The 57,671-nt window shown below is 38.0% G+C and carries 50 protein-coding genes and 2 pseudogenes (1 of these 52 running past the window's edge); 9 read left to right on the plus strand and 43 right to left on the minus strand.

Annotated features, from left to right (window positions below):
- Window positions 1-546: 546 nt before the first annotated feature.
- The 13 genes from hisS (LI951_RS09870) to hutI form a co-directional block, all read right to left on the minus strand.
- Window positions 547-1,845, minus strand: coding sequence for a histidine--tRNA ligase (gene hisS / locus LI951_RS09870; protein WP_229442026.1), 1,299 nt, complete (start codon window positions 1,843-1,845; stop codon window positions 547-549).
- A gap of 837 nt (window positions 1,846-2,682) precedes the next feature.
- Complete coding sequence (locus LI951_RS09875; protein ID WP_229442027.1) at window positions 2,683-3,561, minus strand: YitT family protein; 879 nt, start codon at window positions 3,559-3,561, stop codon at window positions 2,683-2,685.
- A 27-nt stretch (window positions 3,562-3,588) separates the two neighbouring features.
- Window positions 3,589-4,866 (minus strand): histidine--tRNA ligase, encoded by a 1,278-nt coding sequence (gene hisS / locus LI951_RS09880; protein WP_229442028.1) that lies wholly within the window; start codon window positions 4,864-4,866, stop codon window positions 3,589-3,591.
- Between the two features lie 109 nt (window positions 4,867-4,975).
- On the minus strand, window positions 4,976-6,520 hold the full coding sequence (gene hutH, locus LI951_RS09885; RefSeq protein ID WP_229442029.1) for a histidine ammonia-lyase: 1,545 nt from the start codon (window positions 6,518-6,520) through the stop codon (window positions 4,976-4,978).
- 62 nt (window positions 6,521-6,582) lie between these two features.
- A complete protein-coding gene (locus LI951_RS09890) occupies window positions 6,583-7,920 on the minus strand; it encodes a bifunctional folylpolyglutamate synthase/dihydrofolate synthase (protein WP_229442030.1) in 1,338 nt (445 codons plus the stop codon).
- Window positions 7,921-7,999: 79 nt separating this feature from the next.
- Window positions 8,000-9,328 (minus strand): APC family permease, encoded by a 1,329-nt coding sequence (locus tag LI951_RS09895; RefSeq protein ID WP_229442031.1) that lies wholly within the window; start codon window positions 9,326-9,328, stop codon window positions 8,000-8,002.
- Between the two features lie 102 nt (window positions 9,329-9,430).
- Entirely contained in the window at window positions 9,431-10,045 is a 615-nt protein-coding gene (locus LI951_RS09900; protein WP_229442032.1) for a HutD family protein, read from the minus strand.
- 21 nt (window positions 10,046-10,066) lie between these two features.
- Window positions 10,067-11,743: a formate--tetrahydrofolate ligase gene (locus tag LI951_RS09905; RefSeq protein WP_202067961.1), complete on the minus strand. Its 1,677-nt coding sequence runs from the start codon at window positions 11,741-11,743 to the stop codon at window positions 10,067-10,069.
- A gap of 27 nt (window positions 11,744-11,770) precedes the next feature.
- On the minus strand, window positions 11,771-12,397 hold the full coding sequence (locus LI951_RS09910) for a cyclodeaminase/cyclohydrolase family protein (protein WP_229442033.1): 627 nt from the start codon (window positions 12,395-12,397) through the stop codon (window positions 11,771-11,773).
- Between the two features lie 13 nt (window positions 12,398-12,410).
- Entirely contained in the window at window positions 12,411-13,310 is a 900-nt protein-coding gene (ftcD, locus tag LI951_RS09915; protein WP_229442034.1) for a glutamate formimidoyltransferase, read from the minus strand.
- 58 nt (window positions 13,311-13,368) lie between these two features.
- Window positions 13,369-13,905, minus strand: a complete 537-nt coding sequence (locus LI951_RS09920) for a folate family ECF transporter S component (RefSeq protein ID WP_229442035.1) — start codon at window positions 13,903-13,905, stop codon at window positions 13,369-13,371.
- Between the two features lie 1,130 nt (window positions 13,906-15,035).
- Window positions 15,036-18,116, minus strand: a complete 3,081-nt coding sequence (locus LI951_RS09925) for an AAA family ATPase (RefSeq protein WP_229442036.1) — start codon at window positions 18,114-18,116, stop codon at window positions 15,036-15,038.
- Window positions 18,117-18,265: 149 nt separating this feature from the next.
- Window positions 18,266-19,537: an imidazolonepropionase gene (hutI, locus tag LI951_RS09930; RefSeq protein ID WP_202067957.1), complete on the minus strand. Its 1,272-nt coding sequence runs from the start codon at window positions 19,535-19,537 to the stop codon at window positions 18,266-18,268.
- 221 nt (window positions 19,538-19,758) lie between these two features.
- Between hutI and LI951_RS09935 the strand changes: the two genes are divergently transcribed.
- From LI951_RS09935 to LI951_RS09950, 4 genes are all read left to right on the plus strand, one after another.
- Complete coding sequence (locus LI951_RS09935) at window positions 19,759-21,783, plus strand: urocanate hydratase (protein WP_229442037.1); 2,025 nt, start codon at window positions 19,759-19,761, stop codon at window positions 21,781-21,783.
- Between the two features lie 237 nt (window positions 21,784-22,020).
- A complete protein-coding gene (locus LI951_RS09940; RefSeq protein WP_229442038.1) occupies window positions 22,021-22,794 on the plus strand; it encodes a formate/nitrite transporter family protein in 774 nt (257 codons plus the stop codon).
- 333 nt (window positions 22,795-23,127) lie between these two features.
- Window positions 23,128-23,442: a hypothetical protein gene (locus tag LI951_RS09945; RefSeq protein ID WP_229442039.1), complete on the plus strand. Its 315-nt coding sequence runs from the start codon at window positions 23,128-23,130 to the stop codon at window positions 23,440-23,442.
- Window positions 23,443-23,851: 409 nt separating this feature from the next.
- Window positions 23,852-24,889 (plus strand): LacI family DNA-binding transcriptional regulator, encoded by a 1,038-nt coding sequence (locus LI951_RS09950; protein WP_202067954.1) that lies wholly within the window; start codon window positions 23,852-23,854, stop codon window positions 24,887-24,889.
- Between the two features lie 125 nt (window positions 24,890-25,014).
- Here the strand turns inward: LI951_RS09950 and LI951_RS09955 are convergent, their stop codons facing one another.
- From LI951_RS09955 to LI951_RS09975, 5 genes are all read right to left on the minus strand, one after another.
- Entirely contained in the window at window positions 25,015-25,203 is a 189-nt protein-coding gene (locus tag LI951_RS09955; protein ID WP_202067953.1) for a hypothetical protein, read from the minus strand.
- 179 nt (window positions 25,204-25,382) lie between these two features.
- The gene (locus LI951_RS09960) at window positions 25,383-26,837 is read right to left on the minus strand and encodes a glycoside hydrolase family 1 protein (RefSeq protein WP_229442040.1); all 1,455 of its coding nucleotides are present in this window, start codon (window positions 26,835-26,837) and stop codon (window positions 25,383-25,385) included.
- A gap of 140 nt (window positions 26,838-26,977) precedes the next feature.
- Window positions 26,978-27,427, minus strand: coding sequence for a ribose 5-phosphate isomerase B (gene rpiB / locus LI951_RS09965; protein ID WP_202067951.1), 450 nt, complete (start codon window positions 27,425-27,427; stop codon window positions 26,978-26,980).
- On the minus strand, window positions 27,424-28,083 hold the full coding sequence (locus LI951_RS09970) for a ribulose-phosphate 3-epimerase (protein WP_229442041.1): 660 nt from the start codon (window positions 28,081-28,083) through the stop codon (window positions 27,424-27,426). Before LI951_RS09970 ends, rpiB begins: the two co-directional genes overlap by 4 nt.
- A 278-nt stretch (window positions 28,084-28,361) precedes the next feature.
- On the minus strand, window positions 28,362-29,669 hold the full coding sequence (locus tag LI951_RS09975) for a PTS sugar transporter subunit IIC (protein ID WP_229442042.1): 1,308 nt from the start codon (window positions 29,667-29,669) through the stop codon (window positions 28,362-28,364).
- 386 nt (window positions 29,670-30,055) lie between these two features.
- Here LI951_RS09975 and LI951_RS09980 point away from each other — a divergent pair, with 386 nt between their 5' ends.
- Window positions 30,056-31,462 carry a glycoside hydrolase family 1 protein gene (locus LI951_RS09980; RefSeq protein WP_229442043.1) on the plus strand — a complete coding sequence of 469 codons (1,407 nt, stop codon included), beginning with the start codon at window positions 30,056-30,058 and terminating at the stop codon, window positions 31,460-31,462.
- A gap of 514 nt (window positions 31,463-31,976) precedes the next feature.
- Here LI951_RS09980 and iolB read toward each other — a convergent pair.
- The 14 genes from iolB to LI951_RS10050 form a co-directional block, all read right to left on the minus strand.
- Window positions 31,977-32,798 (minus strand): 5-deoxy-glucuronate isomerase, encoded by an 822-nt coding sequence (gene iolB / locus LI951_RS09985; protein ID WP_202067948.1) that lies wholly within the window; start codon window positions 32,796-32,798, stop codon window positions 31,977-31,979.
- A 111-nt stretch (window positions 32,799-32,909) separates the two neighbouring features.
- Window positions 32,910-33,875: a transketolase family protein gene (locus LI951_RS09990; protein ID WP_229442044.1), complete on the minus strand. Its 966-nt coding sequence runs from the start codon at window positions 33,873-33,875 to the stop codon at window positions 32,910-32,912.
- Window positions 33,875-34,723: a transketolase gene (locus LI951_RS09995; protein WP_202067947.1), complete on the minus strand. Its 849-nt coding sequence runs from the start codon at window positions 34,721-34,723 to the stop codon at window positions 33,875-33,877. Before LI951_RS09995 ends, LI951_RS09990 begins: the two co-directional genes overlap by 1 nt.
- A 23-nt stretch (window positions 34,724-34,746) precedes the next feature.
- Entirely contained in the window at window positions 34,747-35,850 is a 1,104-nt protein-coding gene (locus LI951_RS10000; RefSeq protein WP_229442045.1) for an iron-containing alcohol dehydrogenase, read from the minus strand.
- 276 nt (window positions 35,851-36,126) lie between these two features.
- Window positions 36,127-36,588: a PTS sugar transporter subunit IIA gene (locus LI951_RS10005; RefSeq protein ID WP_229442046.1), complete on the minus strand. Its 462-nt coding sequence runs from the start codon at window positions 36,586-36,588 to the stop codon at window positions 36,127-36,129.
- A 15-nt stretch (window positions 36,589-36,603) separates the two neighbouring features.
- Window positions 36,604-38,529, minus strand: a complete 1,926-nt coding sequence (locus LI951_RS10010) for a BglG family transcription antiterminator (RefSeq protein ID WP_202067944.1) — start codon at window positions 38,527-38,529, stop codon at window positions 36,604-36,606.
- 37 nt (window positions 38,530-38,566) lie between these two features.
- A complete protein-coding gene (locus LI951_RS10015) occupies window positions 38,567-39,451 on the minus strand; it encodes a class II fructose-bisphosphate aldolase (RefSeq protein ID WP_202067943.1) in 885 nt (294 codons plus the stop codon).
- 15 nt (window positions 39,452-39,466) lie between these two features.
- On the minus strand, window positions 39,467-40,579 hold the full coding sequence (locus LI951_RS10020; protein ID WP_202067942.1) for a PTS fructose transporter subunit IIC: 1,113 nt from the start codon (window positions 40,577-40,579) through the stop codon (window positions 39,467-39,469).
- A gap of 11 nt (window positions 40,580-40,590) precedes the next feature.
- Window positions 40,591-40,902 carry a PTS fructose transporter subunit IIB gene (locus LI951_RS10025; protein WP_202067941.1) on the minus strand — a complete coding sequence of 104 codons (312 nt, stop codon included), beginning with the start codon at window positions 40,900-40,902 and terminating at the stop codon, window positions 40,591-40,593.
- A gap of 379 nt (window positions 40,903-41,281) precedes the next feature.
- Window positions 41,282-42,355, minus strand: coding sequence for an ABC transporter substrate-binding protein (locus tag LI951_RS10030; protein ID WP_229442047.1), 1,074 nt, complete (start codon window positions 42,353-42,355; stop codon window positions 41,282-41,284).
- A complete protein-coding gene (locus tag LI951_RS10035) occupies window positions 42,352-43,188 on the minus strand; it encodes an ABC transporter permease (RefSeq protein WP_202067939.1) in 837 nt (278 codons plus the stop codon). The genes LI951_RS10030 and LI951_RS10035 overlap by 4 nt, the downstream gene beginning before the upstream one ends.
- Window positions 43,185-43,994: an ABC transporter permease gene (locus LI951_RS10040; protein WP_229442048.1), complete on the minus strand. Its 810-nt coding sequence runs from the start codon at window positions 43,992-43,994 to the stop codon at window positions 43,185-43,187. Before LI951_RS10040 ends, LI951_RS10035 begins: the two co-directional genes overlap by 4 nt.
- Window positions 43,995-44,006: 12 nt before the next feature.
- Window positions 44,007-45,092 (minus strand): ABC transporter ATP-binding protein, encoded by a 1,086-nt coding sequence (locus LI951_RS10045; RefSeq protein WP_229442049.1) that lies wholly within the window; start codon window positions 45,090-45,092, stop codon window positions 44,007-44,009.
- Between the two features lie 17 nt (window positions 45,093-45,109).
- Window positions 45,110-45,652, minus strand: coding sequence for a helix-turn-helix domain-containing protein (locus tag LI951_RS10050; RefSeq protein ID WP_202067936.1), 543 nt, complete (start codon window positions 45,650-45,652; stop codon window positions 45,110-45,112).
- Between the two features lie 318 nt (window positions 45,653-45,970).
- On the opposite strand from LI951_RS10050, the gene LI951_RS10055 reads away from it, so the two are divergent.
- The 4 genes from LI951_RS10055 (at window position 45,971) to LI951_RS10070 (ending at window position 49,393) form a co-directional block, all read left to right on the plus strand.
- On the plus strand, window positions 45,971-46,963 hold the full coding sequence (locus tag LI951_RS10055; RefSeq protein ID WP_229442050.1) for an acryloyl-CoA reductase: 993 nt from the start codon (window positions 45,971-45,973) through the stop codon (window positions 46,961-46,963).
- 11 nt (window positions 46,964-46,974) lie between these two features.
- The gene (locus LI951_RS10060; RefSeq protein WP_229442051.1) at window positions 46,975-47,739 is read left to right on the plus strand and encodes a phosphopantothenate--cysteine ligase; all 765 of its coding nucleotides are present in this window, start codon (window positions 46,975-46,977) and stop codon (window positions 47,737-47,739) included.
- A gap of 204 nt (window positions 47,740-47,943) precedes the next feature.
- Window positions 47,944-48,492, plus strand: coding sequence for a phosphopantothenoylcysteine decarboxylase (gene coaC, locus LI951_RS10065; RefSeq protein WP_229442052.1), 549 nt, complete (start codon window positions 47,944-47,946; stop codon window positions 48,490-48,492).
- A 256-nt stretch (window positions 48,493-48,748) separates the two neighbouring features.
- Window positions 48,749-49,393, plus strand: coding sequence for an ECF transporter S component (locus LI951_RS10070; protein ID WP_202067932.1), 645 nt, complete (start codon window positions 48,749-48,751; stop codon window positions 49,391-49,393).
- 97 nt (window positions 49,394-49,490) lie between these two features.
- Here the strand turns inward: LI951_RS10070 and LI951_RS10075 are convergent, their stop codons facing one another.
- The 11 genes and pseudogenes from LI951_RS10075 to LI951_RS10125 all read right to left on the minus strand — a co-directional run.
- Window positions 49,491-50,696: an aminoacyltransferase gene (locus tag LI951_RS10075; protein WP_229442053.1), complete on the minus strand. Its 1,206-nt coding sequence runs from the start codon at window positions 50,694-50,696 to the stop codon at window positions 49,491-49,493.
- Window positions 50,697-51,540: 844 nt separating this feature from the next.
- Window positions 51,541-51,711, minus strand: a complete 171-nt coding sequence (locus tag LI951_RS10080) for a hypothetical protein (RefSeq protein ID WP_229442054.1) — start codon at window positions 51,709-51,711, stop codon at window positions 51,541-51,543.
- A gap of 30 nt (window positions 51,712-51,741) precedes the next feature.
- A pseudogene (locus tag LI951_RS15115) lies at window positions 51,742-51,825 on the minus strand (DUF6434 domain-containing protein); the annotation flags it as partial.
- 6 nt (window positions 51,826-51,831) lie between these two features.
- Window positions 51,832-52,113, minus strand: a complete 282-nt coding sequence (locus tag LI951_RS10090) for an SAP domain-containing protein (RefSeq protein ID WP_229442055.1) — start codon at window positions 52,111-52,113, stop codon at window positions 51,832-51,834.
- A gap of 20 nt (window positions 52,114-52,133) precedes the next feature.
- Window positions 52,134-52,796: pseudogene (locus tag LI951_RS10095) on the minus strand (IS30 family transposase); the annotation flags it as partial.
- Between the two features lie 451 nt (window positions 52,797-53,247).
- A complete protein-coding gene (locus tag LI951_RS10100) occupies window positions 53,248-54,327 on the minus strand; it encodes a hypothetical protein (protein ID WP_229442056.1) in 1,080 nt (359 codons plus the stop codon).
- A complete protein-coding gene (locus LI951_RS10105; RefSeq protein WP_229442057.1) occupies window positions 54,320-54,838 on the minus strand; it encodes an RNA polymerase sigma factor in 519 nt (172 codons plus the stop codon). The genes LI951_RS10100 and LI951_RS10105 overlap by 8 nt, the downstream gene beginning before the upstream one ends.
- 153 nt (window positions 54,839-54,991) lie before the next feature.
- Window positions 54,992-55,270: a hypothetical protein gene (locus tag LI951_RS10110; protein WP_229442058.1), complete on the minus strand. Its 279-nt coding sequence runs from the start codon at window positions 55,268-55,270 to the stop codon at window positions 54,992-54,994.
- A 144-nt stretch (window positions 55,271-55,414) separates the two neighbouring features.
- Window positions 55,415-55,636, minus strand: a complete 222-nt coding sequence (locus LI951_RS10115) for a hypothetical protein (RefSeq protein ID WP_229442059.1) — start codon at window positions 55,634-55,636, stop codon at window positions 55,415-55,417.
- A gap of 599 nt (window positions 55,637-56,235) precedes the next feature.
- On the minus strand, window positions 56,236-56,751 hold the full coding sequence (locus tag LI951_RS10120) for a QueT transporter family protein (protein ID WP_202067734.1): 516 nt from the start codon (window positions 56,749-56,751) through the stop codon (window positions 56,236-56,238).
- Between the two features lie 604 nt (window positions 56,752-57,355).
- Window positions 57,356-57,671, minus strand: the 3' portion of a protein-coding gene (locus tag LI951_RS10125; protein ID WP_202067733.1) for a metal ABC transporter substrate-binding protein. 626 nt of this gene lie beyond the right edge of the window; only the last 316 of its 942 coding nucleotides appear in the window; its start codon lies off the right edge, out of view; its stop codon occupies window positions 57,356-57,358.

Here is a 57,671-nt window from a genome sequence, read left to right on the forward strand (position 1 = left end):
ACATTCATTTTTTACTCATAATTTGAATGCTTTGATTTTGAAGGTCCGATGTCCATTATTCCTACCATGCTTGATAACAGGATAATGGCACTCCCTTTCTTGTTTGACAACATTCATTTTTTACTTATAATTTGAATGCTTTAACTTTGAAGGTCCGATGTCCATTATTCCTACCATACTTGATAACAGGATAATGGCACTCCCTTTCTTGTTTGACAACATTCATTTTTTACTTACAATTTGAATGCTTTAATTTTGAAGGTCCGATGTCCATTATTCCTACCATACTTGATAACAGGATAATGGCACTCCCTTTCTTGTTTGACAACATTCATTTTTTACTCATAATTTGAATGCTTTGATTTTGAAGGTCCGATGTCCATTATTCCTACCATGCTTGATAACAGGATAATGGCACTCCCTTTCTTGTTTGACAACATTCATTTTTTATTAGTTAGACACTGCTTTTGTTTCTAAACAGATTCTCTCTGCTGAAACAGCCCCTTTTTCTTCGTTTCGTTTTTTTACCATATTTACCTGTCGTTATCAATCAAGCATAATCGTTGTCATCTCATCATAGACTTCATTAAAGCGTTCATAAATATCAACCAGCTTAAATGCTTTTTCTTCACGGCTGACCATATTTTTCACATTAACAATTCCTTCAACCAGTTCACTCTCACCGATCGTTAATACCAGCTTTGCATTGAGCTTCGCTGCCGTTTTAAATTGGGCCTTCGGTTTACGACTCATAAAATCGCGATCCGCAGAAAAACCAAAATTTCTAATTACTTGAACCAGTTTCAGCGAAGCAATATTTGTATCCGCACCAATACCGACAACATAAGCATCAATCTCATTAATTTCAGGAATGATGATTCCTTCCGCTTCCATTGTGAGCAAAATCCGCTCAATCCCCATGGCGAAACCAAAGCTCGGTGTTTCCGGTCCCCCAAGTTCTTCGACCAGTCCATCATAGCGGCCACCGGCACAGATCGTTGACTGTGCCCCCATGCCTTTTGCTTCACTCATGATTTCAAAAATCGTATGTGTATAGTAATCTAATCCGCGAACCATATTTTGATCGATTACATAAGAAATTTCCAATTCATCCAGCATTTGCAGTACCGTTTCAAAATGTTGCTTAGATGCTTCATTTAAGTAATCCAGAATAGAGGGGGCATCTGCTATGATCGCCTTATCTTTTCTATCCTTACTGTCCAACACACGTAATGGGTTTTCGTACAGTCGCCGTTTTGAATCTTCACTAAGCTCTTCGGCTTTCGGTTCAAGATAATCGATCAGTGCCTGACGGTAAGCAGCACGGCTGTCTTTATCTCCTAAAGAATTGATGACTAACTTGATCTCGTTGATGCCTAGTTGTTTGAAGAAATCCATCGCCATTGCCATACTTTCTACATCAACAGCAGGATTATCGCTGCCAAACGCTTCAACACCGATTTGATGGAATTGACGCTGACGCCCTGCCTGCGGGTTTTCATAACGGAACATTGGTCCTATGTAAAATGTTTTATATGGCTTCGCATATTCAGGCCCAAACAGCTTGTTTTCAACGAAGGCTCTGACGATCGGTGCTGTTCCTTCCGGACGCAGTGTCACATGCCGATTTCCTTTATCATAAAAATCATACATTTCTTTAGAAACGATATCGGTTGTATCACCCACACTTCGAGCAATCACTTCGTAGTGTTCAAAAATCGGCGTGCGGATTTCCTGATATTGATAATCTCTGAAAAGCAAACGTGCTGTTTCCTCAACAAACTGCCATTTCTCTGTTGTCCCCGGCAGCAGATCATATGTACCTTTTGGCTTTTGATAATTCATCTGATTTTCCTCCATTTCTCTCTCATTGATTCAATTGGCTGACAATGAAAATAACTAATTGTTGTTGTACGATTGGCAAAACGCTCGATTACTAAACATTATTAACATGAAAAGGACAGCATCAACTAACTGGGATTTCTTATCCTCGACACGTCAAACTTCTTGTTATCTCCTGATAAATAAAAAATTCGCCCTTGTATCATCTACAAGGGCGAACGAATCATTCATACGCGGTACCACCTAATTTTGAAAGATTGCTCTCTCATCTCAACGATTAACGCTCGTAACGGAATGGCTTTTCTTACATTCATCTCAGGAATGTCTTTCGATTTCTTTTGCGGAGCTGCTTTCAGCCAAGGCCTCTCTCTCTTTTGACACAAATAAGAAATTTACTCGTTCCTTCATCGATTTTCAATATTACATACAAACTATAAACTACTAGAGATTTTCATGAAAGTCAAGTGGTATTTTAATGATTCCCAAAGATTTCTATTTCCCGCCGACAGCAAGATAAACTCTTCTATTTCCAACGCAACGGATCAGTCTATCTAAACAGTAAAGAGTCAGCCAGCTATACTGAAAAAGAACAAATACCTCACGAAATCATTCCGAGACTTGTTCTTTTATGTTTTACTGATTTTTTACTTTTTGATAAATCATCGGAAAATGTCAATATTCAATACTGCCATAGAAAAAAGCAAACTTTACAGCAGCTCTGCCAGTCGAAGTGAGAATAGTTGATTTTAACATAGAAGGCTGCTGCTGAAATCTTTATTAGATACAAAATCAATCAGGTCTTTAGCTGTTTTAACTTCATCAATGAAATCATCCTTTGCGCTACACAATGTCCAGCTCCTTGAACTGGCTTAAAATCTTCACGTCCTGCGATACACTGACAAATGCGTGCGGGTCAACCTTTTTCATAATTTTTTCAAGCAGCTCCATTTCATAGTAGGTGATGATGGTGATTAAAATCGTTTGCGGTTGATGATCGTAGGCACCTTCTGCCTGTGGAATCATCGTGATTCCTCTAGTCAATTGGGTCTGCAGTCCCGGAATGACCAGCTCCGGCTTTTGTGTGATAATCATCACCTGCACCTTTTGATGCTTTACATAAACCAAGTCAGTAACCTTCCCGCTGACAATAATGGAAAGCAGACTGTAAAAAGCATAGGGCCAGCCAAATAAATAGCCTGCAGTCAAAACAATCAATCCATTGATAATCATAGAAATTGCCCCAACACTTTGACCGGTCCATTTACGCAAGATAATGATAACAATGTCCAGACCTCCTGTAGACAATCCATACTTCAGGGCCAGACCTAATGAAAAGCCATTGACCGCTCCACCAAAAATCGCACAAATAATCGGATCTGTAGTTAGTGCGACGGAGGGTAAAATTTGAATAGCAAAAGAAGCGCTGGTAACACTGACGATCATAAAAATAACAAGTTTCCGATTGAGTTTAAACCAGGCAAGAATAAATAAAGGAATATTCAACACATAGTAAATAACTGAGATAGGTAGATAAAATGAGCCCCAGCGTGTAACAACAGTGGAAATGATCTGGGATAAGCCAGTAATTCCCCCAGCATATATCCTTCCCGGCTGCCAAAACAAGTTTAATGCAATTGAGTATAAAAATGCGTAAATCAAAATAACCGTTAATTTTGTAATCATTTCCTGCCAAAAATCTTTGTTTCTTAACATCCTCATTGTTTTCGCCCATTTCATCTTATATTTCTAAACGTTATCAAAATAAGCTGTTAACTGCGTATAGGGAATACGCAGCTCTTCACCGGAATGCATATCCTTCAAAACCACCTGTGCATCATTTACTTCATTTTCACCAATAATCGCAACAATCTTTGCATTTAGTTTATTTGCTTTGCGAAGCTGATTTCGAATCTTTTGGTAGGAGATATCCCGCTCAACGATCAATTTCGCTTTTCTAGCTATTTGTGCAACCTGTTGCGCATAGCCGTTTCCGGAAGGTGCCAGACAAGCAACATAAACATCTATCTCTCTGGAACCCGGAATGCTTCTCCCTTCAGCTTCACTTGCAAGCAGCGCCCGCTCGATTCCCAGTGCAAAGCCAAAGCCTGTATCTACAACAGCCGGTCCTCCAAATTCACTAATCAAACCATCATAACGTCCCCCGGCACAAATCGTTGTAAGCACACCATTAAAGGCAGCTGCCTCACTCATAATTTCAAAGACAGTGTGATTATAATAGTCCAGTCCACGTACCATACGATGATCCACGCTATACGAAATATTCGCAACCTCCAGCAGTTGTTTAACTTCTTCAAAAAATAAGCTGCTTTCTTTGTCGAGGCTGTCTAAAATAGATGGTGCCCCTGTGATGATTTTCTGATCCCTTACATCCTTACTGTCTAGTACTCGAAGGGGATTTTGATAAAGCCGCCGCTTTGAATCCTCACTCAGCTGTTCTTCAAATTGTGTCAAATAATCAATCAATGTCTGACGATACTTTTTACGGCTTTCTCGGGTCCCTAAAGAATTGATGACCAATTTCGTTTCATTGACCCCTAAACAGTTAAAAAATTCTAAAGCCATCATCATCGTTTCTACATCAGTTGCGGGATTACTGCTGCCGATCACTTCTACGCCAATCTGATGAAACTGCCGAAGCCGCCCAGCTTGAGGTCGTTCATAACGAAACATAGGCCCCATATAATAAGCCTTAAATGGATGACTGTGTTCAGGTCCATAGAGCTTGTTTTCCACATAGCTTCTTACAAGAGGGGCTGTTCCCTCCGGACGCAGTGTGATATGACGGTTGCCTTTATCATAAAAGTCATACATTTCTTTACTAACAATGTCTGTACTTTCTCCTACACTTCGAGCAATCACTTCAAAATGCTCAAAAATCGGTGTCCGTACTTCATGAAAATTATAGCGTTGAAAAACCTCTCTGGCAGCAGCCTCTATATACTGCCATTTTTCTGATTGCCCGGGTAAAATATCAATGGTTCCTTTTGGTTTTTGATAGTGCATGTGATGTTCCCCCTTTTTAAGGTTATTGTATATAAACGAAGATATGGCAAAACAAGCAGGGGTGCGCATCATTTTTAGCTGCTGACTTTTCCTGCTTGTCTTTTTTGCTCTAGTTAAATTGGATGTCTAAAGTGACTGCCTGTTCTACGGCTGCTAATAATTTTCCGTCAGTTAAAGCATTTGTCGCTTTATTTAGTTCTTCATAGATTTCAATATCCTTATCGTTTTCAATAAAGTTAACGACTTTTCTAAATTGTTCATATGCAACCTTTGTTCCTTTACCAAGGTCTTTTTGCTGCTGTTTTATATCAAGCGCTTGACAAGCTGCCATGATTTCAGTTGCAACAATTCTACGGGAATTCTTAATAATCTCCGCTGCTTTTCTTGCCGCTGTTGTTCCCATACTGACAAAATCCTCCTGATTTTCACAAGAAGGGATAGAATCTACACTGGCCGGATGAGAAAGGATTTTATTCTCTGAAGCTAGAGAGGCGCAAGCATATTGTGTAATCATAAACCCAGAGTTCAATCCGGGATATTTTACCAGGAATGAAGGCAGCTTACTTAATTGGCTGTTCACCAGACGCTCAACGCGGCGTTCAGAAACATTTCCGATTTCAGAAGCAGCAATCCCCAGAAAATCAAATGGCTGTGCCAATGGTTCACCGTGAAAGTTTCCGCCTGAAATCACTTCACCGGTTCTAGTGATAATTGGGTTATCTGTAACTGAGTTGAGCTCAACTTCAACCTTCTCTTTGACATAGGCAACGCTGTCTTTGCTGGTTCCATGAATTTGCGGGATACAGCGCAAAGTATAAGGGTCCTGTACTCGATCAGCAGTTGCCACAGTAGTGTATGCACTGCCTTTAATCAGCTGACGTATATTCTTTGCAGTGGCTAATTGACCATTTTGAGGGCGAATGGTATGTAAATTTTCTGCAAAAGGGCTTGAGATACCATTGTGTACCTCCAAGGATAATGCACCGGCAATATCCGACAATTTCAATAACTCAATTGCATCATAGGTTGCTAGAGCACCCACCCCATTTAATACTGTCGTTCCGTTAATAAAGGCCAGGCCTTCTTTAGCACTCAACTGAATAATCGGTAAGCCTGCTTTTTCCATAGCTATCTTGCCCTGCAATAATTCACCCTTATAGTAAGCCTTTCCTAAGCCAAGTAAAGGTAGAACCATATGTGCCAACGGTGCTAAATCACCTGAAGCACCTAAAGAGCCTTTCTCCGGAATAAATGGATGCACACCGCTATTCAGCATCCCTAACAAGGCTTCGATCGTACTTAAGCGAATACCTGAATATCCTTTAACCAATGAATTTACCCGAATCAGCATGATTGCCCGAACAACATCCTCCGGAAAGGGGTCGCCATAACCACATGCATGGGTACGAATCAAATTTTCCTGAAGCTGTACGGTATCTTCTTTTGAGATGCTCACATTACAAAGAGAGCCAAATCCTGTATTGACACCATAGACAACCCGGCGCTCTTCCACTATTTTATCTACAATCTTTCTTGAAGCAATAACCTCTTTCTTCGCCGCTTCATCTATTTTACAAATGACACCTTGGCGTGCAACCGCTGCCACGTCTTCTAAGGTCAAACTATCTCCATCTAATATTAATACATTTGCCATTTCATTTTCCTCCTCGTCAAAATTAATTTGACTCCGTCTTATTTTAATCAAAGCAAACACACTTATTTCTTTTTACTCTGCTTCGCTGTTTCATTTTTTGTTTCACTGATCAGAAGCTGTCTGACCTGAGAAACAAAATAAAGCGAACCGGTGACAATCAAAAGCTCATTTTTATTCATGGTCTGTTTGAAATGATGGATCAATTCCTGCCAATCAGCAGCATGGGAAACTTCCGGATACTCCTTAAACCAGCTTTCATCAAAGACCATAGCCTTTGGATAAGAAAAGGTTGTTACATATACGCGGACATTCGGAATTGCTTGAAGCAGTAAAAGCATTTTCTGAATATCCTTTGTCACCAAAGCAGAAAATAGAATAAACACCTGCTGATGGCAAAATTCGTTCTGAATCGTTTCGACCAAGCGCTCAACTGCCGCTTCATTATGCGCGCCGTCCAAGATAATCAATGGTGTCTGATTGACAGGCTCCATTCTAGCCGGCCATTGCACTCGTAAAAACCCACGATAAATATTGTCAGAACACACCGGCAGCTCGTTCAATTCACAAAATAATTCATACAAGCAAAGAGCAACGCCGGCATTTTCGATCTGGTGTCTGCCTGCAAGCGGCAGACGCAGATCATACAGAGAGAGATTCCGACTATAATAATGAAAGAGCTCTCCCCAAAAATCTGCAGGGTGTTCATAGCTGACCTGAAAGCCTTCCCCTAAACAGTATAACTGACTTTGTTGTTTGCCGGCTTCTTTCTGTACAACTCTCAAGGCTTCTTTAGGGAGAGGACCCGTCACAACAGGTACATACGGTTTAATGATTCCTGTTTTTTGACCGGCAATATCCGTCAGCGTCTCCCCCAAAATATCTGTATGATCTTTTCCAATCGTCGTAATTGCCGTTAATAACGGGTGACAGACATTTGTGCTGTCCCAGCGTCCCCCTATGCCGACCTCCATAATCAATACATCCACCTGCATATTGGAAAAGTAATCAAAAGCCATTACGGTCAATAATTCAAATTCTGTTATTCCTTTTGTTTCCTGTACCTCATCCAGCCGCATAACTAATGGTTGATATTTTTCAACATAGGCGATTAACTGCTCATCAGAAATCGGCTGTCCATTGATTGACAGGCGTTCATTAAAACACTCAATATAAGGGGAGGTAAAGGTGCCTACGGACAGACCTGTTTCCTGCAGCAAACAGCTCAAGTAGGTAACAGTAGATCCTTTCCCGTTAGTCCCGCCAATATGAATCGTGGGGACATTTCTTTCAGGATGTCCAACCATTTTAAGCAAACGGTTCACACGACGCAATCCCGGACGCTGACCAACAGGTATTCTCCGGTGAATCCAGGCAATTGCTTCCTCACTGCTTATTCTCATTCTCCCCATCCTTGCGTTTAAGCACATAATCTTTTTTTCATTATGGCTTTCCAGTTTCTGCTATCTTTCGATTCGCTAATCAAATTTCTCCATCGGCAGCTTCATTTTTACGATTCAATACAAAATATAAAATCGTTGCAACAACAATACCAACAATACCGGAAATAATATTAATTGGATCAGCAGCAGCCAGCATCCAGATACTAACAATAATGGATAGGATTGGAATTACCGGACCAAATGGTAAGCGAAAGGCCGGTACGTGATCCATCCCTTTTTTGCGCAGCCAGATAACGGATAATGCGGTAGGAATATACTGAATAAAACGAAAGACAACACTTAATTCCGCAAGCTGCTCAAATGAGCCGCTCAACAGTAAGATTACCGTTAGTACTCCTGATACGATAATAGCAACGATGGGAGCGCCGCGCCCATTTTTTCTGGCAATCATTTTTGGCAGCAAGCCTTCATCAGAAATTGAGGCACCATATCGAGGAATCATCACGGAATCACCCATGTTCAACCCAGCAATGGAAACTAATGCCCCAATGGAAATCAGCCATTTTCCTGCTGGACCAATCATTTTTACAAACGCATCTTGAACAGGTGCGTTACTTTGTAAAATGCCTGTTCCCAGCATAGCAATCGTTCCGGAAATAATTATAAAATATAAGATCGAAACAATACTAATCGAACCAATAATTGCGATTGGCACATTTTTCTTGGCATTACGCATTTCTCCAGCAACAACCGGCAGCGCTTCAAAACCAATAAAGGCATAAAAAACAGTTAACGATGTTGAAGCCATTGCCTGTGATAGTGTCATATCCGGATTCAGTTGTAGAAAGGGTGTAAAGTTTCCTTCAGAAAACCCATGTCTAATAAAGAAAAGGCTGATAACTGAAAAGGCAATAATCGGAATCAGTTTTGCAATCGTAATCGTAATCGTAAAAATCTTTGATGTTTTAATCCCAAAGCTGTTGATCAAGGATAAAAACAAAACAAGTAAAATACTAATAATGGTATTCTTTCCTTCTAAGCTGGGAAAGGTCACAATCAATAATTTAGCAAAGCCGGCAGCCATAGCTGACCAGGCGATAATCGTGACAAACCAACCCAATAAGCCCACGTTGAAACCTACAAGGTCTCCAAAAGCTGTTTTAGAATACTGAAAAGCACCGCCATTTTTGTTAAAATACCCAGCTACCTCTGCAAAACAAACAGCCAGCATCAATACTAAAACAGCATCCAGCAGCATAGCGATCAAGGAGGCCGGTCCCAGATCCCTGTAAATCGTTCGAGGCAGCAGGAATATCCCTGAACCAATTACTGCATTAATCCCATATAATGTTGCACCATTCAAACTAAACTTGGACTTTTCGTTTTCCATCTCCTGATTCTTGTCCATATTTTTCTCCTCTCTGGCTGTAATCCACTAACAGTCAGTAGTTTTTTTAGATTAAAAAAGGTAACGCTTTCAAATGTTCATCTTAGCGTGAACATTTTTAAATCATTCGCTCATTCGCGCAATAGTTGTCCAAATTGCCAGTGGTTCACGATGCGTTCTTTTCTTCGGGATTGCTGCCAATAACAGCTGGAATGTATGTTCCGAGAAAAGTATGCTCTCCTCACCGCAAAGCTGCAGTGACGAAATACATTCATTTTTTTCAAAAATCTCCACCAACACATCTGTTAACGCATAAAATAGATAGGTTTTACCAGGCTCGATAAAATAAGGCTGTTCCTTCATCAAAGCAATCATTTCCCCAAAATACTCCGGTCGATAAATTAGATTGAAATCCCGGCATTTTCCATAGCTTGTTGTCTTTTGACCACCATCAAAGCAGTGGCTCTCAAATGGCTGGAGAATGACTCTTTCTACTGTATCAACTGGATATACATGTTCTAATGTCAAAGATTGCTCAATCGGCATAATTAAACGCTTATAGCCGGGTAACTCGCTGAAAGTAGTTGTTTCCAAATCAACTCTTGCACTAGACACTCGATAGTCAAATTTACCGATTTGATACTGCCCCTCTGGAGGGGAAAGATAGATTTCCGTTGTCTTTCCGCCGCTCCAGTCAGAGACATGATACTCTTTTGAGGTTAATCTACAAATTCCCATGCAGGTCTCTAAACATTCTGGCTAAAACAGACCAGAGATATTCCCATCTGCATCAACATCAATACGTTCAGCTGCCGGTGATTTGGGTAAGCCCGGCATTGTCATGACGGCACCTGTTAATGCAACAATAAAGCCGGCACCTGCTGAAACTTTTAAGTTTTTGATTGCCACAGTGAAGTCCTTAGGCGCCCCAATGAGACTGGCATCATCAGAGAATGAATACTGTGTCTTCGCCATACAAATCGGATAGTTGGAAAAGCCCAGTCGTTCCAGTTCCTGCAGCTCTCTACGAGCAGCAGGAGCTAATTCAACCCCCTGACCCCCATAAACCTTTTGGACGATTTTATTTAATTTTTCTTCAATACTATCAGATAGCTCATATACGTAGCTAAAGGTATTCGTCTGTTCTGCCAATTCTATGACCTTCTTAGCCAACGTTTCACCGCCAGCACCTCCTGAGCCCCAGACATCAGATAATACAACCTCTACGCCGCGATCCTCACAGGCTGCATGAACTGCTTGTAATTCAGCTTCTGTATCTGTCGGGAATTTATTGATCGCTACAACCACCGGCAGACCATAGACATTTTGAATATTTGACAGATGCTTCTCCAAATTAGGCAGACCATTGATCACAGCTTCGACATTTTCTGCTCCCAATTCTGTCTTTTTAACACCGCCATGCATTTTCAGAGCGCGAATAGTTGCCACCAATACTACAGCATCCGGTTGTAAATCAGCCAGTCGGCATTTGATGTCAATGAACTTTTCCGCACCTAAATCTGCACCGAAGCCTGCCTCAGTTACAGCATAATCAGCATATTTCAAAGCCATTTTTGTTGCCAGTACACTATTACAGCCATGAGCGATATTGGCAAATGGTCCACCATGGATAAAGGCTGGTGTTTGCTCCAATGTTTGAACTAGATTAGGATGAATTGCCTCTTTCAGCAGAGCAGTTAAAGCCCCTTCAGCTTTCAAGTCACCTGCAGTGACGGGCTCTCCGGTAAAGGAATACGCCACAATAATTTTGCGTAATTTTTCTTTCAAGTCAACGATATCCTTTGCCAGACAAAGGATTGCCATAATTTCCGATGCTACCGTAATGTCATAGCCATCTTCTCTAGGAACGCCGTTGACTTTTCCCTGAAGGCCATCTACAATATGACGCAGCTGTCGGTCATTCATATCCACTACACGTTTCCATGTAATCCGTCGGGAATCGATCCCTAAGCTGTTGCCTTGATGGATATGATTGTCCAGCAAAGCTGCCAGTAAATTATTAGCTGCTCCGATAGCATGGAAATCACCAGTAAAATGAAGGTTGATATCTTCCATTGGAACCACCTGGGCATAGCCGCCGCCAGCAGCACCTCCTTTAACACCAAATACAGGTCCTAATGAAGGTTCTCTCAAAGCAATAATTGCATTTTTTCCAAGCTTTGTCAGTGCATCAGCCAACCCGACTGAGGTTGTGGTTTTCCCCTCTCCAGCTGGTGTTGGAGTAATAGCAGTAACCAGAATCAATTTGCCGTTTTTCTTATCTTTTAAGCTCCCTAATTGATGAACGTTGACCTTTGCCTTATATTTTCCGTACAAAGATAGATTTTCTGCATCAATTCCGGTTTTTTCAGCGATCTCCTCAATTGGTTTCATTTGAACCGTATTTGCAATTTCAATATCTGATAAATGAGTCATCCTATTTATTCATCCTTTCCATCTAAGCTAAACTATCTTTAAAATTTCTGCATAAATCTCATCTGCCAACCGACAGCCTTCTGTTAAAATCTTTTCACCAGTCATGCGGTATTGCTTCACAAATTCTTCATTCTTGATCCCTGAAAGATTGATCAGTACATTCAGCCAAGCTCCTTGCAGTGCAGATTTTAAATTCAGCGCTGCAACACCCAAATCACTGGCAGCATTCACATTAGATTTACCAACTGCTTCTTTGGTAATATGAAGTGCACAAACAATTTTCTCCATCATCTGATAAGGGGTTTTAGCAGCCCCCTCCAATGCTGTCTGCATAGCCTCTCGTCGTTTGGCTTTTTCATCGTCTGTTTCTTTCGGCATAGAGAAAACAGCTGATACGGCGTTAAACGCCTCTGTATCTTCGTCAATTGCCCGCAGCAGCTCCTCTTGTGATTGGGCAGCATCCGTCTGACATTTTTTCATAAGTGCATCAAATTCTGCATATTTCTTCTTACCCACCGTTAATTCTGCAACCATTTTCGTCAATGAGATCCCCATTGCCGCTGCTAATGCTGAAGCAGAGCCGCCGCCGGGTGCCGGCTCGTCAGAACCAAGTACCTGCATAAAATCAGTTACAGTCAAGTCAACCAGTTTCATTTTTTTCCTCCTCCTAGTTTAATAAATGATTTTCTAAAACTTGTTTACCATAATCAAAATCCTCAACCTGCAGATAATATTCCGCACAGTCAATCAGCGCCTTTGCCGGAGTTAAACCAATAACCTCTGTTCCGATAATATTGACACCGTAGCGTTTTGCTTCAAAACGAATCGTTTCAACAACACGGTAAAGGGGCGTTCCTTCAAAGTTCACCATATTCATGGATACTTGTGCAATATTGCGTTCCTCCAGCATTACACCGATACCTTTACAATACTTAAAACCGCCGCTTGAGCCGCGAACAATCTTTGCTATATTATTTGCAATGGTAATATCATCTGTGTCTAAATTCACATTGAATGCCACCAGCGGCATTCTTGCACCAACAGCAGTGACACCCGCAGTCGGATGGATTTTTCTTTCACCAAAATCGGGTGCCCATTCTTCTTCCTGTAATTTTTCCGGCATTCCTTCAAATTGACCTTTACGCACTCGCGCCAAGTTTACCCGATTTGGTGTGCTGGCTGATTCTTCATACAAGAAAATAGGGATATTTAATTCATCATTGATTCTTTTTGCTACCTTTTTAGAAATTTCTACACATTCCTCTGTCGTGATATCCTTAATTGGAACAAACGGTACTACATCAGTAGCCCCCATTCTTGGATGCTCACCTTTTTGCTTAGTCATATCGATATGCTCGCTTGCATATTTTACTAATTGAAAAGCAACCTCCTGAATACTATTTTCATCACCCACAAGAGTAAAAACACTGCGGTTATGACTACTGTCAGAAGAGTAGTCCAACAACGTTACGCCACCTACACTCTTCGCTGTTGTTACCAGTCCGTCGATTATTTTCTGGTCGCTTCCTTCACTGAAGTTAGGGATGCATTCAACTAATTTTGCCATTTATACTCATCCTTCCTTTTGCTTCTCTCTATTTTTTCAAACTCGGCCGACGATAACGTCATACCATGTTTCTTGACACATCATTTAATACCGTTTTCATGTTCCTTTGACTAAATAAATATTGACCGACCATAACTTTTATCGGTACAACAATCATTTCTTTGCCTATCCGTAATGGTAAAAGCTCAATGATCGGCAGCTTCAACATCAAATTCAGCCAAATAGGTGTTAAAATTAAGCTGATGATAACCATGACTGCGACTTGAGCGGTAATATTACGTTTAAGCGTCACTTCCTTTTTATGGAAAAACAGGCTGTAGATAAATGGTGCTAAAAATGCATTGATCGTAAATCCAAAGAAAAATGCTGCCTTCGGAAATAAAATCATTCCGATGATATCTGCAATTGCTCCACCTGTTCCTGCAAACCATGGCTGAAATAAATACCCCATAACCATTAACGGTAAAAAAGAAAAACCAATTCTGATAATACTGGTTTCAAAAGATAGAAACCGAGTTGCCACAACTGACAAGGCAATAAGTAGACCCATAAGAGCTATTTTTCGTCCCATTGAATAACCGTCTGCTTTATACAAATCTTAACCTCCTCCCCGCGCCAGACAGCGCTTTCAAACCAAAAATATCACTGTTCTTTTCGAGTGTCAACATAGGTAAAATCCAGATTTTTTGCCGGAATTTGCTGGTTTTTTGACAAAAAAAAAGACTATTTTTTTCAAACTAAAAAAGGCTCTTTTATTTTAGAAAAATAATTTGACACTTTTTTGACAGCTGTGAATAGAATAGACGGAGCTGCTCAAATGAAGCTGCAATAATTAAGTGCTTTTTTAATTTTTTTTTAAATCGATGGCAAAGAACAACACCACAAAGTGACTGTCAAATCACTGAGAAAAAAATACAGACAGATTTAGAAGATTTTAAGAAAAAAAGAAGGACAGATTCCTTTAAACCAAAAATCAGGTTCTATCATGTATTTTGACGTTTAATAGATTACTTGAACTCCCTAAAAATAAGTGAAATTTTATTTATTTTTAACCAAATTTTAATCTTATTTACACAAAAATCCGTAAAGAATGATCATTGGATCAGCAAAAAAAATGATTTTATTAGCAGATTTTGGCAGTACATCTTCTAAATTCATTATAGAAAATGCTCTTATTTAATTTCATAGGGCAACTTTTAATAAGACTGATACTTCTCTGGCGATAAATATAGTTGATTCAACAAACAATAATCAGTGAATTAGGAGACACTGTTAACTACGTAAAAAGAGAGGACTGCCATAATTCATTTCCCATAAGTAAAAAGGGAAAATATTCAACTGTCTATTTCCAAATCACCTATACTATTTCGTCAAACACAGGAAGCTTCTAGCAGTTATTCGTTAAAAGATAATAACTCCCTGTTTTCCTAAGTAATTTATTAAAATATTAGCTTCTGAGGGATAAACCATACTATTTAATTATCAGTTATAAACCTTTTCCTAAAAAATCAGAGAGAGGTTGTGACAGAAGTGTTCTGTCTCAAGAAATAAGTCGAACTATACGAAAATAGCTACTCATATTTTCAGTATAGTTCGACTTATTTCCGAAGAGACAGCTTCTGGAACACCGTTTATTCGGTTTTAGGGATCTCAGATATACTTATGTCACAGTCTCTCTCTTTTATCCCAATATTTATTCAAATTTAATACTTGCTTACCTATATTTCAGACTGATTCATTTACAGAAGTAGATGGTAACAGCTTGGTAAACAATTCCTCTAGCACCTGTAGTTCATAGCGATCGCGATAAACGCTCAGACTGGCTGTTGCTTTTTCATAGTAGTAGCTTTCACTATGTGCTAATAAGACTGCCAGTGGTTTATCTGCAATTTGTTGATGGACTAGCTGATGCTTGACCAAAGCTTTCACGAAATAGACGATACCGGCATCTCGAGGATTTGAAAAGGTATCTAGATATTCTTTAGAGTTTATCAAAAATTTATGGACTGCTTCGTAATTTTCTTCCTGCAAATCGATCAGAGCAGTATATGCATTTAGCTGTATTTTTTTCCACAAGGAGGGCAACTTCGTATACAAATTTTGAGCTTTTTCAAAATATTCCCTTGCACGCATATAGTTTTTTTGTGCAAATAATGCAATGCCCATGTCAACATAAAATACAACCAAACTAGAATAAACTCCAGTTCCTTCACAAAGAGCCAGTGCCTTTTCCTGAATAGCCACAGATTGGTTGACATTTCCACGTAATCGTTCAATTTCAGCCAGGTAGTCGTAAGCTGCAGCAATATTTACGGCATATTTCTTCTTAATGGCTTCGGTGATCGTAAAGGTGGTAATCGACTCATAAAAAAGTCGTTCTGCCTGCTCTTTATCACCGCTCATCAAGTAGTACAATCCTTTTAGACGTAATAATATTCCGATAGATTCATGGTTGTTTGCTTTAATAGAGGCATTCATTGCCAATTCGATATAATGAAACATATCAACAGCATTATCTGTTTGAATGTAATAATAAATCATCTGGCGATACCCTTCCAGTAAGTATTCTTCATTATGGAAGCTTTTGGATTTGAAAATCACCCGTTGGATGTTTTCGATCCCTTGGTTGTAATCACCGCAATGAATGAGGTAACGACCTTCTAAATATAAAAATTTAACCAATAACAGCTGATATTTTTCGGTCTGTTCATGGTGCGCTTCAAGGTCAGCCAGCTGCTGTCGAATATTCCTAAAACGCTCAAAAGTATATTCCTGTTCTACATCTATTGTCCTATTCCCTCGGATTTCCTGACGATTGTATACAGGAAACAGCTCATGCTGAAATTTGAAAAAATTCTGCAAATAAGCCAACTCATACTCAAGCGATTTTAATTCTTGTTTTGCTTTCCGATAATGATAGGCAATTTTTGATAACAGCAGCGGATCACTTGACTCTAGCGGAACCTGCTCTTCCAGAATCACCGCAATTTTTCCGTGAAGGATTCTTTTTTTAGCTACCGACTGATTCAGATAAATAAACTCTCGCAGCTTTACATGTGTAAAGCTGGCGTGACTTTCTTCCTCATACAGTTTTTCTTCCAAGATATTTTTATTAACTAATCTATCGATGGCATCGATAATGACCAGCTGATCTTTTCCCAAGAGCTGAGCGATCAATGAAATCGGGGCCATATCATAGAAATAAGATACAATATCAACCACCTCTTTTTCTACAGGGGATAAATAAGAAAAACGATTTTTTATGGCGTCCTGCATTTTAACAGTCATAACATCCAGATTCATGTTCATTTTTAACAGCCCAATGTACTCAACTAAAAAGAAGGGATTCCCTTCGGTATAATCGAACAAATGGTTCATCGTCATGGTATCAATCGGTAGATTGCCCAGCTGCTTTTGGACAAATGCTATGGTTTCCTGTTTAGAAAATGGTGCCAGCCTAATCGTAAGCAGCTTTTCATAATTGATAACAGTTGCCATGAAATTTTCGATATCCGTTTGATACCCAGTCCGTAAGGTTAAAAGGAATAGAGCTTCCCCATGCTTCACATGCAGCATTAGGCTGGTCAGCAACCCGATACTTTGCACATCCATCCATTGAATATCTTCTATAAATATAATCACTTTTTTTGTTTTGCTGATTTTTTGCAGTACTTCCAAAATAACCTGTGATAAATAATTGATATTACTCTTTATTTCTGTCTCGATATAGTCGGCTTCTTGTGGAGCATTTGTTAAACTTGGGAAAAATTTGGCAACTGTTTCCTGCCATAAGATGCAGTCAACTAAGCATTCCTCTTCGATGATTTGTGTAATTTGTTCAATGAGCCCTCGCCAAGGACGCAGCAAATGATCTTTTTCAGCTTGATAACAGGAGACTTCCAGAATATGGAAATCCTCCTGAACATTTGTGAGTACTCGTTTACTCAAGGCACTTTTCCCTACACCGGCATCGCCGACGATCAGTGCAGAATGATAGGGCTGATCTTGAGAAAATAAATTAAAGTTTGTTTCCAGCTGTTCAATTTCAGCCGTACGCCCAAAAAATAGCGTCGATGCCTTCCTTATCTTATGCTGCTTTTTATGATTAACAATTGCCAGTGTCTTTTCATAAATTGCTTTTGTTTCGCTATTTGGCAAAATTCCCAGTTCCTGTTCCAATAAGCTGGACAGCTCATAGTAAGTTTCAATGACTTTTCCAAAGCGCTGATTATCTTGATAATACTGCATGAGCAGCTGATAGTTTCGCTCGTCAAATTCATCAATAGCAATCAGCCGTCGAATATTTTCTTCTACATGGGTCAATTCATTGTTATGAAGATCCTGTTCAATTTTTTGATAGCAGGTTTGAACAAACCTTTGTTCATAAAAATTCTGCATTTTTACGACCCATAGATCAAATGCCTCGGAATCCTTTAAGAAAAATCCCTTCAAAAAATCATCCTGATACAAATCGAAATGCGCAACAGGATTTGATAAAAAAGAATTGATATCGCTTTCAATTTCCAATGACTCATTCAGGGTCAAAATTGTTTTGTTTGGAGAAACAATATAGTCATCACCAAGGACCTTATTAGCTTGATAGATTGTATTGCGTAGATTCTTTTTGGCACTTTTTTCTGATTTATTTACCCATAAAAGTCCGGCAACCTCATCTCTGCTAGCTGTTTTATTCACAACCAAATAATAAAGAAGCGCATTTATTTTAGAGAACGAAAAAAGAATGGGCTGTCCATTCAAAAAAATCTGGGGCGTACCGAATAATTGAAAATATACTGTATCTTTCATCCTATTCACCTTCTTTTCCAAGTCTCTTCTGTTTATTTTACGACAAAACAAACAGAAAAGACAGCATGTTAAAACCCGTTCATAAAGTAAACCCAATCAAAAAGGTTTTCTCTTCAGAACTTCAGGAGAAAACCCTTTTGATCTTTGTTTTATGAATTAACCCGCTGCCGTTCCCGTACAATAAGTTTTCCGGCTTTGTAGACTTCAGAAACTAAATTTGTCGCAAAGAAATACAATGGGAAATCAATATTGGGTGTGTCAAAAATAGCAATATCGGCTTGCTTCCCCCTATCCAGACTGCCGACTGTCTCATTTCTGGCAACAGAATATGCAGCATTAATCGTAACTGCGTTAAAGACCTGAATTGGCGTCAGGTGCATCATAAAACAGCCAAGCTGCATGATGAATTGTAAATTGGCTGTTGGACAGCTGCCAGGATTACTATCGGTCGACAGACTAATTGCCATCCCCCTGTCAATCATTTTTTGCGCCGGTGCATAAGTATCCTCCATCAAGCTAAAGGTTGTTCCCGGCAAAAGGTTGCCAATAACGTGATTTTTGCTCATTTTCTCAATTCCTGCATCTGTAGCCTTCATTAGATGCTCAGCACTGACCGTTTTAAGCTCAGCTGCCACATCCACTCCGCCAATCGAATCAATTTCATCTGCATGTATCCGCAACTTGAAGCCCAGCTCTTTTGCTGCTGTCAACAACCGTTTTGATTCCTCTGCCGTGAATACCCCGGTCTCACAAAAAATATCACAAAACTCTGCCAAATTCTCAGCTTTTACTTTCGGCAGCATCTCATCAATCAGCAGATCCAAATAGCCAGCTGGATTTTCCTTGTATTCAGGAGGTACCGCATGGGCACCCATAAAGGTTGAAACTAAATCAATATCATGGGTATCATTCAAAGCTTTAACAACCTCAAGCTGACGTTTCTCTGTTTGCCAATCTAAGCCGTAGCCGCTTTTTGCTTCTACAGTTGTAACGCCGTGAACAACCATTTGATTCAAAAGCTGTTCAGATTTTTTCAATAAGGTCTCAAAAGAAGCCGCTCTGGTTGCACGAACGGTACTTAAAATCCCCCCACCTCCAGCGAGAATATCCAGATAACTGACACCCGCTAGTTTTTTTGCAAACTCATTTTCACGACTACCGCCATAAACCAAATGAGTATGGCAATCAATCAGGCCCGGTGCAGCAAATTTCCCTGTATAATCAATTATTTCTGTTTCCGAATCAACCAAGGTACTATCCGGTTCGCCACTTCCGACCTTCAGAATTTCCCCATCCTTAATGGCAATATAACCATTATCAATGAGCGTTCCCTCAGACATCTCAGCACCTCTAAGCGGATGCCCTTTGTCTACCGGACAAAAGACTTGACTAAAATGACATAAAATTTTATCTGCTCCCATACATATACGCTCTTCTTTCTCTAGTAAGATTTATACTCATTGAATCATTTTCGTGTCTAATTTCTGTCAAAAAAAAGAAAGCGCTTTTTAAACAGCAGTCTTTCTTTATAATAATATCTATAGACATTTCGTTGACAAGCACCGTTTACACTAGGGAAGTAACCAGCCTTGGAGGTTTTTCCAGGGAGAATATAAAGAGTTCAACTAGGAGGAGAAAAACAATGGTCCTATACAAAGAAATCGAGGCAGCAATGACGATCAAGCTGGATGACGTACTACCGGAAAAAACAGTTTTTCAAGAAGGGATTCGTCGTGCACCAGATCGAGGCTTCCGCTTGAGCAGGGCACAGACAGAAACCGCATTGAAGAATGCACTGCGCTATGTTCATCCAAAGTACCACGAAGAAATAATCCCAGAATTTTTAGAAGAGCTGAAAACAAGGGGCAGAATCTACGGCTATCGCTGGTATCCAAAGGAACGCATCCACGGGAAGCCGATCGATGAATATAAAGGACACTGTGTCGCAGCAAAAGCTATGCAGGTAATGATCGATAACAACTTGGATTTTGAAGTAGCTTTGTATCCCTATGAGCTGGTGACCTATGGCGAAACGGGACAAGTCTGCTCGAACTGGATGCAGTATCAGTTAATTAAGCGTTACTTGGAGAATATGACCGACGAACAGACATTGGTTGTTGAATCGGGGCATCCTTTAGGCCTGTTCAAATCTAAAAAAGATGCCCCGCGTGTCATCATCACTAATGGTCTGTTGATCGGTGAGTATGATAATATCGAGGACTGGGAAATCGCAGAACAGATGGGAGTTACTAACTATGGACAAATGACTGCAGGCGGCTGGATGTACATTGGTCCTCAAGGAATCGTTCACGGGACATTCAACACGCTGTTAAACGCGGGACGGTTGAAATTAGGGATTTCCGATGAAGGCGATTTAAAGGGAAAACTATTCATTTCTTCCGGCTTGGGCGGTATGAGCGGCGCACAAGGAAAAGCCGGAGAGATAGCGAATGCTGTAGCAATTATTGCAGAAGTGGATCGTTCAAGAATTGATACGCGGCTTGAACAGGGTTGGATCAGTAATGTTACTGAGACACCTGAAGAAACCATGATACTTGCAACGGAATATCTGGAAAAGCAGGAATCAACGTCGATCGCTTTTCAGGGCAATATTGTTGATTTGCTGGAATATATCGATCAAAAGAACATTCATGTAGATCTGCTATCGGATCAGACGTCTTGTCATAATGTCTATGAAGGCGGTTATTGCCCAGTGGGTGTTTCTTTTGAAGAGCGTACTCGATTGTTGGCAGAAGATCAGGAAACATTTAAAACACTTGTGGATAAAACTTTGGCTCGTCATTATCAGGTCATTAAATCATTAACTCGCAAAGGGACTTATTTCTTTGATTATGGTAATGCATTTATGAAGTCAATTTATGATTCCGGGATCAAAGAGATCTCTAAAAATGGTGTAGATGATAAGGATGGCTTCATCTGGCCTTCCTATGTTGAAGATATCATGGGCCCAATGCTGTTTGACTATGGTTATGGACCCTTCCGCTGGGTTTGTCTGAGTAGAAAACATGAGGATTTAGTTGCAACGGATCATGCAGCAATGGAGGTTATTGATCCAACCCGTCGCTATCAGGACCGTGATAACTACAACTGGATTCGTGATGCAGAGAAAAATCAGCTGGTTGTAGGGACTGAAGCACGAATTCTTTATCAGGATGCAATGGGACGTGTGAATATTGCACTAAAATTCAATGAAATGGTTCGTGAAGGCAAGATCGGTCCAGTAATGCTTGGGCGAGATCACCATGATGTGTCAGGTACAGATTCACCATTTAGGGAAACATCCAATATCAAAGACGGCAGTAATGTTACCGCAGATATGGCAACACAGTGTTATGCAGGGAACGCAGCAAGAGGTATGAGCTTAATCGCCTTGCATAATGGCGGCGGTGTTGGAATTGGCAAGTCAATCAATGGCGGCTTTGGTCTTGTTTTAGATGGCAGCGAGTTATGTGATGAAATCATTAAATCTGCCATTGCCTGGGATACTATGGGTGGCGTTGCCCGACGTAATTGGGCCAGAAATGAGCATGCGATTGAGACATCAATCGAATATAACAAATCACGGGCAGGCTCAGATCATATCACCATTCCTTATTTAGCAGATGAGCAGCTTGTTGACAAGGCAATTAGCAGTTTATTCAATTAAATAATGAAACACACTTAAATGACTCTGCTCCTTCGTAAATTTGAGTGTGTTTTCTTTTAAAAACTTAGGGAGTTTCTGGAAATTCCAGCGGTAAATATTTTTGTAATTCTTTATGAACTTGTCGTCAGGACTACTTGTGTATGCACTGCATAAGCTGCGGCTTCTCTCATAATTTTCACAAAAACTCAGATATCCTGAATTTTTCAGACACGCCCTAGTCAATTATTGGAGGTTACTATGCATTCACCTGAAGAAATTATGGAAATAAGCACACAAATGGGATACAAAAAAACGAAAAAAACACTGCAGCAAAAACTTATACTCGGCTTCATCGGGGGTGCAATGATTTCTCTTGGCTATCTTGCTTATATCCGTGTGATTTCCTCAATTGCACATGACTGGGGCAGCTTTGCCTCATTTATTGGTGCTCTGGTTTTCCCAGTGGGACTAATCGTGATTCTGTTGGGCGGCGGAGAGCTGGTCACCGGCAATATGATGGCGGTCTCTGCTGCCTGGTTTTCAAAAAAAATTTCCTTCATCGATCTCGTTAAAAATCTAACAATCATCACCTTGGCCAATTTTGCCGGAGCCCTTTTCGTTTCTTATTTTTTAAGTCATCTTGCCGGCTTGACAAGTGCAGGTGTTTATTTGGAGGAAACCCTTTTGATTGCACAGACAAAAATCAGTGCACCGCCGGCAGCGGCATTTTTCTCCGGAATCGGCTGTAACTGGTTTGTCGGCTTAGCTGTCTGGCTCTGCTACGGTGCAAAGTCTGATGCAGGAAAAATCCTGGCTATCTGGTTTCCGGTAATGACGTTTGTTGCTATTGGATTTCAGCATAGTGTAGCAAACATGTTTGTTATTAGTGCTGCGATTTTTGAAGGCGGTGCTACTTGGAGCGGCTTTATCAGCAACTTTATTCCAGTTTATCTCGGCAATATTGTCGGCGGTGCTGTTTTCGTCAGTCTCCTCTATTTCTACGGTTTAGGGAAAAATAAACCGTCCGAATAAATAATATAAATTGAGCATCGGCGGGAGAGCCCCTGGTAAAAGAGTACTGCTCCAAGAAGATCGAGAAAATATTCTTCTATTGATGAGTGAAGTAAATGAAGCTTATCAAAGCAAACGCATACCAGACGGATCTTCATCATTTTTAGAAATGATTTATGAAAGATTAACACACATATCATTGCGCCTGGAAGAGCTTGAGAAAGAAGTCAGCAGAACTAGGAAGATATCACCTAATCCCGTCAAACAGAAGCGGTCCATCTTAAATAAAGCCCAGAAGCGAAAATTAACAGGCTTTTGTCCCGACCTCGTTGCAAATGGAAAGATGAGGAAAAAGTGATAAACGAAACCTATCATAAAAAAACTATTACTGCTTTAAATGGAGAAAAAGCAAAGAAGAAAAACGACAATCAAAGTCTTTCAAAAGAATTTTGCTTGCTGTTTTTCTTTTTTGACACCTTCCCCTTTCCTATGATTAGTCAAGGAAAAAATAAAAATGTTGGTACTTTTATTTTTTCCTTCAATTATGTTTGGAGTAATTTTAAGGGTCACTGTATAACTATCAATCTCCCGAAAAAGCTAAAATTCCCAATAAAACAGCTAATTAAGGATTCTTTTTTCATAAACATCTTCTCTTTTATTTTGTGGTAATCCAAAATATATTCACCTGAAACCTCCAAATCCTTAATGTACAAGGATTCATAGCCTGCTTCTATTCTCCCTCCCATTATAACAATTTGATTATGTTATCATAGGTGGCAAAGCAAGTACTTTACACTGAGCAGCGTTGAGCTGCAATAATTGTTCTGGCACATTTTTTGCTATGCTTTTTATCACTAGAACACTCAATGATGGCATCACTTTGCCAAGCGCATTGATTATTTAACCAGTTAGGTAATCGTTTCCTCGTCTGGAAAACAACACGGATAAATAGTTTTGTCAAGCCTAATATCGTATTTTTCTTTCAATCTACTAAATTAGCTAGTATACTCTTGAAATTTCAGAATAGATATGAGAATATCGAGTTAACGATTACTCACGAAAGGGTCGGATCGAAGCTATGAAGAAAATTTCAATCAAGGATATCGCTGAATTAAGTGGTGTATCAGTTGCCACTGTTTCCAGAGTTATCAATAATAATGGACGATTTTCAGAAGAAACTAAAAATAAAATTCTAGAGGTTATCAAATCAACCGGTTATCAAATGAATTATAGTGCTAAAAGTCTGCGTATGAACAAGTCCTTTTCTATAGGCATTCTTGTACCAGACATCAGCAACTATTTCTTTGCTGATGTCGTTCAAAAAATCGAAGAAATTCTTTTCAACAAAGGATATTCTACAATTATTTGCAATACTGCTCGGAACAGCACCAAAGAGACTGCCTATCTGCAAATGCTTGAAAGTAAAGGAGTGGATGGCTTAATCGTTATTTCGGGAGCCGAAGAATTCTCTTTTAATTATTCCAGACCAGAAAAGAATATTCCCTATATTTGTATTGACAGAGAGCCGAAAGTAAAGTCAGACACCATCTTCATTTCATCAAACCATTACCAAGGTGCATTTGAAGCGACTGAGCAGCTGATTGCCGCTGGTTGTCAAAACCCTGTAATTGCCATGCATTCAAGGAGATCGCCATCAGCACTTGAACGAGAAAACGGATTTTTTGATGCTCTGAAAAAAAATAGTATCATATTTGACCGCGAAAAAAGTAAACTAAACGTAGATATTTACGATGATAATTTCGAAGAATCAGTCAAACAATTTTTTGAGGAGCAAGACAATGTAGATGGAATTTTTGCTATTAATGATAATATCGGTTTAGAATTGATTGTTGTACTGAAGAAATTGGGCTTTAAGTTACCAAAGCAAATAAAAATTATCGGTTTTGATGATACGCCGCAAGATAAATACTCCTATCCTGCGCTGTCATCAGTAAAGCAGAATACAGCAAAAATTGCTCAGGTTACCGTTGATAATCTATTGGAAACAATCAGTAAGCCCAACTCAATAAACATCGGAAAATCCTTCCTTATACCTGTTGATCTAGTATTGCGTGAATCAATATATCCGGGAACGGATACGATAGGAAAGAGCTGACTCCTGAGAAATGGACAACGGAGCCGCTTCGAAAACTCACGAAAAATAATGGCCGCTGCTTAGAAGTCTATCAAAGCCCTTCTAAAAAAGCGGTCATTTTTTCCTGTGGGAAAGTTCTCTGTTTCCTACTGTCCAAAAAATTTGGACAGTAACGCTGCACTAATCACCCTTGCACTATCCTGAAATTCAGCGGGAATAACCCTTAAATAATCCGGGAAAATAAAATATTCTTTTGCTTTAGCTTCAATTTCATTGAGCAATTCAGGCTTACAAATGACTAACGACTTCCCGATGATCAAAGCCATCTGAATCACAAACAGTCTCTATAATCACATTTCGCAGTTCTATCTGGAAAATCCTTGCACTGATCATACTAAATTAGAGGTTAAACGGACGTCAGGATAGAAGTGTTTAGCTTTGAGAATACGCTCATTTATACGATTTTAAGGGAATGCGGACAACTTCTGCCACACTCCCAGACATTCTATTTTTGCTAATCTAAATCTTTCCCTTTGGAAGCAATAACTTTCTTATACCAATAGAATGAATCTTTTTTCATTCTATGCAAATCACCGATTCCATCATCATCCATATCAACATAGATAAAACCATAACGTTTATTCATCTGTCCAGTTGTGAATGATACTAAATCAATAGGTCCCCAGGTCGTATAGCCGAAAATATTGACTCCTTCTTCTCTGGCTTTCATTAGACTCTTGATATGACTTCTCAAGTAATCAATTCGATAACTATCATGGATTGAGCCGTCTTCTTCTATTTTATCGTAAGCCCCTAAACCATTTTCTACATCAAAAATTGGAACTTGATAGCGATCATTTAAGAAATGTAAAAAATATTCATAGCCTGTTGGATCAATTTGCCAGCCCCAATCCGAAGCTTTAAGATATGGATTAGCTAAATCCCCTTGTCCTCCAGCAGTCGCTAACTCCTTAATTTCATCTTTATGTGTCGTTGTGACACTAGACATATAATATGAATACGCTAAAAAATCTGCTTTACCTTCAATTAAATCTTTTTTATCCTGTTCTGTGATTTCTAATTCAACATTTTTCTCTTTCCAAATTCTTTTTGCATAAGAAGGATAATACCCTCTAATCATTGTATCAGCACAATAGCCAAATTTATTTTGGAATTCTTTATAGGCTGCCAGTACATCTTCTGGATCACAGGTATATGGATAGATACAGAAGCCTGCTGCCATACATCCAACACTGATATTTTTATCAATTTCGTGGGCTGCTTTAACCGCTTGTGCCGAAGCAACCATTTGATTATGCAGTTCAGTAAAGGCAGCTTGACCACCTTCTTTCCCTTCAAAATGGAGCAAAATATTGATTTCATTAAACGTCAACCATTTATCCACTAAATCTTTGTACTCACTAAGGCATACCTTCGCAAACTCTACAAATTGATGAATCATTTCTCTATTTGTCCAGCCGCCGTATGTTTCTTCTAAATAAACCGGTTCATCATACTTATATAATGTAATCACTGGGTCCATTCCGTATTTTCTGCATTCTTTAAATACATTGCGGTAGAATTCTATCCCCTCTTTATTTACGCCACCCTCTACACCAAGCGGAAAGATTCTAGCCCAGGAAACAGTTGTGTTGAAGGTTGTAAATCCCATTTCCGCAAATAGTGCAATATCTTCCTTATACCTATGATAGAAGTCAATCCCGATATGATTGGTATATCTTATATCATCAAATAAAGCATATTTTGCTCCTTCAGGTAAATGATCAAACTGTCTCATTTTTCCTCTTGTTCCATCCGAATTTTGAAAGTGAATGTATCGTCTGTCATTCGTAGTTCCAGCATCTCCAAAGTCCACTTGAACAGGACTCTTACCGTCTTCATTCCATCCACCCTCACATTGTGCTGCACTAATGGAGCCGCCCCATAAAAAATTTTCTGGAATTGTCATTCTTTCTCCTCCTATTTTTGTCACTTCCTTGATTGTCTTTTTTTCCATTTCTTCAATGAATCCTCATAAATCCGCCGGGCTTGTGAATAGTTTTGATCGAATAGTCAAGGTTCAAGTCATTAATCATTCTTAAGTCCATTTTATGCCTTTTGTCTTTCTTCAATATCTTTTAACATATCAATACGAATTTGGTGACGGCCTCCTTCAAACTCAGCATCTAGCCAACATTTTACAATCATTTTTGCAAGTTCACTACCAACTACCCGTGAGCCAAAAGCTAAAATATTGGTGTTGTTGTGTTGTTTGGATAATTGGGCTGAGTAAGGTTCACTACAAACAATCGCCCGTATCCCGCGGACCTTATTTGCTGCAATCGAAATACCAACACCTGTTCCACAAATCAAAATGCCGCAATCAAAATTTTTGCCGGCTACCTCTTCAGCCACCTTTTTGCCGTACGTTGGATAGTCTGTTCTTTCTGCCGAATCAGGTCCAAAGTCAGTCACAGCATATCCTAATTCCTCTAAGTAGGAAATAATCGTTGATTTTAATTCTATCCCTGCATGATCGCTGCCAATTGCAATGTTCATACTAGTTGTCCTCCTAATTCTTTTACAATCTCTTTATAGCTTTTCTCTTTACCGAATAGTGCTGACGTTCCTAAAACAAAGCCTGTTACTCCAACTGCATGTAATTCCTCAATTCTTTGAGGAGAAAGTGCTCCATCAACCATTACATTAAATGAAAACAGTTTACCATAGCTGACCGCTTCTTCAATTTTGGGATTTACATAGTCAAGATACTTTTGACCGGCAAATCCAGGATTTACAGTCATGATCATCAGATAATCAATCAACGAAAAAATTTCTTTTATGGTATCCAATGACGTTCCCGGATTGATTGCTACTCCAGCTTTCATCCCCTTGCTTTTGATCATGTCCAAGGTACGTGCGTATTGCTTGTCAGCTTCTGGGTGGATATAGATGATGTCTACTCCAATCTGACTAAATAAATCAACGTAATTTCCAGGGTTTTCAATCATCAGATGGACATCAACCTTTTTTTTAGTAGATGAGCGAATCAATTGTAAATCCTGTAAGCCCATTGCAAAGTTTGGTACAAATATTCCATCCATAATATCAATATGAAAGATGTCAATACCGGCTTCATCAAGAGCTTTTGTATCCTCTTGAAGATTCGCAAAATTTGCACACATCATTGAAGAGCATAGTAAGCGTTTCATCATAGTTCCCCCTCTTATCGAGTAATCGTTTCCTCAACCTAAAATTATCATGGATAAATAGCTTTTCAAGACTAATATCACGTTTTCTTTCAATCTACCAAATCAGCTAGTACACTCTTGAAATTTCAGGGTAACCATGAAAGCAGCGAGTTAACGATTACCCATGAAAGAATCCAGTAGCTGTGAAAAAAAGAAACCCAAGCGATTTGTAGTGAGCCCCTAATATTAGACCTAAAATCTAACACTTGGCGTTCGGTACAATTTGGCCTGAGCTTCTTTTTTTATTCATCTGCAGTTTCAATCTTATTCTCATTCTCCAAGGTTTTAACATAGACTTTCCAAAATGGAAGATACACGGCTAGTCCTATCAAGAAAGAAATAACCGGGATAATTAATGTTTTCCAGTCCCCAGTTCCTAATGGGCCTAGTAAAAATGGTGGTGTCGCCCATGGAATCAGTGCATAAAACTTCCCCAATAGCGGACTAGCCATCAAAAGGTAGCTGACACCTGTAGAAATTGTTCCACTTAGTACAAACGGAATCATCAAATAGGGATTCAACGCTAACGGGAGCCCATAGATCACTGGTTCCACAATTGTAAATATCCCTGGTCCAATGGTTGTCCATCCCAGTGTTTTTAAAAACTTATTTTTTGAGATGATCATTAGAAAAATCAATGGCCATACAGCAGCAGTCCAAACGGTCAATCTCATCAATCCAGTTTGCCCCAGACCTGCCAATACATGGGGCAGCTCATTTGCAGGCGTTCCGCTTGCCAACGCTGCTGCGTTCTGATCAATCCACATTAATCCAAAAGGAGTAAATAATGTCAAGAACATATTATCCCCATGAAGCCCGATACTCCACAATAGTAATGGAATAAACGCTGCGATAATTGCGGTCCAAACAGAGTCAGATCCTGAAATAACTGGTTCCAATAGCGTAGTTAAGAATGATACAAAATCAAAATTGAAGGCAGTTCTAACCAACCAGGCTAGAGAAAATGAAACAGTGTATGGAATAAGTGCTCCAAAAGCATTTCCTACGTTTGGTGGAACAGAGCTCGGCATCTTGATGGTAATATGATGATCCAAACAAAATTTATAGATTCTTACACTAACTAAACTAGTAATAATACAAGCAAACAGACCTGTTGCACTGAAAGATTCAACTAAGATTCCACCCGATTCATCCAAACCACCAATTGTAAAGATAATAAACGTAGCAAGCCCCATTAACATCGAATTTTTTGTGTTGACGTTCTTTCTTTCTGCATAACTAAATGGAATAGCAGCCGAACAATATAAAGTCATAAACCCCAATGTTAAGCTATTCATCCAAGCAAACTTGCCTGCCAGAGGTGCTAAAAAAGGAATAAGCGCCTTGCCACTTGTACCAATATCCGGAGACCCCAATACATATAGAATGAGGAAAATGGAGCCGATCATTATAATTGGCATTACAGCTGTTAATCCATTGACGATTGAAGAAATTGAATCCAAATTTGCAAACTTACCTAAAGGACCCGAGATTTTCATAGTAAAATCAGCAACTTTATCCATGAACCCTTTTCCACTATTACTTGACATTATTATCACCCCTCCGTGTAATCGTTTACCCATGCCTGAAAAAAATAATGTGAAAATTGTGTAATCGTTTACCTAACAAAAGTATAAAATATCTGATTTATCTTGTCAAGGCTAAATTAAACAGCCCTTGAAAATAGCTGCTCAAACAAGAATCCTTTAGTTTATAGAAAAAAATCAGAATAATCCTTGACTTTTCCATTTTCTCTCTCCATAATAAAGTTGAGTAATCGTTTACACAAAAAGTCACGAAAGCTACTATATTTATGTCTAGAAGACCTATTAGTCCTACCAAGAGTGAAATTAAACAAATGACCGTTGTTGTATGAGTACTTGCGCAATTTTTAGAGAACTTGATTTTTATAAATAATTGTAAGGAGAATACTGCTATGGAAAAAATATTATGGGGTAGTTCTACCAATGCACAACAGTATGAAGGTGGATGGAATGAAGATGGCAAAGGCGCGACTATTGCTGACGTACGTGTGCTAAAAAATGGTTATTCAGACTTTAAAACTGCCAGTGATGCCTATCATCGATATAAGGAAGATATCGAATTATACGCTGAAATGGGGTTCACTGTTTATCGCTTCTCTATGTCCTGGGCAAGAATTTTTCCCACTGGCAACAATAGCGAACCCAATGCAAAAGGTCTAGCTTTCTATGACACTATCGTCAACGAATTGATTGAAAAGGGAATTACACCGATTTGTACACTCTATGCTTATGATCTGCCTGTAAATCTTTTAGAAGAATATGGTGGATGGCTGGATCGGCAATGTATTCAAGACTATAACCACTATGCATCTACCATCTTTAAACATTTTAAGGGGCGAATTAAGTACTATGTTCCATTTAATGAACCTAATTTGTTTCACTTAGATAGCGAATACATTGCTGGAAATAAAGATTTAACAAAAAAACAACTATGGCAGGCTGAGCATCACCTCACAGTTGCCTATGCTGAAGCTTGTATTGCTTGTCACCGCATTGATCCTCAAGCAAAAATTGGACCAAATAGCGCGTTTCAGATGCTATATCCTGCCACCTGCGCCCCAGCTGACTGTTTAGCAGCTGCCGAAAGCTATTATGAGACAAATATTGCCTACCTGGATATTTATTGTCGTGGCGAATATCCAAAGTATTTGCTTAATAAGCTAGATAAAATGGATGCTCTTCCAGTCATTACAAAGGATGATGAAAAAAAAATGAAAGAAGCGAAACCAGATTATATTTCATCTACTTATTATTTCTCAAGTTTAGTTCGGGCTGCTCCGCTTCCCAAAGAAGATATTGAGGCAAATTATCCTGAACCTAAACAATTTCAAGGGGCGCTGGTTCAATATCGCTCCGGTGAAGAACTAAATCCTTATACAGATCGTACCGAATGGAATTGGACGATTGATCCAGCTGGTTTATACATTCAATTAATGGAAATCTACCAAAGATATCAGCTTCCGATATTGATTTTGGAAAATGGTATTGCGCATACGGAGGAGTTAGATAGTGATAATAAAATTCACGATGATTATCGAATCAAGTATTTAGCAGATCATATCAAAAAAGTTAAAGAAGCGATTTATGATGGTGTTGAAATCATCGGCTATCTCACATGGTCAGCAATTGATCTTCACAGCACAAGAGAAGGCTTTGTAAAACGCTACGGCTTCATCTATATTGATCGAGAGGAGCATGATCTAAGAAGCTTAAATCGTTATCCAAAAAAATCATTTTATTGGTACAAACGAGTGATTGCTTCAAATGGTGATGACCTTAGCTTAGAAATCGACTATTAACCTCTGAACTTTCTCAGTTCTTTACATTATTATGGGAAGAAGCTGTAACACACAAGGAAGAAAGAATCCAATCCTTCTTATTATTAAAAATACAGAAAAACCGAGGGAAACGAAGAGAAATTATCGCAACAGTCCACTTAATAATTCGAATTATCTATAGGAGGTTAAAGGAAAAATATTACTATTTTAAAACGCGGAGAAGAGTATTTAAAAAGAAGTATTTCAATAAGTAATATCACTATGGTACAAGCCAAAAAAGAGCTTTTCTTTAAAACACAAGAGAAGATCTTTTTTGCTTTTTTTAGGAGAATTTTTTTATAAAAAGCGTTCAGCCTTGAGAACCAAGCGGATATCATACACGAACTGCTTCCGCGACTACTCGGACCACGAAAAGACTTAGTTTTTCTTTATACATGTGCAGCATTCCCTGATAATCATGTGCGAACAATTTTCTTTTTATTTTGGTATTTAGTTATGCTTTGTGTATAGATAGCTAAAAATGAGCCGCAACTTTTTATTCACGTTCATCAATCCAAGAATGGGCTGGATCTTTATAAAATGACCATGATTTGACGGGACCAGCCATAACATTCAAATAATAAGATTCGTAGCCATCTGGTACAGCTACTGGATGATAGCCTTCCGGACATAAAATGACATCGCCATTTTCCGCTCCAAATGCTGTATCAATTGTTCTATCGTCATTGTAAACACGCTGTAATACAAAGCCTTGCTGAGGATTGATTTCATGGTAATAGCTTTCTTCTAAGTATGTTTCTTCTGGATAATTATTAAATGAATGTCTATGCGGCGGATAGCTTGACGTATTCCCTGCTGCTGTATAAACCTCGGTCATCAGTAGACTGTCAGCAATTGATGATTCATCATCCAGCATCGTGTTTACAAGTCGCTTATTCAAATATTTCCCACGTTCAACAACACTGTTTTCTTCAGCTTTGATTAATTTAGTTGGTAACTGCTTAGAAGAAGGAGCATAGCCAATTGCAATAGCTGCCGGAGTCTCAGCAATAATTTTGTAAGTATGATCATTAGAAATGTAGACGCTGTCTGTAGGATTTTTATCAAAGACACAATTTCTTTTTCCAATGTGTGCAAAAACATTGTCTCCTTCTATAACTGTTACCTTTCCGGTCAGTACAAGCACACACGCTTCTTTATCCATTGTATCTTCTTCAAATTCTGCTCCTTTATCCATGTCGAGCTTTTTAAATCCTACATAAGCAAACGGTGAATTTTCAACAGTAATTTCATGCTGTAAAATTACACCATCAGAAATTTTTTTGTTCTTAGGTTTTCTTTGTAAATATGAATTCATTTTAAAGGCTCCTTTATGATTTTTCCTGCTTAAAAAGAAAATTTTTCATTTAGTACCTCATTAATTTGTTGATAATCCGTTATTCCTTACATTCTCTCGTTTGCCGTTCATTTACTTTCGTTTAATTGTTTTTAATGCTTTTTCAACGATATTGTCAGCAGTAAGTCCATAAATCTCTTTTAAGTATTCAACACTTCCAACTTGTCCAAATTGATCTTCTACCCCAATACGTGCCATTGGTACTGGTCTATTTTCAGCTAAAACTTCTGCTACCGCACTCCCCAATCCGTTGATATAATTATGATTTTCAGCTGTAACAATTGCTCCAGTCTCGTTTGCTGCTGTGATAATAATCTCTTTGTCAATTGGTTTAATCGTATAAATATTGATGACTCGAGTTGATATCCCTAATTGTTCTAGTTTTTCAGCTGCCTTCATTGTCTCACTGACCATAATTCCACTGGCGATCAACGTCACATCCATCCCATCTTTCAACAGGGCACCTTTCCCAATTTCAAAAGTAGAGCCGTCTTCATAAATTCCTATAACATTTTTACGTGAGAGGCGTATATAATATACTCCAATCAATTTTTCAAGTTGGCGTATGACATCTGCCAGCATTACAGTATCTGTAGGTTCTATAATGGTTACGGTCGGGAATCCACGCATAATCCCTACATCTTCAAACGGCATATGCGTTGCTCCATTGAATGCTGCAGTAACTCCAGGATCACTCCCGATGATACGAATATTAGCTTGTGCGAAAGCTGCAGACACAAAAACCTGATCTGCAGTGCGACGTGCAGCAAAACAAGCAAAGGTGTGCACAAAAGGAATCAAGCCTACAGCGGAACTCCCTGAGGCCATACCAATCATATTAGCTTCTTGAATTCCACAATTGATCATACGTTCAGGAAATGTCTCGCCAAACTTCACCATTCCGACAGAATTCATCAAATCCGCATCAAAGCCTATGACTTTGTCATTCTCAGTTGCTAATTCGATTAGCGTATCACAATATACATCCCGCATTGCTCTTTTTTCAATCGTTAAATCTCTCAGCACTCCATATGACATTATTCGTTTTCACCTCCTGTTTGTTCATCCAGTTTCACTTGCAGCTCTTCAATTACTTGATCACACTGCTCTGATGTAAAGGTCATGTGATGATTATATTTTTGTCCTTCAGCAAAATAGACTCCTTTTCCTTTTAAAGTATTTAAAACAATCATTTTTGGTTTTCTTTTTTCTCTTTTCCCCAACTCAATTGCCGATTTTATTGCTATTGCATCATGACCGTCTACTTCGATTGCATACCAACCAAAATCTTGAAATTTTTGTCGTAAATCACCCAAATTCAAGATGTCATCTGTATAGCCATCGAGTTGTTGTTTATTGTAATCGATAAATGCAATCAAATTCCCTAATTTGTGATGAGGTGCGAATAATGCTCCCTCCCAAATCTGACCTTCATCTGATTCTCCATCACCAATCAGCAAATAAGTATAATTCTGTTTGTTAAGAATCTTGTTACCTAAGGCAATTCCAATAGCTGTAGACATTCCTTGTCCCAAAGAGCCCGTACTATAGTCTATTCCAGGTGTCTTATTGCGATCACAATGACTAGGTAAGCGGGTCCCATTAGTATTGATTGTCATTAGTTCTTCTATCTTGAAAAAACCTTTTAGTGCAAGTGCAGCATATAACCCCGGTCCAGCATGCCCTTTAGACATAACAAAATAGTCTCGCTCGTTCCAATCTGGATTTTTCGGATCAACCTTCATTACCCCACCATACAAAACACCCAATAAATCAGCTGCCGACATAACACCGCCAATATGGCCAAAGCCTAATTTTCCGAAAGCTTTCATTGCTTCAATCCTAATTTTTGTCGCATAAAATTGATATTTTTTTTCATCATTCATTCTGTTCACTCTCTTCTTATTGCTTAAAGGCATTTTTGATACACATCGTAAATATCAGATTCTGTGAAAGGCACGGGATTGTTCACTAATAATCTTTGTTGATTTTTGAAAACCGATTCTGCCATTTTTTTTGCCTCTCCCCTAGTAATTCCTAAAGAATGTAAAGGTTCTCTTGGAATAATTTGATCAATCAATTTTCTTAAATTTTCCCAAACAGCTTCCGGAGAACAGATAAGAATTTCACTAAGCAACTTTTCAAGCTCAATCAAATCTGCGTTCATCTCTCTATATTTTTCAAATACGGCATGGAAAACTAAGTAGTTAGATTTCCCGTGAGGAACATGATAATTTGCACCAATAGGATATGACAGCGCATGAACACTCGCACAACCGGCATTGCCAAAGGAGATGCCAGCTAACGTACTTGCTTCGAGAAAGACTTGGAGATTGTCCGGAAGCTCTAATTTATCCTTGCTAACAATATCTTGATACCCTTTAAGAATAATACGCATAGCTTTTTCACCTAGCGCTTTGGTAAACAAGCTGGCTTTTGGAGAAACATAGGATTCAATGGCATGTATAAACGCATCTACTGAACTTGTTGCAAAAACTTGGAAAGGAATCGTTTCTAACAATGAGCCAATCAATATCGCCTCATCAGCATATAATTGATCTGCAGCTAAGCCAATTTTGGTTTTCTTTTCTCTGAACTCTGCAATTGAAATGTTGGTCACTTCACTTCCTGTGCCGCAAGTCGTTGGTATAATGACCAATTTTTTCTTTTTTGGAAGTGTTGCACCCTTTTCAAAAATTTCTTTGAGCGTATACTCTGTTCCAAAAACAAAAAGTTTGGAGATATCAATTACTGTTCCCCCGCCAATTGCAATAATTCGTTCATACTTCTTCCCTTTCATTTCTTGAAACATTGCACGAATCATTTCATCATTCGGTTCTCCTGTTCCAAACTGTTCTTGAAATAGAATATGACCTTTTAATTCTTGGCTATCCATTTGAGGCATGAAAATGAACTTATTAGTGATAATCAAATCTTTCTCATTAGCAGTTTCATTAAAAAAATCCCTTAAATTATTCTTAGAGCAAATAACTGGGTAGAGCTTGAATTCCATATTATTTCATCTCTCTTTCAAAAAGATCACAGTAGCTGCATTTACAAACAGTATTCGATAATTTCCATAATTTTCTACTATTTTTTTATTTTACATACTTTTGGACAACACAAAAAGGAATCTCCCACATGTTATAATTCGATTATCTACTAGCCTCTATATGTAGAAGACTCCTACGGCATACATGTCAACGTTAAGAACTCCTATCTTCAATCAGCCTCTACTATTCTTTTAAACTTTCAAAAAATATCCCCATTTTCAAATTCAGAAATTTTTTTATGAACTTAGTAAAATATTTATGAAGGTATCTTCATTTCTTATTTCTTTCAATCTAGTTAAAATATCATCATCAGCCAATTTAGCTGCTACTTGGGATAGTAATCTTAGATGATCTTCTGCGCCTTCATTACCATCAGGTACGGCAAATAGAAAAAATAAGCGTACTGGTTTATCATCGTATGATTCCCAATCAATATAATTTTCTGTCCGGCCAATTGCTACACTGGGAATTCGTACACCTTCTGATTTCCCATGGGGAATTGCAACATTATTTCCCAGTCCGGTAATCCCTTCGCCTTCGCGCAAATAAACATCTTTTATGAATGTCTCTAAATCTGAAATTGTTCCCTTTTCAGACAGCATTTTCGCTAACGCTTCAATTACTTCATTTTTGTTAGTTGCTTTTAGTTCTAAATTAATGAGCTTTCTATCTAAAATATCTTTAATATCTACAGTCACAAGCCATCCTCCCAACTAATGAAACAAGAAGCCATAAGCCTTTATTCCATCTTCACATTTTTTAAACCTGTTCATTGAGTTTTTGTCTTCAGTTAGTGTGATTAGATCTGTATAGAACTGCTTGGTTTTATTGATATTAACCTTTGTATTCATCTTTGCAGCTAACAAAAATACGAACTGAATCTCTTCCTCCCCAAACCACAGAATGGGCTGTTCCAAGGTTGCGACTGCTATCTTAGGTTCATTTACTTCATTCATCGATCCATGAGGAATTGCAGTTTGAAATCCTACACAGGTAGAAGTTTCTTTTTCCCTTCCCCATACAGTCTCAAAAAAATCTGAGGTAACATAGCCCATTTTTTCTAAGTAATGACACATCATTTTTAATAGTTCCTCTTTGTTAGAAACCTTCATATTACTAAAGAACAATTGAGGATCAAACAATGTTTGAATAGAATTTGAGAATTGAATTTTTTGGTGTTCAATTCCATTAAAATGATGGATAGTATTCTTTATTCTGCTAATTTCTTGATCAGTCGGTATTTTGGAAATTGATATTGTCCCTCTATCTTCAGGGAGACAATCAGAAATAGCTATTTCCTGATCGTAAACTCTATTTGAAGTCTCACTGTTTCTCACAATTTTTATACTCTCCACTTCAGGAATGTGGTGTTTTATCGTTTCAACTATAAAGCTGCTATGAGATCTTGTTTGATCGGTTATATAAAGTAAGTCAACTATATTTTTGATCCTCATTAAAGCAGCTTCAATGTACATCACAATATAGCAGATTTCATTTTCCGTAACCTGGATATCATAATATTCCTCAAATAATTGGCTGGTTGACCAAACACTGAGATAAACTTTACCGTACTCTTCTTTAAGTTGTTTGCTCAAGCTGGAAGTATTTGCTTTGCTGTACTTCATTCTGAAAATAGCAGATCTTAAATGTTCAGTTAAGTCTTTTTTTAAAATCAAATCGCCCCTTAAATCCACTTGTAAAATATCTGAAACAACTTCAATTAAATCATTCACGAAGTTTTCCAAATTGGTTGGTCGATTGTTCTGCATTCTATTCTCATTTTCAGTCGTCCAAACTAATTTACTTGAAATCAGAATCTCATGTGCCATGATCTTTTTATCAATTTCCGACAAGCTTCTTCCCAAATTGTATTGTTTCAAGTTTTTCTCTAACGTCTCAACGAAATTGTATTCACTATATTTCTCTACCCAATCTAAATTATTGAATCGCTTAAGATTGCTTGGTGTTTGTCTGTATAATGAAAGAGAAAGCATTACCCAAATTCTACTGAAAGAGTCACGGCTAAATTGGATTTGCCAGCTCTTTTCAGATGATCTTATTACCTTACTTACCAGTTCTATATCCAGACCTCTAACAAAAAATGCTAAGTTTTCTCTAATACTGTAAAGTCCGCTCTTCAATATCAAATTTCCTATTGCCCTCCAAATAGAAAGTTCTTCTCCTTTTATGCGCATTCCTTTTTTTTGTACAATTTCAAGCTCTAAATCTCTTTCTATTAACCAAGCTTTTATGTCCTCCAGCTGCTTTCTAAACGTAGGCAAACTAACATATATTTCATCTGAAAGTTCTGATTGTGTAACATATTCTTTATTTTTTAGGGACAAAAGCCGTCTAAGAATATGAAAAAATGCTTTTTCAGTAGAGACTTCCACTACTTTACTTTCTTTTAAATCATTTTTGTCTATACCAGAATTCAGAACTAGTTTAATCCCTTTACTAGGGATCTTATCAATATGCCCAATTTTTTCATTTTCAAGATAATCTTCTAAATAGTTAATTTGAATTCTAACTGTTTTTTCAGATATACCAATTTTTTTTGAGATTCTTTTCACAGAAATCAAAGGGGCATCAAGAAGTATTTTTAATATCTTTTTCTGATATATTTGATTCTTATCCATACTGCCGCCTCCTTGTCTATCTGATTCGAATCAATTTTTACTCATGAATAGTAATATTTTCTGTATTGAAGACATATCGGTTTGAAGAACCAATGATCTGAACATAATCTTTCACGAATTTTTTGACACTTTCTTCAGCAATTACACACAGCTCTAAATAATCGATGCTTGGATCTTGATCTAAAGCTTTAACCATCCCGTTTTTTGCTGCCGAGAAAGCATCAGTGGCAACATTGATTTTATTAATTCCATAAGCAACTGCTTTTCGTAAGTTTTCCTCGCCAGATCCTGACCCGCCATGCAGTACTAAAGGAATTTGAAGAATCTCTTTTAGTTCTTTCAGGCGATCAAAATCTAATTTGGGTGTTTTTCCTTTCGGATAATTTCCGTGAGCTGTTCCAATAGCTACGGCAAGTGCATCAACACCTGTATATTTAACAAAATCCTGTGCTATCTTAGGGTCTGTATATAAATTCTCATCGCTGTCATCCTCCTGGGCAGCTTGACCAACATGACCCAATTCAGCTTCAACTGAGCACCCTTTACTATGAGCAAGACTACAGATAATCTCGGTCTTCTTCATATTTTCATCATAAGGCAAACTAGATCCATCAAACATAACATTTGTAAACCCCATATTGATACAATCAGTGATTACAGAAAAGTCCATTCCATGATCCAAATTCAATGCAACTGGTACATGAACTCTCTCAGCCAGTTCTTTTATTACAGGAAACATTTCTTCTTTATGTGCATGCTTTTTCATCTGTCCCGGACCAAATTGAATAATGATCGGAGAATTTTCTTCAGCTGCTGCTAAAATTCCGCCCCGTACCATTTCTATATTTATACTGTTCATCGCCATAACGCCATACTGATGTTTATTTGCATCATCAAGAATTGATTTCATTGTCACTAACATTCTTCCACCTCGTTTTTATTCTACGGTTATATCAAAATCAATATCATCCAGATCTGCTTCATTTTCTTCTGATTCAGATTGCTGCTCATTTGACTTTTTAATTAATCCATACACAATACCAGTTGTAAGTGAGCCGACAAATAAAGCAATTAGGAACCATATTGGTTTTTCCATCATCGGAACAACAAAAATACCTCCATGGCCAGCAACAGATTCTACCCCCATTCCAGTAGCGATTGCTCCTGCAATAGAAGAACCTAACATTGAACTAAAAATGAATCTAAGCGGATCTGCCGCTGCAAATGGTAAACATCCTTCAGTAATAAAACATAAACCCAGCGGTAACGCCGCTTTCCCAGTCTCTTTTTGTGCTTGAGAGAACTTATTTTTTGCAACCAAGGTTGCTATAAATGCTCCGATCGCTGGTGTCATACCACCAACTATCTTTGCTGCCATCGGTCCATAGATACCGTCAGCCCCCAATGCATTTGCTGCTAAAGAAGCAGTCTTATTGATTGGACCACCTAAATCAAAGCCCATACCTGCACCAATAACAGCACCGATAACTGATTTCGCTCCACCATTTAGAGAAATAATCCATAATTGGAATTTATCCATTATGTACGCTAAAGGAGGAGATAGTACAATTAAGAAGAGCATTCCACAAACAAATGAAGTTAATGTTGGTATAAGCAATACAGGCATCAATCCTTTCAACCATTCAGGAACTTTCCATTTCTTCATCCAATTAACAAACCAGCCAATAACAAATGCACTCAAAATTCCGCCGATGAAACCAGCTTTCGTTTCTGTAGCAACAAACCCCAATACAAGCCCAGGAACTATTGCTGGTCTTCCTGCAATAGAATAGGAAGTCCCAGCCGTCATTACTGCTACGGCAAAGCTCATTGCATAAGAACTGATTTTATTCACTCCCCACCAGAAACCAACCCAAGTAAACGGATTCATATTTGTAAAGGGTGTTGCCCCGGGCTCAATTAGATCACCGATATCAAACCCACCAAATCCTTTAGCTAAAGCGCCTAAAATACCGCCAGCTACAATAATAGGGATCATATAGGAAATCCCTGTCATTACATGCTTCTTAATAGCAAATTTTCCCTTCATGGTTTTCACTCCTATCCTTTAACCAATTTTTCATGGATTTTTTTTATAACTCCCTCGGGTGACTTCATCACTAAACTAATAGGTATTTCAATTACTTTTTTCCCTTTAAACCGATCCCTGCTGACTGAAATATCTGTGGCAATAACAACTACATCTGCTTGCTTTATTTCTTCCGAAGACAATTCATTTTCAACACCTATTGACCCTTGCGTTTCAATTTTTACATCATCCCCTGCTCTGATTGCTGCCTTTTCAAGTTTTTCTTTTGCAATATACGTATGAGCAATTCCAGCAGTACACGCAGTTATACCTACAATTTTCATAAGCTTCTCCTCCCTTTCTTTCTCTATAAATCCAGTATAGTTCTTTCAATAGTAAATATTTTAAAGAAAGCGGTTACATATTTATGGTATTTTTTTCTTTTTTATATTTCAAAATTATTTTGATACTATAATTATACCAAATACATATTTTTCATAGTATTACAAAAAAATTTATAACTAGGTGGGGGCAGTGCTCTGAAGCTAGTTTGCAGATTAGCCCTTGTTGACTTTTGGCTATTGAATACTTTCCACTCATTAAGGTTTATAAAAAAAACGACTAAATAGTCGCTTTTTTTAAACTGTGAATCTGTCAATAAAAATAATAGGTAAAACTGTTTCAAAAATTTTGATGATGTTCATTTTTACCGAAGATTCCATCCTATTTCCGATACATCTTAAATTCCAGAAACAGATCATTATAAATACCTAAATATTCCTGTCCCAAATCTTCATAAACTTCCAAGCGAGAGATTGTTTCATCGCTTGGATAGAACTGTTCATCTTCTGAGATTTCTTCGGGCAGAAGCACTTTGGCTTTTTTATTCGGTGTTGAGTAGCCGATGTATTCAGCATTCTGTGCTGCATTTTCCGGCTTCAGCATGAAATTAATAAAATCATAGGCTCCCTGAACATTTTTAGCTGTTTTTGGAATAACGATATTATCAAACCACAAATTCGATCCCTGTGAAGGAATAACATAATGAAGGTGCTCATTGCCATCCAGCATTTCAGCAGCTTCACCGGAAAATGAAACAGCCGCAGCACTTTCTTCATTAATCATGTACATCTTGATTTCATCTGCCACAATCGCTTTAACATTTGTTGTTAATGAATTTAATTTCTCCGAAGCCTCGAACAGTTCTCGATCATCTTTACTGTTTAACGAGCAGCCCAGACTGTTCAACGATAGGCCAATCACTTCACGCGCCCCGTCAATCAGCATTAGATTGTCTTTCAATTCCGGACGCCACAGATCATCCCACTCCTGCATCTCTTCTTCATTGATAAACTTGTCATTATAAATAATCCCCAATGTTCCCCAGAAATAAGGAATAGAATACTGGTTACTCGGATCAAAATCCAGATTCAGAAAACGTTCATCAATATTTTCCAGCCCTTTAAGTTTGGAATGATCAATAGGCAGAAGCATCTCTTCCTTTATCATTTTCTGGATCATATACTCAGATGGTATGGTGATATCATATGCAGTTCCCCCCTGCTGTATCTTAGTGAACATTGCTTCATTTGAATCAAATGTCTCGTAGTTCACTTTGTAGCCAGTTTCTTTTTCAAACGCCTTAATCAGAGCCGGATCAATATAATCTCCCCAGTTGTAGATAGTCAGAGTATCCGCACCAGCCATCCCGCTTGCACGTTCCAACTGTCCAACACCGATAAACAACAGTAAAATAATCACAAGAATGCCGGCAAATAAAGAATTCAGCTTTTTCATGACAGTTTAGCCACCTCGCTTTGTTCGCGTCGAATTTTTTTTAATCGTTTAGAGGTATTGTCCTGACTGATAAAATAGTAGCCAATGACAAGAATCATTGAGAATAGAAAGACTAGAGCACTCAGCGCATTGATTTCCAGGCTAATCCCTTGTCTTGCCCGAGAATAAATTTCAACAGAAAGAGTCGTAAAACCATTCCCTGTCACAAAAAACGTTACAGCAAAATCATCCAAAGAATACGTGAACGCCATGAAATAACCGGCAATGATCCCAGGAGACAGATAAGGTAATACGATATTTTTTAATACTTGAAAATTACTTGCGCCCAAATCTCTGGCAGCATCCACCATGGAATCGTTCATTTCCTGAAGCTTTGGCAGAACCATTAGAACGACAATAGGGATACTGAAAGCAATGTGAGACAACAGAACACTGGTAAACCCTAAACTTATAAAGCCCACAGCAGTAAAGAAAATCAGAAAGCTGGCACCGATAATAACATCTGGTGATACCAACAGAATATTGTTAAAGCTCATCAAGGCTGTTCGGTTTCTGCGACTTCTCGTATAGTAAATAGCCATCGCTCCAAAAGTTCCAATAACAGTCGCAATCAACGCAGATAAAAAAGCAAGCAAAAATGTATTCAACACAATAATCAGGAGGCGTGTATCTTCAAACACAGCCCTGTAATTGTCAAAAGTGAAGCCGGTAAAATTATTCATTGTATCTCCATCATTAAATGAGTACAAGATCAGATAAAAAATTGGTGCGTACAGTAAAAGAAAAACCAGAACCAAATAGATATTTGACCACTTAAAACGCTTTTTAGTCATTTGATCCGCCCTCCTTTTCTCTTTTCACCTGTCAAGAGCATCACCGCTACCATTGCAACAATCAAAACAACACCAATGGTCGAGCCCATTCCCCAGTTTTGCGTAACCAGAAAATGCTGCTCAATCGCTGTTCCCAACGTAATGACACGATTTCCGCCAATCAAACGAGTCAGCATAAATAACGAAAGTGACGGGATGAATACGGCCTGAACCCCGCTCTTTACACCATTTAATGACAATGGAAAAATTACCCTGCGAAACGTTTCAGTATTGTTCGCACCCAAATCCCGGCTGGCACTAATCAGCGAAGGATTCATTTCTTCCAATGCATTAAAAATCGGCATAATCATAAATGGCAGTTCAATATAGGCAGCCACAAACAGAAAGCTAAAGTCTGTAAAGAGAATCTGCTGCGACCCGATGCCAATGAAGCCTAAAAACTGATTGACTGTTCCATGTACACTGAAAATTCCGATAAACGCATAAGCCTTCAACAGCAAGTTTACCCATGTCGGCAAAATAACCAGCATCAGCCATAATTGCTTATGCTTCAGTTTTGTCAGAAAATAAGCTGTCGGATAGCTGATCAGCAACGTCACTGCAGTAATCAAAAAGGCATACCAGACAGAATTAAACGTCATTGCCAGATAAGTTCCAGAAGTAAAGTAAATCTGGTAGTTTTCCAGTGTAAACTGCCCGTTCATATCGAAAAAAGATTGATAGATAATTAATAAAACCGGTGCTATTACAAACAACAGCAGCCATAATGTATAAGGAATCGAATAAATTCGACGAACTGCTTTCATTTCCTGCCTCCTCTACTCTTCATAGCTTTCAAGACGTGCATCAAAGTCTTCTTCAGATTCATTAAATCGCATAACATGGATATCTTCCGGCTCAAAAAACAGCCCTACCTGAGAGCCTTCTTTTGCTTTCCTTGTGGAATGAACCATCCACTCATTTTTCTGTTCATCAAAACAAATAATTTCATAGTGAACTCCTCTGAACAGCTGGGTGTCAACAGTAACAACCAGTTTTCCTTTATCAGGAGTTGTAATGGACAGATCTTCCGGTCGGATAACGACTTCAACCGGTTCATTGGACCGCATACCGCCATCCACACATTCAAATTGTCTTCCAACAAACTCCACCAGATTATCTTCAATCATTGTCCCATCAACAATGTTGCTTTCTCCAACAAAATCAGCAACAAAGTGATTAATCGGCTCATCATAAATATCTACCGGCGTTCCGCTTTGAATAATTCTTCCTTTATTCATCACAAATATTTCATCACTCATCGCAAGTGCTTCCTCCTGATCATGAGTAACAAAAATAAACGTAATTCCCAACCGCTGCTGCAGCTCCCGCAGCTCATACTGCATAGCTGTCCGCAGCTTCAGATCAAGCGCAGACAACGGCTCGTCCAGCAAAAGAACTTTCGGTTCATTTACGATTGCACGGGCAATCGCAACACGCTGACGCTGTCCCCCGGACATTTCACTAATTTCCCGACCTTCATAGCCAGGCAGCTGAACCATTCTCAAGGCATCCTTGACCTTTTTTTCAATTTCCTGTTTAGGCATTTTTTTTATTTTAAGACCGAATGCCACATTATCAAAAACATTCATATGAGGGAACAAGGCATAATCCTGAAAAACAGTGTTGACCGGGCGTTTGTTTGCAGGAACAGCATTGATCTTTTTCCCTTCAAAGTAGACATCGCCCTCGCTGACATCTGTGAAGCCTGCTAGAATCCTCAATATCGTTGTTTTCCCGCAACCTGAAGGACCAAGTAACGTATAAAACTTTCCTTCTTCAATCTCAAAGCTGACTTTCTTTAATACTGTTTCATCATCGTATTGTTTTGCTACAGAATCAAAAGAAATAATTGTTTTTCCCACTCGTTCATTCCCCCATTTTAAAGATAAGATTCAGTTGCTACAATCAGCACTCTGCTTTTCCCTTTGGATTTATTTTTTAACTGATGAGGTTCGGAGGCTTCATAATAGATTGCTTCTCCTTTTTTAGCTGCATGTACGTTTTCTCCAAGGACTAAAGAAACAGCCCCTTCCAGAACATAAATAAAGGTTTCTGATAAGGATGGTTCAAAGGTCTTATACTCTCCATCTCGATCAAATGTCAGTAATACCGGCTCCATATCCATTTCATTCGATTCAGGAATCAGCCACTTCAGCATATACCCGTTTTCTTCATCAAGATAATAGGTGCAATCCTGTTCCCCATATACAACCTTCTGTTCCACACTATCTTCACTGAAAAATTCTTCAGGTGTCACTCCCAGAACTTCCAGTATATTAAAGAACGTCTCCATTGACGGTGAACTCAAATCCCTTTCCAACTGTGAAATGTAGCCTTTTGTCAGATCAGTCCGTTCTCCAAGCTCTTCCTGAGTTAAATTTTTCTGAACACGCAAATTCTTCAGCTTATCACCAATCTCCATATTCTCACCTCACTCAAATCATTTAGTCTTTCAAAAAAGTTTGGTAATACTAAACTAGTAGTTTAATTACACCTTTTCCAGTATACAAATTTTTCAAAAAATAGCAACTATTTTTTTAGGATTTTTAAGGAGAAATTTCTATAAAGAAAGAGGCTGCTCAGAAAACAGTTCTCGTCACATTTTTTTCTAACTTAAAGACAGACAAACCCAGGCGGTATCAGTAAATCTTAAAGGCTCTATCTTACACACTTTCTCACAAAAAACAAATAATGTGATATGATGATAACAATAAATCAGCATAATAACGGAGGTAACATTGTGGAAAAATTTTTAGCGCTTGTGGTTGAAGAAATAAATGGTGAAATTGTCTTTGAAATTAAACAAATTTCAGAAAAAGAATTATCCGAAGGCGAAGTCCTAATCAAATCTGATTATTCTTCAATTAATTATAAGGACTCTTTGGCGGTACTCAAAAACGGCGGTGTCATCCGCAATTATCCTATGATTCCGGGAATTGATGTCAGTGGAGAAGTCGTCTCTTCCCAAAGTGATCAGTTTCAGCCAAAAGACAAAGTCATTGTCACCAGCTATGGATTAGGCGTTGCACATACTGGAGGATTTTCTGAATATGTACGTGTTCCTGCCTCTTGGGTTGTCTCTTTACCTAAACAGCTGTCGGTAAAGGATGCGATGATTATAGGAACAGCCGGCTTTACTGCCGCTTTATGTGTAGATGGTCTTGAAAAGCATGGACTATCTGAAAACAAAGAGGCACATATTTTAGTAACAGGGGCTTCAGGCGGTGTGGCCAGTCTTGGAATTGCCATGCTGAATAAGCTTGGATACAAAAACATCACTGCATTAACAAGAAAAAAAGAATCTGCTGCCATTTTAGAAAAGCTGGGAGCTTCCAATGTCCTTCTATTAGATGAGTTTATTCCTGAGAAAATCCGTCCACTTGGAAAACAGGAATATGATTTTGTTCTGGATACTGTGGGCGGCGAGACATTGTCTGCTGTATTGCCATTAATCAGCTACGGAGGAAGTGCCGCTATTTGCGGAAATGCCGGAGGAATTAATCTAAAAACAACTGTCCTGCCATTTATTTTGCGGGGAATTAATCTGTTGGGCATTGACTCTGTGAATACTGATATGAAGAAACGACTGACCATTTGGAATCGACTGGCAACTGACCTGAATATCACTGAGCAGGCATTAGCTGCTGAAATCTCACTGGGTCAGGCACCGGAAATATTCACCTCTCTTCAAAAAGGGCAGCACATCGGAAGAACCATTATCAAATTCGATTAAGGAGATCGTTAATGAAGGTATTAATTACAGCTGGAGGTACATCAGAAAAAATTGATAACGTCCGCTCCATTACCAACCATTCCACAGGGCGTTTAGGGCGAACAATTGCGGAAATCTTTTTAGAAAAAGGGCATCAGGTGATTTATCTGACCACCCCTTATGCTGTTCGTCCTGCTGAAAATAAACAGCTGACTGTAATAGAAATAGAAACAACAGCTGAACTTCAGCAGCAGATGAAGATGCTATTATCCAATCACAATTTTGACAGTATTATTCATAGTATGGCAGTCAGCGACTTCTCCAGCGAAATCAGTATTCCTGAGGAAGAATTAATTCAGAATCTGACAAAAAAACTGCAAAAAGAAGAGTTGTCTACAGGACAGAAAATTAGTGAAATCATAAAATCTGTCCTAGATTCGCTTGGTCAGCAAAGTCAATCAGAAAAAAAGATTTCTTCCAATACAGATCGACTCTTGCTTTTCTTAAAGAAAAACCCTAAAATAATTGCTATGATTCGTGAACATCAGCCCGATACTATTTTAGTAGGATTCAAACTGCTTGTAGGTGTTACAGACAATGAGCTGATCAACGTAGGAACAGCTACACTTGAAAAAAATCACTGTGATTTCGTTCTGGCAAATGACTTAGAAAATATTCAAGGAAATAATCACCGTGGACTTTTAATCCATGCAGATCATCATGTAGAAACAGCTGATACAAAAAAAGAAATTGCACAGCTGATTGTAAAAAATGTGGAAAAACTTAGTCGATTCTGATTCATTTGCAACAAATTTTTTAAGGTTTTCGATTATATTATTCAAATTAAAAGCAGAGGGATCATACTGGCAAAGCAATCAGGCAACACGCATAAACACACAAATACTGAAAAAATAATTGCTGTATCATCACTAAACAGCTGTTTTCTGTTAGAATAATACTAACATTTGGTTTCTTAACAAAAGAAAAGGTGGCAACCTATTATGAAAACAATTTTATTAGGTGTTTCAGGCAGTATATCCGCTTATAAAGCAGCTGATATCACCAGTCGACTGATGAAACTTGGCTATTCCGTCGAAGTTATCATGACTACGAACAGTACGAAATTCATTACACCGTTGACGTTGCAGGCTTTATCTAAACGACCCGTTCATACTGAAGTAATGGAAGAAATTTACCCTGAACAGATTAATCACATTGAGCTTGCCAAAAAAGCTGATCTCTTTCTTGTTGCTCCGGCATCTGCTAATATTATTGGCAAGCTGGCAAATGGGATTGCAGATGATATGCTGTCCACTATTGCCCTTGCTCTGAAAGAGGAAATTCCTAAGGTTATTGCACCAGCGATGAATACGTATATGTATCAAAATCTGATCATGCAGCGCAATTTGAATACCTTGAAGGAAATCGGCTATCAGGAGCTTGAGCCGCGGGAAGCTTTACTTGCCTGTGGAGATTTTGGCAGAGGTGCACTGGCAGAGGTAGATGAGATCGTTGCTTATGTACACCAGATTCTGGATAATGTTCACTAGGACCAATCTGAAGACTATTGGGAAAATGAGTTTTTCAGCGATTTTGGTGGAGGTCCATGAAAAAGGGCAGCTTGTATAGTTCATAAGTGAGGATTTATGCCGATGATATCCATAAAACTACAAAAACACTTGCCACCAGCGTTTTCAGACAGATCTTAAACAATGCTGCTGTTATTTGCATAAGAATTGATATTAATGTATTCTTTCAAAATGATAACAGCAGTCCAAATCATCTTCTCAGGAAAGGAGTCAATAAATGAAAAACACAAAAAATTTCACTTTAACAGCAATGTTTTTAGCGATCCTTATTTTACTCGCTGTCGTTCCATTTCTGGGGTTTATACCAATCGGCCCAATTAATGCAACAACTATGCATATTCCTGTTATCATTGCATCGATTATTTTAGGACCTAAGATTGGCGGATTTCTGGGAGGCGTCTTCGGCATCATCAGTATGATTCGGAGTACAATCATTATCTCTCCTCTTTCCTTTGTTTTTTCACCAGTAATTCCTGTTATTGGGACAGATCAGGGAAGCTGGAAAGCAGTTCTAATAGCCTTCATTCCAAGAATATTAATTGGGGTTGTTCCCTACTATGTTTACAAGCTGTTTAAAACAAAAGCGGAAAATAATAAGTCTTTGCAGACAGTCGGACTTTTTATAGCAGGTTTCTGCGGTTCAGCAACCAATACTATTTTAGTAATGGGCGGGATTTTCCTGTTGTTTAAAGATGCATATGCTCAGGCAATGGACATTGATATCGAAACAGTATTTTCTGTTATTCTGGGAATCATTTTTACGAGCGGAATTATCGAAGCTCTTGTGGCGGCCTTTGCCACAGTTGCGGTTGCAGCGGTCTTGCTTCGATTAACAAAAACAAATACCACACAAAAATTGTAGAAAAGTTTGTATCATAAGATAAAAAAAATACCGCTCCAAAGTCAGATTTTCTGTCTGATTTTGGAGCGGTATTTAAATTTTTGGTTTACACTCTTTTTTATTTTCTGCCTTTTCTCAATTTATAGGCATACTGACTCGCTCTAAACAGCAGCTTGTTCACAGGCAAATCAAATTCTCCAATGAATTCATTGATTGTCGGATTGAAATTAGATTTGAATTTCAACAGACCATCATTCAATGATCCTTCTAATCCCCCCATATTACAGCTTTGGCAGCCGCGGTTAAAACATTCATTAATGGACTCATACCACGCTTTGTATGCAGGCATATAGCGTTTGTAACGATCATCCATTCCTGCGTATAGAATTTCACTGGTTGAACCAAAATTCAAAGCCAATGTTCCGGCCACAACAGCCTTATCTCCTGAGTCAGCAATATGCTCTTCCAGTTCAGCTAATTCTCTTATCAAAGAAAATTCCAGCTCTTCTAAATTATGACGTTTCTTCACTTGATTCTCTTTCAAATTAGCCAGCTCTTCTTTATTTTTATCATGTCGAGCTTTTGTTTCTTCATAACGAGCTTTTAAATCTACCTCTGCAAGCATAATAAATGAATTTTCAGGATAGATAGTCATCAGCTTGGTAAAATAGTCTGCATTCCGCAAAGAGATGTGTTGACGCTCTGTCGTCAGCTGAACCATTTTCCCAAAATCAGAAACCAGCTCCTGATGCCCCATATGGACAACGACTCCCTTTTTTTCTGCCTGCTTCAGCATCTTCTTCGTACTCTTGGACAGCTGCTCTTCACTAAAGTTCTCTTTATAGATATTAGCCTGAAATCGAGGTTGGATGGTCGCATCCATTTCCATTGTATAGCCCTGATGCCTTGCCCCACTAGCTTCAATATTTTGAACAATTTCCTCAGCCTGAGAGTTCAGCGTTTCTTCACGAGTCAGTGAAATATTCTTATGGATTACTGTCGGGTCCATTTTAACAAAAAGTGCCCGTTTCTGCTTTCCAAATTTCCTCAGATTTGTCAGAAAAAAGTGAACAAGCTCCTTGTTAGTATAATCTAAAATTGGTCCTCTGGGGGTATACAGCATCGTAAACCCTGCCGGAAGAGACTGAATAAGTACCAAACTTGATGCAACCAGTTTTCCATCACTATATACGCCGACTATTTCTGAATCCCAATTATCTTTTACCTTAGCCCAGGAAGACGACTGCAGCAAATTACACAACGGATGTTCTTTTACAAACTGATCATGTTCTTCAGGATTAACGCCAATCTTAAATTCATACATTTCCATAACTCTCCTATTTATCACTAATCTATGACTTTGATAGCTTTAATATAACATCAGTAGATTGATCTGTTTTTTTTGTTCCCATATTTCCGTATTCTATCGCTTCCTTGCGCTTTTGTAAACTAAAAAAAGAAATATGACCTGTAAACTTTTATAATAAGTCATCAGTGCTGTATAAATGTAGTCAGTATATTCTGATTACTTACTTTTTCCAAAAAAATCAAAAAGGAAAGTCCGGGCACAGCGGGTGAAACAAACGCTTGATCTGAAACATCTTTTCCTTTATCCCTATTTTAAGCTTAATAAGCGTAGTCAACAAGGTCGCAATCACCTGTACATTAAGATCGTGCCGATTCGTAATGATCCGAAGAGGATTCTCATGTTTGAAGTCAACCGGTATAAGTTTCGGTGTATAAAAATATGACTTTCATGGGCGAACGTTTAATAAGTATCCAGCATCTTCTCTAAGAATTATAACCGATATCCCTATACTAAAAGTCATGTTTCCTTTCAGATAAATAAAACTTGGATTTTTAGTTACGCCGATAGTAAAAAAGACAAAAACATCTCATTCAAAGTATTTCTGTCTTTATCTCATAAAAAATTTATTATTCAACTATTTTCTCCATTAAAGAACTGACCAATCTCTCCACAAATTTCATATCTGAATAAACTGTTCCATCCATATATTGCTTATAAACTTCATCTTGACCATCAACATTAATCAACACCACGCACCCTTTAGCCAACATTAAAACCCGAATAACTTTACGCTGTGTTCTCCCATTCCCTTTCGGTAATACATCATTAAGACCATACTAAAAATTCAAATTTGAATCTTTCAGTTTATCGCTATTAGATCTGATTTTTCGTATCGATTATGCCCTTGTAATTGCTTTTTATATTTCCAACACTTAATCGCTTTTTCTAAAGAACTTCCCCTATTATCTGCAAAAAAATCTCTAATATAGGTATTGTACTCAAATTGTTTGTCAATTTTCGTTTTTCCCATTTTCTTATCTTCAAGAATTTTATGATAGGCTATTATTGCCTCTTGATACGTTTTTCCTTCATTACTTTTTAACCATTTTTGAAATGTTACATTAAATGAAAAACCACTTCCTATATATTCCTAAAAAAATACTCTATGCTGTTCGGAGCATACAAAATTAGGTTCAATTTTTGTGTCTTTGCTAATATTGGATATTACTGTTGCTTTTTTCTTTTTAGGTGTTGCAGATAGCACTTTACCAGAATCAAGAAAATAGGCTATCCTATCTGTTATATCTATTTTCCCTCCCGAAACAGGCAAGCCATTTTCTCTACAAAAGTCTACCAACTCTTTTTTCAAATAATAGAAATCACGAAATATTTTGCTATCTAAGTTTTTGTCTAATGATGGTCTTTTAGTCATGCTTTTCTCCTTTTTATTTGTCAAATTAAGCTAGACAAATGATCTTCACTTATGTAACTCAAAAATACCTCTATTGGTATTTGATAATTTAATGATTTTCTTGGTATATGATTTCTTTTGGAGGCGACAGCTGAAACAAAGGCTTGGTCAACTTGATTAAAATCCATGCTCTTAGGTAGACCGTCTTTACGCAATAAGCCATTTGAATGCTCATTTAATCCCCGTTGTGACGGTGTTCCAGGATCTGCAAAATAGATCGAACTATCATTGTCATTACTCATATCTTTCCAATTTGAGAACTCTTTTCTACAATCAAAGATAATGAATTTAAATAAGTTCTTTGGAATATTTTGTAACCATTTAGTGGTTGCTTTTTCGATATCTACTGTTTTGCGACTGTCTGGTTTCAGCGTAATAATCACTTTTGACAGGCGCTCAACCAGCGTGATGACGCCACTTTTATGATGAACGCCGACAATTGTGTCGCCTTCCAAATGACCAAATTCCTGGTTAAATTCAGGATAGTCATTAATTCTTTCTGAAATAGTGCGTTTAAACGCTTGCTTTCTGCGACGCTCGTTATACCTGTTGGGCTTTCTTTTTCCCTTCATTGGGAATTTTATGCACTCAAATTGATTGGCTTTGAACTTACGATAGAGTGTCCTGACAGAGCATGAAATAGGAAATGCTTGACTTCACTCCTTATAAGTCTTTGGTCAGAACTATTTTGAGTGTAGCACAAATGACTTACTTTAGTTATCTAGCTTAATTTTACTATCGGCGATACAAAAAAATAGTCATATTATTTACTGAATCTGGTACTGTAAAATAGATGTTTAAGAAAAAAGAGCAGGCTTGTTTGGGTTTCACCCGTTATCATGTAGAGGGGATGGAGAAGGTTCGGAGAGAATCCGGGATTGTCATTTTAGCTTTAAGCATGATGAATTAGCTGCCAGAGCACGGGGAAAAGACAAAGAAAAACGGCAATCGAAAGCTTTCAACAAATTTTCGATTGCCATTTTTCTTTTTTAATTATTTTAGGACTGCTTTTGTCACAGTCCCGACCCATCCGATTCAAATTGACTAATCTGTAGTTTTCCTATAAAAAAGGTAAAAATTTGAAATATTAACATTTTAGTTATTTTTCAGATCAAAGTATCCTATTTCTTCAATCGGTTCACCAAAAGAATCTATCTTATTTAATTGGACCGTATAAACAGAATTTGTTTTATCCAATGCACTTAAGCTGAAAGTAACACTGATTTCGTCAATTTGTTGACTTCCCATATGTGTCACACCATCTAATTTAACACCATCTTTGTAAATTGTTACCGCTGTTCTGCTATCTTCATTGACTGGTGCCTTGAATTTCACCACGGTTTGTAATGCGTCACTCTTCACTTGAATGTCACTAATATTATTTATGTTACTGATTTCTGGGGCAGCTGTTTGCATCAATGGTTTGTACTCAATATCGAAAGACCAATCCCCCTCATATTCAATAGCATTCTCTATTGTAAACGTTGCCGTTGGGTCTGGATTCTCCATTGCTCTCGATATCTCAGCTGCTGCAGCTTCCTTATCTTGCCAAGCTAACCGAGTGATATGTAATGTCAATTTGGCATTTTCAGGAATAATTTCCTTATCAAAAGTTGAGAATACAGACCCGTAAAACATATCTCCCTCAACTCGACTGGTTGAACTACCTGATACTCCACCATAGATATCCTTCGTTCCCCCATTAACATAGAGCGAAACATCTATAAATTCAAATGTCTTAGCCCACGGATCTTCTGTTTTACTGTTCTTTTCCAATAATGTCTTTAATTCCTCATCCATTTTAAATTGATACTCAAATGCCATTTTTCTTTTTGTCGAAACAAATTTTGTTAACGTTATTTCCATGTCATTTGATTTGCTTACTAGATTCAAATTGTTTTCTATCCCTTTATCTTCTATTGCTGCAACACCCGAATCTTTGCTTATCCCCAAAGCATTCCTTATAGCCGAGTTAACTTGCGGATTAACAAAAAGAATCATTGCTACCGCTACTGCTAGAACTGCTAAAATCACTGTTTTTTTATGTTTCTTCGTATTTATTTTCTGCTCCACCTCGTGACTTAGTATTCTTTGTCGGTTTTTCTCTAAATCCTTCAACACTTCTTCTGGAATTTCTATTTCACTTCTAATAAAGTTCATGTTTTTATCAGCCATTTTGTTCTCCTTCCAATAAAATTTTTAACCTCTCTCTTCCACGTGCTAACCTAGTTTTCACTGTATTTTTAGGTAAATTCAGTTGGCTGGCAATTTCCTTAATATTGAAACCTGCGTAATAATGTAATATTATGGGAATTTTATATTTCTCAGGCAACAGATCAAATATTTGCCCTAGTTCAGATTCTCCATAATATTTTTCTTCAACAAACACATCATTTTCTTCAATCCGAACCATATCAATTCTTCGTTTTACAATAGCCTTTGCTACATTTATCATAATCCTAAAAATCCAAGTATTAAATGCAGCTGAGTTCTTAAGCATACTAATATTTTTCCACGCAATTATTTCAGTTTCTTGTAGACAATCCGAGACATCTTCGTTATTTTGAAGTAACTTGTACGCTGAGTTATACAAGACACTTTGATAACATCGACAAAGCTCTACAAACGCCTCAGCGTCACCTTTTTTGGCCTTCTCAACCAAACTCACTTGTAACTCATTTTTCATAAACTCTTTTGCCTCCTCCTCCCTATACTTATTAGAGAAAAAAATGTACTGAAAGGTTTCACTTAATAGTAATTTATTTTTTATATTTAAGAAATAAAAAAAACAGAGAACAATTTTTAACTGCACTCTGATTTTACTAATATTAGAAATTTATTAATAGATATGATAACGACTATTTGTTACTGGATTCCAAGTAGCAAAATAACCGATAAATGGCGTACCTCTAAAATTTGAAACTGTATACGTAAAATTATTGCTAACTGGTGCAACTACATCATGCATACCGTTGAAAAATTTGAATGAATCTAAGTGTGCTCTTATACCAAAATATGGGTTAAGCTTTACATTTCTCACTGTAAATCTCAATCCGCTGAAATGCCAACCACTACCAGAAAAAGGATTTGATTCATATGGTTTTACGAAATCATCCACAATTCTAGGTGTCCCAGTCGGTGGCGTTGTTCCTCGTGTTAATATTGGTGGGAACATATCGTCAACATTTGATTGCGGTGATTCCTCAGATTTAGTTTCTATAAAAGCTTCTATTTGTATTTCCTCTGGGATTTCTTCGCTATTTTAACCTTCCAATGCTTCTTCAATATATTGAACATACTCTAACGATTTCTCTTCATCCATAATCTCATTTGAGATTGGATTATACACCTGACCCTCACCAGCTTCAACATGTTCTTTCATATCTTCAAAAGAAGCAGCGTTGACATTAACCGTACCCAAAATTAACCCAGATAGACCAATAACACCTAAAAATAATATTTTAGAAGATAATTTGAATTTCATTTAAACCCCTCCAATATTTATATTTAGCAACTATAATGTCGCGCGCAAACCTATAACAACTACTTATAAAATAACATTAGAAATATCTTAACTTTAATCTTTCTGTATTTTTCATAATAATATAATAAAAAATATCTAGCAAATAGTTGACGAGCCGAAATACACTATCATATGCAATAAGTGATTTATTTGCAAGCGGGAAATAATCAGACGCAACACCAAATAGCCTTTCATATTTTATACTGAATGTCACTGTTGTTGCATTAAACTCTTCACCTATTCCATGACAAAAAAATCCTTTACATTGGTCTTGGATAAGTCATGCAAGGTTCAGTATAAAGAACTTTTTTTGGGGATAAAAGGACCCAATCACTTTTATGGAACAGCCACTGTTTCATGTAATACTAATTTACTGCAGATTTTGTTAAAATAACAGTGACTTGGAAAATTTTTTTAATTGCCTATTAAACTAAGGTAAAACTGACAGAAAAATATTTAAGACAGTCAGACAAAAAACAAAGGACAGAACAATCTGCTAATTGTCCTGTCCTTTGATTAAAAATTCAAAACCTATCCAAACTTTGACATCACACATCTGTTTAGATTCGTGATTCAAAATGGATCTTTTTATTTAAGAAATACATCAATGGTGCTGATAACGCCATAACGATAAATTCACTAAGAGCCAAAAACAAATAGGTTGTCCAGAATCCGCCGTTTTCTGCTCCGCCTGTATTTACCAGCATGACCGCAATAAATACCATTGATACTGTAAAAAATAAAGTATTTAAGACAAGTCGTATTTTCTCGCTTTTTACTTTATTATAGAGTAAAGCGGTCAAACCTAAAGAAACGAAAGTCTGTGCTCCGCCATATAAAGCGTCAATGACACCGTACCCAAAAATAATATTATAAAAAATAACGCCGCCTAAAACGCCCCACATCAACTTTCTGTTGAAAACGACCAAATGATTCAGACTTTCTGAAATTCTGAATTGAATCGGACCGGAAGCAACAGGAGCAACAAACAATGTTAACGCCAAATACAGTGCCATAATAATTGCGTTCAGTGTGACTACTCGCAGTTTTTTACCTGATGAAACAGATGATTGCATAATTTCTCCTTCTTTCTCCTAGTTTTTTTACTGGGGATGGTTGATGAACCCAGGTTACAAGTAAGAAGCTGCTTCAAACAACTTGATATTTTGTAACGGCACTAATACTATCATCCTTATCTTTGATTGTCAATGATGAACAAACTGGTTTAATTTTTGGCTCAGCAGTGACTTAAAACAAAGAAAAACATTGATAAATTTCTTAAAGCTTTTTAGATAGCAATAATGGAACAATCGAAAAAATATTTTCTTCACTGCCGACTTTTACAATAATAGCTTTTTGCCAAACGATCAAAGCTCATGATTTTCCCTCCTAAATTTCTGTTTATCTGTTTCGACTGGCCATTCTAAAATACATATAAGGTTTTCCCTTCAAGGAAATAGAAAACTCTGTAACCTTTTCCAGCATTGTACAACCTGGAAAATCGCCATTACTAATCGCTTGAATCTCTGCACCGTCCTCCATTTTACCTTAGAACTGGTTCTAAGGGCATCTGGCAGGCAGTCGTTGAAAAACAATAATTAAGCAACAGATAAAAAAAATGATCTTGGTGATGAATGCCATCTTACTAAGATCATTTTTCAGTTGTTTCTACCCCTTCTTTTATTCCGACAGTCCTTCATGAATCTTCTCAAGATTCCATGCCATCATACTGTAATATGTATCACCATCCTTACCTTTATCCGCAAGGGAATCAGTAAATATTTTGCTGTGAATCGGCAATCCTGTTTCTTTGGACAGTCGTTCCATACTCCTCGCATCTACAGAGGTTTCAACGAACAGCACAGGAACATCTGATTTTTTAACTGTATCAATAATTGACTTCATCTGCTCCGGTGTTCCCTGACTTTCTGTATTAATTTCCCAAATATAAGCAGCCTTCAGTCCATATTCTTTCGAAAAGTACTTAAAAGCTCCT

It is taken from the genome of Enterococcus sp. BWT-B8, assembly GCF_020567625.1.
Lineage (GTDB): Bacteria > Bacillota > Bacilli > Lactobacillales > Enterococcaceae > Enterococcus_L.

What these genes read in the sequence shown, in the direction of transcription:
- hisS (WP_229442026.1), bottom strand. Translation starts at nt 1,845, where the DNA reads ATGAATTATCAAAAGCCAAAAGGTACATATGATCTGCTGCCGGGGACA.
- LI951_RS09875 (WP_229442027.1), bottom strand. Translation starts at nt 3,561, where the DNA reads ATGAGGATGTTAAGAAACAAAGATTTTTGGCAGGAAATGATTACAAAA.
- hisS (WP_229442028.1), bottom strand. Translation starts at nt 4,866, where the DNA reads ATGCACTATCAAAAACCAAAAGGAACCATTGATATTTTACCCGGGCAA.
- hutH (WP_229442029.1), bottom strand. Translation starts at nt 6,520, where the DNA reads ATGGCAAATGTATTAATATTAGATGGAGATAGTTTGACCTTAGAAGAC.
- LI951_RS09890 (WP_229442030.1), bottom strand. Translation starts at nt 7,920, where the DNA reads ATGAGAATAAGCAGTGAGGAAGCAATTGCCTGGATTCACCGGAGAATA.
- LI951_RS09895 (WP_229442031.1), bottom strand. Translation starts at nt 9,328, where the DNA reads ATGGACAAGAATCAGGAGATGGAAAACGAAAAGTCCAAGTTTAGTTTG.
- LI951_RS09900 (WP_229442032.1), bottom strand. Translation starts at nt 10,045, where the DNA reads ATGGGAATTTGTAGATTAACCTCAAAAGAGTATCATGTCTCTGACTGG.
- LI951_RS09905 (WP_202067961.1), bottom strand. Translation starts at nt 11,743, where the DNA reads ATGACTCATTTATCAGATATTGAAATTGCAAATACGGTTCAAATGAAA.
- LI951_RS09910 (WP_229442033.1), bottom strand. Translation starts at nt 12,397, where the DNA reads ATGAAACTGGTTGACTTGACTGTAACTGATTTTATGCAGGTACTTGGT.
- ftcD (WP_229442034.1), bottom strand. Translation starts at nt 13,310, where the DNA reads ATGGCAAAATTAGTTGAATGCATCCCTAACTTCAGTGAAGGAAGCGAC.
- LI951_RS09925 (WP_229442036.1), bottom strand. Translation starts at nt 18,116, where the DNA reads ATGAAAGATACAGTATATTTTCAATTATTCGGTACGCCCCAGATTTTT.
- hutI (WP_202067957.1), bottom strand. Translation starts at nt 19,537, where the DNA reads ATGGGAGCAGATAAAATTTTATGTCATTTTAGTCAAGTCTTTTGTCCG.
- LI951_RS09935 (WP_229442037.1), top strand. Translation starts at nt 19,759, where the DNA reads ATGGTCCTATACAAAGAAATCGAGGCAGCAATGACGATCAAGCTGGAT.
- LI951_RS09940 (WP_229442038.1), top strand. Translation starts at nt 22,021, where the DNA reads ATGCATTCACCTGAAGAAATTATGGAAATAAGCACACAAATGGGATAC.
- LI951_RS09950 (WP_202067954.1), top strand. Translation starts at nt 23,852, where the DNA reads ATGAAGAAAATTTCAATCAAGGATATCGCTGAATTAAGTGGTGTATCA.
- LI951_RS09960 (WP_229442040.1), bottom strand. Translation starts at nt 26,837, where the DNA reads ATGACAATTCCAGAAAATTTTTTATGGGGCGGCTCCATTAGTGCAGCA.
- rpiB (WP_202067951.1), bottom strand. Translation starts at nt 27,427, where the DNA reads ATGAACATTGCAATTGGCAGCGATCATGCAGGGATAGAATTAAAATCA.
- LI951_RS09970 (WP_229442041.1), bottom strand. Translation starts at nt 28,083, where the DNA reads ATGATGAAACGCTTACTATGCTCTTCAATGATGTGTGCAAATTTTGCG.
- LI951_RS09975 (WP_229442042.1), bottom strand. Translation starts at nt 29,669, where the DNA reads ATGTCAAGTAATAGTGGAAAAGGGTTCATGGATAAAGTTGCTGATTTT.
- LI951_RS09980 (WP_229442043.1), top strand. Translation starts at nt 30,056, where the DNA reads ATGGAAAAAATATTATGGGGTAGTTCTACCAATGCACAACAGTATGAA.
- iolB (WP_202067948.1), bottom strand. Translation starts at nt 32,798, where the DNA reads ATGAATTCATATTTACAAAGAAAACCTAAGAACAAAAAAATTTCTGAT.
- LI951_RS09990 (WP_229442044.1), bottom strand. Translation starts at nt 33,875, where the DNA reads ATGTCATATGGAGTGCTGAGAGATTTAACGATTGAAAAAAGAGCAATG.
- LI951_RS09995 (WP_202067947.1), bottom strand. Translation starts at nt 34,723, where the DNA reads ATGAATGATGAAAAAAAATATCAATTTTATGCGACAAAAATTAGGATT.
- LI951_RS10000 (WP_229442045.1), bottom strand. Translation starts at nt 35,850, where the DNA reads ATGGAATTCAAGCTCTACCCAGTTATTTGCTCTAAGAATAATTTAAGG.
- LI951_RS10010 (WP_202067944.1), bottom strand. Translation starts at nt 38,529, where the DNA reads ATGGATAAGAATCAAATATATCAGAAAAAGATATTAAAAATACTTCTT.
- LI951_RS10015 (WP_202067943.1), bottom strand. Translation starts at nt 39,451, where the DNA reads ATGTTAGTGACAATGAAATCAATTCTTGATGATGCAAATAAACATCAG.
- LI951_RS10020 (WP_202067942.1), bottom strand. Translation starts at nt 40,579, where the DNA reads ATGAAGGGAAAATTTGCTATTAAGAAGCATGTAATGACAGGGATTTCC.
- LI951_RS10025 (WP_202067941.1), bottom strand. Translation starts at nt 40,902, where the DNA reads ATGAAAATTGTAGGTATAACTGCGTGTACTGCTGGAATTGCTCATACG.
- LI951_RS10030 (WP_229442047.1), bottom strand. Translation starts at nt 42,355, where the DNA reads ATGAAAAAGCTGAATTCTTTATTTGCCGGCATTCTTGTGATTATTTTA.
- LI951_RS10035 (WP_202067939.1), bottom strand. Translation starts at nt 43,188, where the DNA reads ATGACTAAAAAGCGTTTTAAGTGGTCAAATATCTATTTGGTTCTGGTT.
- LI951_RS10040 (WP_229442048.1), bottom strand. Translation starts at nt 43,994, where the DNA reads ATGAAAGCAGTTCGTCGAATTTATTCGATTCCTTATACATTATGGCTG.
- LI951_RS10050 (WP_202067936.1), bottom strand. Translation starts at nt 45,652, where the DNA reads ATGGAGATTGGTGATAAGCTGAAGAATTTGCGTGTTCAGAAAAATTTA.
- LI951_RS10060 (WP_229442051.1), top strand. Translation starts at nt 46,975, where the DNA reads ATGAAGGTATTAATTACAGCTGGAGGTACATCAGAAAAAATTGATAAC.
- coaC (WP_229442052.1), top strand. Translation starts at nt 47,944, where the DNA reads ATGAAAACAATTTTATTAGGTGTTTCAGGCAGTATATCCGCTTATAAA.
- LI951_RS10070 (WP_202067932.1), top strand. Translation starts at nt 48,749, where the DNA reads ATGAAAAACACAAAAAATTTCACTTTAACAGCAATGTTTTTAGCGATC.
- LI951_RS10075 (WP_229442053.1), bottom strand. Translation starts at nt 50,696, where the DNA reads ATGTATGAATTTAAGATTGGCGTTAATCCTGAAGAACATGATCAGTTT.
- LI951_RS10080 (WP_229442054.1), bottom strand. Translation starts at nt 51,711, where the DNA reads ATGGGAAAAACGAAAATTGACAAACAATTTGAGTACAATACCTATATT.
- LI951_RS10090 (WP_229442055.1), bottom strand. Translation starts at nt 52,113, where the DNA reads ATGACTAAAAGACCATCATTAGACAAAAACTTAGATAGCAAAATATTT.
- LI951_RS10100 (WP_229442056.1), bottom strand. Translation starts at nt 54,327, where the DNA reads ATGGCTGATAAAAACATGAACTTTATTAGAAGTGAAATAGAAATTCCA.
- LI951_RS10105 (WP_229442057.1), bottom strand. Translation starts at nt 54,838, where the DNA reads ATGAAAAATGAGTTACAAGTGAGTTTGGTTGAGAAGGCCAAAAAAGGT.
- LI951_RS10115 (WP_229442059.1), bottom strand. Translation starts at nt 55,636, where the DNA reads ATGAAATTCAAATTATCTTCTAAAATATTATTTTTAGGTGTTATTGGT.
- LI951_RS10120 (WP_202067734.1), bottom strand. Translation starts at nt 56,751, where the DNA reads ATGCAATCATCTGTTTCATCAGGTAAAAAACTGCGAGTAGTCACACTG.